Below are 57,671 nucleotides of genomic sequence, written 5' to 3'. Positions count from 1 at the left end.
ACCACGCAGGCGATCCGCACCGACGGCACGGTCGTACCGGTCGGTGGGGCGCGGCTGCGCGCGCTGCTGACCGTGCTCGCCCTGCGGGCGGGACGCACCGTGCCCGCCGGGATGCTCGTCGACGAGGTGTGGGGCGGTGACCCGCCCGCCGACGCGGCCGGCGCCCTCCAGGCGCTGATCGGGCGGCTGCGGCGGGCCCTCGGCGCGGACGCGGTGGTCTCCGCCGAGGGCGGGTACCGGCTCACGGCCGCGCCCGACGACATCGACCTGCACCGTTTCGAGCGGCTGGCCGGCGAAGGACTGCGGGCCCTGGCCGACGGCGACCCCGCCAAGGCCGCACTGGTCCTCGACGACGCCCTCGCCCTGTGGCGCGACCCCGCCCTCGCCGACCTCCCCGACCGCACCGCCGAGGCGGCCCGCCGGGAGGCCCGCCGGCTGGACGTGCTGCGCGCCCGCCACGGCGCCGCCCTCGCCCTCGGCCAGGCCGGACAGGCGCTGCCGGAACTGACCGCCCTGTGCGACAGCCACCCCCTGGACGAACCCCTCCAGGCGCTGCGCCTGCGCGCCCTGCGCGACGCGGGCCGCACCGCCGAGGCCCTCGCCGCCTACGACGACGTACGCCGCCTCCTCGCCGACCGGCTGGGCACCGACCCCGGCCCCGAACTGCGCGCCCTGCACGCTCAATTGCTGGCCGCCGACGCGGGCCCGGCCGCCCCCGCGGCGACACCCCCGGCGTCCCCGGAGCCCCCGGCCACCCCCGCCCCCGGCAACCTGCGCGCCCGGCTGACCTCCTTCATCGGCCGGGAGAGCGACATCGAGACCATCCGCGCGGATCTCGCGACGGCCCGTCTGGTCACCCTGCTCGGACCCGGCGGCGCCGGGAAGACCCGGCTGTCGCAGGAGGCCGCCGAGACCGTGCGGCACGCCATGCCCGGCGGGGTGTGGCTGGCCGAACTCGCCCCGGTCGACGACCCCGCCGCCGTACCGGAAGCCGTGCTCACCGCCGTCGGCGCCCGCGAGACCGTCCTGTACGGCGCGGGCGCCGAGGGCATCCGGGCCGCCGTCGCCGACCGGCTGGACGACCCCGTCGAACGCCTCGCCGAGCACTGCTCCCGCCCCGGCATGCTGCTCATCCTGGACAACTGCGAGCACGTCGCCGAAGCCGCCGCCCGGCTCACCGGGGAACTGCTGGAGCGCTGCCCCGGTCTGACCGTCCTCGCCACCAGCCGCGAACCCCTCGGCGTGCCGGGGGAGTTGCTGCGCCCGGTGGAGCCGCTGCCCGAGCCGGTCGCGCTGCGGCTGCTCGCCGAGCGGGGTGCCGCGGCCCGCCCCGGTTTCCGCGTCGAGGACGACCCCGAGGCCTGCGCGGAGATCTGCCGGCGCCTCGACGGCCTGCCCCTCGCCATCGAACTCGCCGCCGCCCGGCTGCGGATGCTCACCCCCCGCCAGATCGCCGACCGGCTCGACGACCGCTTCCGCCTCCTCACCTCCGGCAGCCGCACGCTCCTGCCCCGCCAGCAGACCCTCAGAGCCGTCGTCGACTGGTCGTGGGAGCTGCTCGACGAGGACGAACGCGACGTCCTGCGGCGCCTGTCGGTGTTCGCCGGCGGCTGCGACCTGTCCGCCGCCGAGGCCGTGTGCGGGCCCCTCGCGCTGGAGGCGCTCGGCTCGCTCGTCGACCGCTCCCTGGTCGTGGCCGCCCCGCCCGGCGACACCGCCGACGGCGAGATGCGCTACCGGTTGCTGGAGACCGTCGCCGAGTACGCCGCCGAACGGCTGGACGAGTCCGGGCAGCGCGCCGAGGCCGAACGCGCCCATCTGACGTACTTCCGCGAACTTGCCCGCACCACCGACCCGTTGCTGCGCGGCCCGGACCAGCTCGCGGCCATCCGCCGGCTGGAGCGGGAGTACGAGAATCTGCGTACCGCCCTGCGTCACGCCGTCGCCCTGCGCGACGAGCAGGAGGCGCTGTGCCTGGCCCTGTCCCTGGTCTGGTACTGGCAGATGCGCGACCTGCGCATCGAGGCCCGCAACTGGTGCCGCGAGGTCATGGCCCTCGGCCCCGACCCCTTCACCGAGCCCGTCCGCCGCGCCGCCCCCGTCTGGCAGCGCTGCACCGACAGCCCGCCCCCGATGACCGGAGAGGTCCTCTGGGAGGCCCGGCGCGGCGTCCACCTGGCCCACCTGGCCTGCATGGACACCGAACTGGACGCCTGGCAGAACCCGCGCGCCGAGCAGAAGCTGCGGACCATCTCGCTCACCTACGAGCCCGGCCTGCCGCAGACCTGCCGGCTGCCCGGCCTGCTCTGGTTCTTCGCCGTGATGCTGACCGGCGACATGGACCGGCTGCGCGTCATCATGGACGCCGCCATCCGCACCTGCCGGGAGACCCCGGGCCTGGACTGGGAGCTGGCCTCCGGGCTGCAGATGCGGGCCAACTTCCTCGCCAACCGCACCGACTGGGCCGGTGACGCCGGGCGCGACGCCGACGAGTCGCTGGAGATCTACCGCCGCCTCGGTGACGCCTGGGGCACCGCCGAGGCCTTCTCGGCCCGCGCCGAGGCGCACGAGCGGCAGGGGCACCACGCGCTGGCCGCCGCCGACTACAAGGCGGCCATCGCCCACGCCGAACTGCTCGGCGCCCGCGCCCAGGCGGCCGTCCTCACCGCCCGGCTGGGCAACGCGCTGCTGGAGTCGGGCGAGGAGGAGCGGGGCGAGCGGCTGCTGCGCGAGGTGATCGCCACGCACGAGAACACGCACAGCGAGGCCATGCCCGCCGCCCGTCTCTTCCTCGCCGGCCGGCTCGGCATGACCGGCCGCACCGCCGAGGCCCGCGAGCAACTGCGGCGGCTGCGCGAGGACTTCCGCATCGCCCACTTCATCGTCTTCGACGCGTTCATCCTCGGCGCCGAGGCCTGGCTGGACGCCCGGGACGGCCGGTACGAGGACTGCCTGGACCGCACCCGCAAGGCACTGGAGCGGGCGGGGGACCCGGTCTCCGAGGCGATCGCGCCCCACATGCCGGCGGTGTTCCTGACCGTCGGCGCCCGGGCCCTGGCCGTCCACGACGGGGGCCGTGGCGCCGCCGACGCGGCCCGCTGCCTCGGCGCCGCCGACGCCCTGCTGCCGCCCGGCCATGTCGCCCAGCGGCAGGAGCGCGAGACCCGCGAGGAGGCGGAGCGGCAGGCCCGGGCGCTGCTCGGCGACGCGGCGTACGAGAGCGCGTACGCGCAGGGCGGTGGCCTCTCGGTCGAGGAGGCCACCGCCCTGCTCTGACGGCCCACGGCCGCGCCCGGTCAGCTCTTCGTGCGGAACTTGTGGATCGCGACCGGCGCCATCACGGCCGTGATCGCCACCGACCAGCCGAGCGTCACCCACAGGTCGTGCGCGACCGGCCCGCCGATCATCAGCCCGCGCGCGGCGTCCGCCAGCGTGGACAGCGGGTTGTAGTCGGTGAACGCCTGCAGCCAGCCCGGCATCGACGTCGTCGGGGCGAAGATCGACGAGCCGAACTGCAGCGGGAACAGCACCAGGAAGCCCATCGCCTGCACGGACTGCGCGTTCTTCAGGATCACGCCCAGGGTGAGGAACACCCACATGATCGACGAGGCGAACGCCGTGGACAGGGCCACGGTCGCCAGCAGCCCCGGCCAGTTGGTGATCTCGAAGCCGACCACTACGGCGACGATCATCAGCACGGCCGTCGCGAACAGCATCCGCAGCAGCTCCACGGAGATCTTCGCGAACAGCACCGAGCCGCGCCCGATCGGCAGGGACCGGAAGCGGTCCATGACACCGGAGTTGAAGTCCTGGCTGAACCCGGTGCCGACGCCCTGGGACAGCGTCATGCTCATCATCGCGATCATGCCGGGGATCACGTACTGCACGTACCGCTCCTGCCCGCCGCCCAGCGCCTGCCCGATGGAGCCGCCGAAGACGAACACGAACAGCAGGGTGAAGATGACCGGCATCAGCAGCGCGTCGGCCATGGACTCGGGGTCCTTGCGGATCCACAGCAGGTTGCGGCGGATCAGCGCGCCGGTGTGGCGCAGATGGCCGCGCAGCGGGATACGGGCGTCGGCCCCGGTGTCGTCGAGGGTGACGGCGCTCATACGGCGGCCTCCTGAAGGTCTTCGGCGGGCACGGTGTCCTGCGGGGCACTGGCGCGGTGGCCGGTGAGGGACAGGAACACCTCGTCCAGGCTGGGCAGTTCGGTGGTGATGGAGGACAGCGTGATACCGCGCGCGGTGACCGCGCCGACCACGGCGGTCAGCTGCGCGTCGCTGAGGATCGGCACGAGGACGTCGCCCCGGTCGGTGTCCACGGTCGTGGTGGCCAGACCGGTGATCCCCAGGTCGTCCAGGGCCCCGGCCAGGGGCCGCAGCTGCACCGGATCGGCCGGGCGGATCCGCAGCGCCCGGCCGCCGACCTTCGCCTTCAGTTCCTCGATGGCGCCGCCGGCGATGACCTGGCCGCGGTCGACGACCGTCAGCTCGGAGGCGAGCTGCTCGGCCTCCTCCATGTACTGGGTGGTCAGCAGCACGGTGACCCCCTCGCCGACCATGCGCTTGACCTCGTCCCAGACCTCGTTGCGGGTGCGCGGGTCCAGGCCGGTGGTCGGCTCGTCGAGGAAGAGCACGGAGGGCCGCCCGATCATGGACGCGGCCAGGTCCAGCCGCCGCCGCATGCCGCCGGAGTACGTCCCCGCGTGCCGTTTGGCCGCCTCGGTGAGCGAGAAGCGCTCCAGCAGCTCGTCGGCCCGGTTGCGGGCGTCCTTGCGGGACAGGTCGAGCAGCCGCCCGATCATGTACAGGTTCTCCCAGCCGGACAGCTTCTCGTCCACGGAGGCGTACTGGCCCGTCAGGCCGATCACCCGCCGCAGCTGCCGGGGCTGCCGTACGACGTCGTGGCCGGCCACGGTGGCCCGGCCCGAGTCGGGGGCGAGCAGGGTGGACAGGATCCGTACCAGGGTGGTCTTGCCGGCCCCGTTCGGCCCGAGGACACCCATGACGGTGCCCTCCCGCACGTCCAGGTCGACCCCGTCCAGCGCCTTGGTCTCGCCGTAGTGCTTCACCAGCCCCCGCACGGTCACAGCGGCACCGCTGGTGTTGTCGTCGATTCGCGTCATGTCCCCGACGGTGCCAGGCCCCACCGACAAATCGCCGACAGACCGCCGACAGCCCCGTCCGGCAGACGCGACGGCAGCCCGTGGGGTCGACCCCCACGGGCTGCCGTACGTCCGGGAACCGTCAGCGGCGTACCGCCTCGGCCTCCCGCGGGACGTGGCCGGCCACGACCCGCTCGCGCCCGGCGACCGGAGCCCGGCGCCGGTCCACCACGGCGGCCAGCGACGCGACCCCCACGCCGAGGACGGCCAGGGCGGCGCCGGCCAGGGCCGGAGAGGTGGCCCCGAAGCCGGCGGCCAGGGCCAGGCCGCCGATCCAGGCGCCGCCGGCGTTGGCCAGGTTGAAGGCGGCCTGGTTGGCCGAGGAGGCCAGCGAGGGCGCCGAGGAGGCCTTCTCCATGACCATCAGCTGCAGCGGGGAGCCGGTGGCGAAGGCGGCCGTGCCCAGGAGCGTCACCGCCACGGCGGCGGTGACCTCCGTGCGCATCAGCAGCGGGAACAGGGCCAGGACCGCCACCAGCGACACCAGGCCGCCGAACAGCGTGCCCCGCAGGGAGCGGTCGGCCAGCCGGCCGCCCAGCAGGTTGCCCGCGGTCGCGCCGACACCGAACAGCGCCAGCAGCAGGGTCACGCTGGCGTCGGCGTAGCCGGCCGCGTCCGTGAGCATCGGGGTGATGTAGCTGTAGGCCGCGAACAGGGCGCCGAAGCCCGCGACGGTCGTGCCGAGCGCCAGCCAGACCGGGACGGAGCGCAGCGCGGCGAGTTCACCGCGCAGGCCCTGGGCGGTGGCGTGCTCGTGGTCGTGCGGGATGAGCAGGGCGAGCGCGGCGATCGCCGCCAGGCCGATGGCGCTGACGCCGAGGAAGGTGGCCCGCCATCCGAGGTGCTGGCCCATGAGGGTCGCGACCGGCACGCCCGCGACGTTCGCGACCGTCAGGCCGAGGAACATCAGGGAGACCGAGCGCGCCTTGCGTTCGGGGGCGACCAGGTTCGTGGCGACGACGGCGCCCACGCCGAAGAAGGCGCCGTGCGGCAGCCCGCTCAGGAAGCGGGCGGCCAGCAGCCAGCCGTTGTCGGGCGCGAGGGCCGACAGGGCGTTGCCCGCGACGAACAGCCCCATCAGCCCGATCAGGACCGTGCGGCGGGACATCCGGGCGGTGACCGCGGCCAGCAGCGGGGCGCCGACGACGACGCCGAGCGCGTACGCCGACACCAGGTGGCCGGCGTCGGGTATCGAGATGTTGAGGTCGTCCGCGACATCGGGCAGCAGCCCCATCATCACGAACTCGGTGGTGCCGATGCCGAAGGCACCCACGGCGAGGGCGAGCAGGGCCAGGGGCATGAAAAACCTCTCGAGACTTGCGTGAAGATCCGTACGTCATATGTTCAAGTACGGAACAAAGTCTCGCAGGCGCACTATTCCACGCGGTGAAGCCGAGGTTGCCGAATCGTGCCGATACGCCGCTGACCTGCGGTTCTCAGGAACCGGTTGTGGTGACCCTCACACGGGCGGCGACGGGCAGATGGTCGCTGCCGGTCTCCGGGAGGGTCCACGAACTCTGCGGCTCCAGGCCCCGGACCATGATCTGGTCGATGCGCGCCATCGGGAACGAGGCCGGCCAGCTGAACCCGAAGCCGCTGCCCACCGCGCCCTGCGTGGAGCGCATCTGGGAGGTGACGGCGTTCAGGGCGCGGTCGTTCATGGTGCCGTTCAGGTCGCCCAGCAGCACCACGTTCGCCAGCGGCTCGTGCGCGATGGCCTCGCCCAGGTAGTCGGCGCTGCGGTCGCGCTGCCTCGCCGTGAACCCGGCCTCCATCTTCACGCGCACCGACGGCAGATGGGCGACGTAGACCGCGACCTGCCCGGCCGGCGCGGTCACGGTGGCGCGCATCGCCCGCGTCCAGCCCATGTCCAGGTCGACGGCCCGGACGCCGCTGAGCGGGTACTTGCTCCACACGCCGACCGTGCCCTCCACGGCGTGGTAGCGGTACGTCGACGCCAGCGCCTTCTCGTACGTCGGCACCGCCGCCGGGGACAGCTCCTCCAGGGCCAGCACGTCCGCGCCGGAGGCGGCCACGTCACGGGCCGTGCCCGACGGGTCCCGGTTCTCGGCGTTGACGTTGTGCGTGACCACGGTGAGGTCGCCGCCGGCGACGGTCTTGTCGCTGAGCAGCCCACCGAACAGGTTGAACCACACCAGGGTCGGCGCGAGCACCGCGATCAGCGCGGTCGCCGATTTACGCACCAGGGCCAGCACGAGCAGCACCGGGACGAACAGCCCGAGCCAGGGCAGGAAGGTCTCGATGAGGCTGCCCAGGTTGCCGACGGCGTTGGGGATCTGCGCGTGCAGCAGCATGATCACGGCCAGCAGCACCGCGCACCCGGCCAGGACCACTCCGCGCCGCCAGATTCTCGGATCGCCCCGCCAGCCGCTCACCAGCCGGTCGAACAGGCGCCGAAGCCGGGTTCCGCGGTGCTCGGGCCCCGAGCCGCCGTTGTCCGTCTCCGTCATGTACGCCTGCTGCGCCATACCGTCGCCTCACTACCTGCCGTGCACACCATCGCCCCCCGCGTCCTTACGACCCTAGGGGATGATCCGTTCCGTTCCCGCCGTCCCGCGACGGCCGTACGGGGGCGAGGACGTTCGAGCCCGTCCGGCGAGTTCCGGTCACGGCCCCCGAAAGCGCGCTCTGTGACGAAACGCGCACACGGGGGCCGCGGCTAGGCGGAACCGACGGGCGGTGAGCCGGCCGGCCGCAGGCCTTCCAGCAGGGTGTCGACCACCTGTTCGGCGAGGCCCTCCGGCAGGTCGGCGTCCGGGTGCAGCACGGAACGCACCAGCAGCGGGCCCACGAACAGGTCGCTGAGCAACTCCAGGTCGACGTCCGTGCGCAGCTCGCCGTTCTCCTGGCCCCGGCGCAGGATGTCCAGGCCCAGGCGGCGGCGCGGTTCGACGACGATGGCGTGATACGCCGCCCAGATCTTCGGGCTGCTCTTCATCTGGGCGTGCACGCTGTGCAGGATCGCCGACGAGCGCTTGGCGAGCCCGCGCCGGCGCATCTGCTCCAGCAGCACCACCAGGTCGTCGCGCATGGACGTCCCCGGCAGCGGCGGGTCGGCGGGCTCGGCGGCGCGCACGACGTCGACGAAGAGCTCCTCCTTGCCGCTCCAGCGGCGGTAGATGGTGGCCTTGCCCACCCCGGCGGTCCGGGCCACGCGCTCGATGGACACCTCCGCCAGCGGCACGCCCTCCTCCAGGAGCCTCATCACGCCCTCGATGATGGCGCGCTCGACGGCCTCGCTTCTGGGGCGGCCCCTCGGGGGGCCGTCGTGCCGGGGCTGCCGTTCGGCGAGGCTCACGTCGCTGCGTCCTTTCTGACCGGGAGGGGCCCGGGGCGGACCGGTGCGGATCCGGCCGACCGGGGGCGACCGGGGCGGACCGGTGCGGACCGGGGTGTGGACCGATTGTCGCAGCAGGTCTACGACCGGGCGTCCGACAACTCCCGCTCCTCCTCCCGCTGAGCGGCCGGCTGCCTGCCGGGCAGGAACAGGGCCACCACGACCGCGCCCACCAGTGCGACGCCCGCGCCCCACAGGGCGGTGACGTGCATGGCGTGCAGGAAGGCGTCGTGGGCGGGGGCGATCAGGGCATCGCCCCGCGGACCCAGCTTCGCGGCGACGCCCAGGGTCGCCTCGATGGACTCGCCGGCGGTGTGCCGCAGGGCGGGCGGCAGCGCGCCCAGCCTGTCCTCGATGCCCGTGCGGTACGCCGTCGACAGGACCGAGCCGAGGACGGCGATGCCGAGGGCGCCGCCGACCTGCCGGAAGGTGTTGCTGAGCGCGGAGGCCGAGCCGGCCTTCTCGCGGGGCAGGGCCTGCATGATGACGACGCTGACGGGCGTCATGATGTGCGCCATGCCGGTGCCCATGAGGAAGAAGACGACCTCCAGGACCCAGATCGGGGTGTCGGCGTCCAGGGTGGCGAAGGCGGCCAGCATCGCGGCGATGACCAGCAGGCCCGCGGTCGTGGTGGCCCTGTTGCCGAACCGGTCGACCAGCAGCCGGGCGCGCGGCGCGAAGATCATCTGGGCGGCGGCCAGCGGCAGCATCAGCAGACCGGTCTGCAGCGGCGAGTAGCCGCGCACGCTCTGCGTGTAGAAGACGGAGAAGAAGGTCACGCCCATCAGCGCGAAGAACACCAGCGCGATGGCGGCGATGGCGGCCGAGAAGACCTTGTTCTTGAAGTACGTGACGTCGATGGACGGATGGGCGCTGCGCTTCTCGAACACCACGAAGGCGACGAGCACGGTGAGCCCCGCGCCGATCGTCGTCAGCACGGCGGGATCGGTGAAGTCGGCGAGCTGGCCGCCCTTGATGATGCCGTAGACGAGCAGGACCAGGCCGACGACCGACAGGATCACGCCGACCGGGTCGAGCCGGCCCGGCCTCGGGTCGCGGGAGTCGGGGACCAGCCACAGCATCAGGGCGAGCGCGAGCAGCACGATCGGCACGTTGATGAGGAAGACCGACCCCCACCAGAAGTGGTCGAGCAGCACGCCGCCGGTGATCGGGCCGATGGCGATGGCGAGGCCGACGCCGCCCGCCCAGATGCCGATGGCCTTGGGCTGCTCCTCGCGTTCGAAGACGTTCATCAGCACGGCGAGGGTGGCGGGCATGACGAACGCGGCCCCCAGGCCCATCACGGCACGGAAGGTGATGAGTTCGCCGGGCGAGCCGGAGAACGCGGCGAACGCCGAGCCGATGCCGAACACGGTGAGTCCGCCGAGCAGCACCTTCTTGCGGCCGAGCCGGTCGCCGAGCAGCCCGGCGGTGAACAGCAGGCCGGCGAAGACCAGGGTGTAGGCGTTGATCGCCCACTCCAGCTCGCTCTGGGTGGCGCCCAGGCCGGTCGGGGCCGGGGTGGAGATGGTCTTGATGGCGACGTTCAGGATCGAGTTGTCCAGGACGACGATCAGCAGGCTCAGCATCAGCACGCCGAGGATCGCCCAGCGGCGCCGGTGCACCGCTTCCGGTATGCGGCGGCCGGTGGGGGCGGCGCCGTCGGCAGGTGTGGTCATGCCGTCGAGCCTAGGCCCATTCCGATACGAGACCGTCTCGTATTGGAATACTTTTACCGAGCTCTTACGGACGGGCGGGCCGCGACGGCCGCAGCGGAACTCACAGGGGCTCCCCTGGTCCTCCTCGGCGCGAGGTGCCACCATGGACGTGGTCCGGGGACGCCGTCAGGGCGCCTCGAGATGACGTGTTAGGAGCCGTGCCATGACGCAGCTTCCGGCTGCCCAGAACGCACCGAAGCCCTCCGACGGCGGCAAGACGCTGTACGGGGGCAAGGGCACCCGCCGCATCACCGTCCGCGACATCGCCGCCGCCAAGGAGCGCGGCGAGAAGTGGCCCATGCTCACCGCCTACGACGCGATGACCGCGTCCGTCTTCGACGAGGCCGGCATCCCGGTGATGCTCGTCGGCGACTCGGCGGGCAACTGCCACCTGGGGTACGAGACCACCGTGCCCGTCACCCTCGACGAGATGACCATGCTGTCGGCGGCGGTCGTACGGGGCACCTCGCGCGCCCTGATCGTCGGCGACCTGCCCTTCGGCTCCTACCAGGAGGGTCCGGTGCAGGCGCTGCGCTCGGCGACCCGGCTGGTGAAGGAGGCCGGTGTGCAGGCCGTGAAGCTGGAGGGCGGCGAGCGCTCGCACGAGCAGATCCGGCTGCTCGTCGAATCGGGCATCCCGGTGATGGCCCACATCGGGCTGACCCCGCAGTCCGTCAACGCGATGGGCTACCGCGTGCAGGGCCGGGGCGAGGAGGCGGCCCAGCAACTGCTGCGGGACGCCAAGGCCGTGCAGGACGCGGGCGCGTTCGCCGTGGTCCTGGAGCTGGTGCCCGCCGAGCTCGCGGCCGAGGTGACGCGGGTGCTGCACATCCCGACCGTGGGGATCGGGGCGGGTGCGCAGACGGACGCGCAGGTGCTGGTGTGGACCGACATGCTGGGTCTGACCGGCGGGCGTGTGCCGAAGTTCGTGAAGCAGTACGCGAACCTGCGCGAGGTCATGGGGAACGCGGCGAGGGCCTTCGCCGAGGACGTGGTCGGCGGAACGTTCCCCCAGGAGGAGCACTCCGTCCACTGAGCCACCGCGGTAGCACGCAGCCCCGCCGGTCTTCCCCCGCCGGCGGGGCTGTTCCGTTGTGCGCGGGAGCGGCCCCCTACTCCGGCTGCGTCGCGATCTGGATCAGGTTGCCGCAGGTGTCGTCGAAGACCGCGGTGGTGACGGGGCCCATCTCCAGGGGCTCCTGGGTGAAGCGGACACCGAGGGCGCGCAGGCGCTCGTACTCGGCGTGCACGTCGGCGACGGCGAACTGGGCGAGCGGGATGCCGTCGGCGATCAGGGCGTCGCGGTAGGGCTTGACGGCGGGGTGGCCGGCGGGCTCCAGCAGCAGTTCCGTGCCGCCCGGCTCCTGCGGGGAGACCACGGTCAGCCACCGGTGCTGCTCGCCGACCGGGACGTCGTGCTTCTTCACGAAGCCGAGGACCTCGGTGTAGAAATGCAGGGCCTTGGCCTGGTCGTCGACGAAGACGCTGGTCAGGTGGATCTTCATGGGGTGCTCTCTTCCGGCCGGGAGGGATCGGGCGCCGGCCACCGCTCGGTGATGTGCCGCAGCGGGGCCGTGTTCAGATCGTGGAACTTGTAGCGGCCCTCCCGCCGGGTCTCGACGAGCCCGGCGGCCTCCAGCACCGCGAGGTGCTGGGAGACCGCCTGGCGCGAGATGCCGAGCCGGTGCCTCATGCTCAGCCGCGAGCAGATCTCGAACAGGGTCTGTCCGGACTTCTCCGCGAGCTCGTCGAGGATGGTGCGACGGGTGGGGTCGGCCAAGGCTCTGAAAAGGTCGTCGGCCATGACCCCAGGATAGGCAAGTGGTCACTTGCCTATCAAGTCCCCTCGCCCCCGCGCGTCAGACCGACTCGCGCCACCCGTTCGTGATCGGCAGTCGCCGGTCCTTGCCGAAGCCCTTCGCGGAGATCTTCGTCCCCGGCGGGTACTGCCGACGCTTGTACTCGGCCGTGTCGACCATGCGCAGGGTCTTCACGACCAGCTCGCGGTCGAAGCCGGCCGCGACGATCTCGTCCGCGCCGCGGTCCCGGTCGACGTACAGCTCCAGGATCGCGTCCAGCACCGGGTAGTCGGGCAGCGAGTCGGTGTCGACCTGGCCCGGGCGCAGCTCCGCGCTCGGCGGCTTGGTGAGGGAGTTCTCCGGGATCGGCGGGGTCTGGCCGCGCTCCCGGGCCGCCCGGTTGCGCCACTCGGCCAGCCGGAAGACCGACGTCTTGTACACGTCCTTGATGGGGCCGTACGCGCCGACGGAGTCGCCGTAGAGCGTGGAGTAGCCGACCGCCAGCTCCGACTTGTTGCCGGGGGCCAGGACGATGTGGCCCTCCTGGTTGGAGATCGCCATCAGCAGCGTGCCGCGCAGGCGCGACTGGAGGTTCTCCTCCGCCAGGTCCGTCAGGCCCAGCGAGCCCATGTAGGCGTCGAACATCGGCTCGATGGGGACCGTGCGGTAGTTCAGGCCCGTGCGGCGGGCCAGCTCGGCCGCGTCGTCCTTGGAGTGGTCCGAGGAGTACTTCGACGGCATGGACACGCCGTACACGTTCCGCGCGCCCACCGCGTCGCAGGCGATCGCCGCGACCAGGGCCGAGTCGATGCCGCCCGACAGGCCGATCAGCACCGACGAGAAACCGTTCTTCTCGACGTACGCCCGCAGGCCCACGACCAGCGCCGAGTAGACCTCCTCGTCGTCGTCCAGCCGGTCCGCGTAGCCGCCCGTCAGCTCCGGCTCGTACGCGGGCAGCGGCTCCTCGGACAGCACCACGCGCTCGATGCGCAGGCCGTCGTCGACCACGCCCTCCGGGGCGTCCGCGGCCGCCGCCGGCAGGTCCAGGTCCAGGACCACACAGCCCTCGGAGAACTGCGGCGCGCGGGCCACGACCTCGCCGTCCTTGTCGACGACGATCGAGTCGCCGTCGAAGACCAGCTCGTCCTGGCCGCCCATCATGGCCAGGTACGCCGTGGTGCAGCCGGCCTCCTGGGCCCGCTTGCGCACCAGCTCCAGGCGCGTGTCGTCCTTGTTGCGCTCGTAGGGGGAGGCGTTGATGGACACCAGCAGGCCCGCCTTCGCCGACCGGGCGGCGGGGACGCGGCCGCCGTCCTGCCACAGGTCCTCGCAGATGGCCAGGGCGACGTCCACGCCGTGCACCCGCAGCACCGGCATGCTGTCGCCGGGCACGAAGTAGCGGAACTCGTCGAAGACGCCGTAGTTCGGCAGGTGGTGCTTGGCGTAGGTCAGGACCACCTCGCCGCCGTGGAGCACCGCCCCCGCGTTGCGCGGCGCGCCGGCCGGCTGGCCGTACTTCGGCTGGGCGGTCTCGCTGCGGTCGAGATAGCCCACGATCACCGGCAGCCGGCCGAGTCCCTCCTCGGCCAGCCGGGCGGCGAGCGAGCGCAGCGCGGCCCGGGAGGCCTCCACGAAGGAGGATCTGAGGGCCAGGTCCTCGACGGGGTACCCGGTCAGCGCCATCTCCGGGAACGCCACGAGATGCGCTCCCTGCTCGGCGGAGTGCCGGGTCCAGCGGACGATCGACTCCGCGTTCGCGGCGAGGTCGCCGACGCGCGCGTCGATCTGGTTCAGGGCGAGACGTAGTTGAGGCACGTGGCCAGTGTAATCGTCAGAGCGACGCAATGGGGTGGTGTGGGTCATCCCACACCACCCCGTGTGCCGCCGTGCGGTCGTCAGCGCCGGTACGACTCGACGTAACCGGTCCCGGGCGAGCCCACGCCGGTGACGTCGTCGTAGCCCCTGACCGCCTTCAGCGAGCTGTCCCTGCCCAGGCTGCGCACGGACGTGGCCAGGCCGTCGGTGGCGTCGTAGCCGTTGACGAAGTCGACCCGGGCCACCGCCAGTGCCTTGCCCGTCGGGTCGTCGGTGACGTCGTGGTAGACCTTCGAGCCGTACTTCGCGTAGATCACCGGATTGGCGAAGCCGATCGCCCTGCCGCCGCGGGCCTGTTGGGCCAGCGCCTGGACGGCGGCGATGGTCGGCGCGGCGAGCGAGGTGCCGCCGATGCGGTACTCGCCGTACGCCTGCTTCCTCCCGTCGGGCAGGGTCTGCGTCTGCCCGACCAGGAAGCCGGTGTTCGGGTCGGCGATCGCGGCGATGTCCGGCACCACCCGGTTGCCGTCGGCGCCGTGGGCCCCGGCCAGCGCGTCCGGTACCACGCCCCGCTGGTAGGAGGGCTCGGCGACCGTCCGGCTGGTGCCGCCGCCCGCGCCGGAGGTGAAGGCGCCCGGGAAGTCCGTCCAGCTCGTGCCGTCGGCCGACAGGTTCGCCTTCTCGGTGCCCCAGCCGGTCTCCCAGAGGTAGGTGTCCCCCTTGCCGACGGCCAGCGAGGTGCCGCCGACGGCGGTGACCCACGCCGAGTTCGCCGGGGAGTCGACCTGCTTCGTGCCGGAGGCCGCGACCTCGTCGCCGTCGTCGCCGGAGGAGAAGTAGAAACCGATGCCCTCGACCGCGCCGAGCTGGAAGACCTGGTCGTAGGCGGCCGCCAGGTCCGGGGTCTGCGCCGACTCCACCTCGCCCCAGGAGTTGGAGACGATGTCCGCCAGGTGGTGGTCGACGACCTTGCCGAGCGCGTCGAGCAGGTCGCCGTCGGTGCAGGAGGTGGCGCCCACGTACGTCACGTCCGCGGCCGGGGCGACCGCGTGCACGGCCTCCACGTCCAGGGTCTCCTCGCCGTACCAGCCGGACGCCGAGCAGTCCTCGGTGCCGGTGTACTGCGCCGGCAGCACCTGGTGCAGCTGGCCCGTCCGCCACGTGGCGTCGCCGTGGCGCCCGGCGTAGGTGGCGGCGTCGTAGGCGATCGTCGGCGAGGCGTAGGCGTCCGTGACGGCGACCCGGACGCCCTTGCCGGTGCGGCTGCCCGCGCCGTAGGCGGCCCGCAGCTGCCTGCCCGTGTAGCCCCTGACCGCGTACGGGACCTTCGTGCCGTACGCGTCCGGCAGGGTGCTCGCGGTGTTCGAGCCGTAGTACGAGGAGAACGGGCCGGCGTTGCGGAACACGGTGTCGGGCGGAGGCAGCCGGTCGTCGTGGCCGACCCGGTGCGGCGCGGTGTCCAGGCCGGTCACGGTCAGGACGGCGCCGGCCAGGCCCCGCGGCACGGAGGCGGTGCCCGCCGGGGCGCGGTAGGTGCGGTCGCCCTTGGCGAAGTCGTGCAGCTGCGTGCCGAAGGCCCGCTCGGCGGCGGCCACGTCACCGGTGACCGAGACGTGGTGCCGGGTGACACCGGTGACCCGCAGACCGGCGCCCGTCAGCCAGGCCTTGACGGCCGCCACCTGCGCCTTCGTGGCGCCGAAGCGGGCCTGCGCCTGCTGCGCCGTCAGATACGCGCCGTACGAGGACGAGTGCGGGTCGGAGACGGCCCGCGCGTAGGCGGCGAGACCGGCGGAGTCCTTGCCGCGGAGGTAGACCCGGGCCGAGACCGCGGATCCGTCCGGGGCGGCGCCCCGGTCGGCGCGGGCCGTGGCCCACGCGGGCCTGGTGCCGGCGAGCGGGTCGCGGAGCGGATGGCCGGCGGCGTGCGCCGCGGGTATGCCGAGCGCCAGCGCACCGGCGAGCAGCGGCAGTGTCGCCGCCCTGCTCAGCCCGGCGCGCACCGTGGCGCGCTTGGATCTCATGGAACCCCCTGTGCGGTTCGTCGCGAGTGATCACTCGCCGCTCGCCACTCTCGCGATGAACCGTTCATGCGGGGGGAATGCGCACCCCAAGAAGCGCCCTCGGGAGGCCAAGAGGAGCCCAAGGGGCGTCCGCACAGGGCGATATGGGGCTTACGCCCTAGGAACGGGGCTCGGCGCCGCGCGCCTTGAGCAGGTCCGCCATGAGATCGATCTCCGACTGCTGCGCGTCCACCATGCCCTGCGCCAGCCGCCTCTCCACCCCGACCGCGCACTTGTCCACACAGCCCTCGGCCATGTGGATGCCGCCCTTGTGATGGTCCGTCATCAGCTGCAGGTAGAAGATCTCGGCCTGCTCGCCGCTGAGCCGGCCGAGCTTGCGCATCTCGGTGTTGGTCGCCATGCCCGGCATCAGCGCGCCGTCCTTGCCGGAGGCCATGCCGCCCATGTCCATCCAGGTCATCGGCGGCTCGGAGGACACCTTGGGCAGGCCCCACAGATCGAGCCAGCCCAGCAGCATGCCGCGCTGGTTGGCCTGTGTCTGCGCGATGTCGTAGGCGAGCCGGCGCACCTCCTCGTCCTCGGTGCGGTCGCGCACGATGTACGACATCTCCACGGCCTGCTGGTGGTGCACCGCCATGTCGCGCGCGAACCCGGCGTCGGCGGACTCGGCGGAGGGGGTCGTGCTCCCGCCGTCGTCCCCGGCGACGGCGTAGGTGATCGCCCCGGCCGCGACGAGCGCCGTCGCCGCGGCCCCGGCGATCAGACCGGCCTGCCTCACTGCGACAGCCCGTTGGTGCAGGCGGCACCCGGCTCGGGGGTCTGCTCGCCCTGGACGAACTTCTCGAAGAACTTGTCGACGTTCGGGTCATCCGCGCCCGTCACCGTGCGCTGGTGACCCCACGCCGAGAGCATGATCGGGTCCTTCTGGTCGTCCATCGGGCTCATCAGCGTGTACGGCGTCTTCTTCACCTTCGCCGCGAGCGCGTCCACGTCGGCCTTCTTCGCGGCGGCGTTGTACGTCACCCACACCGCGCCGTGCTCCAGCGAGTGCACGGCGTTGGTGTTGTTGATCTCCTTGGTGTAGACGTCGCCGTTGCAGTTCATCCACACCTGATTGTGGTCGCCGCCGACCGGCGGCTCGGTGGCGTACTTCACCGCCTTGGTGACGTGGTTGCGGGAGAGCTTGCCCTCCCAGGTCTTCACGCCGTCCTTGCCGGTGACGAACTTGCCCTTGCCCGAGGAGTCGCTCGCCGCGGTGCCGCTGCCGCCGTCCGACTGGGACCGCACGAGCACGACGCCACCGGCCACCAGGCCGCCGACGATCACGACGCTGGCCGCGATGGTGAGGATCCGGTTGCGGCGGTCACGGGCCTGCTCGGCACGCCGCATCTCCTCTATTCGCGCCTTGCGTGCCGTGTTGCTCTTCTTGGCGGAGCCCATGAGGTGTCCTTCGGGGGAAAAGTGGGACGGTCGGGTGGCCTGATCGTAATGGGGGAGGCGGGGCCCCTCGTAGAGCGGCCGCGGGAAAGGGCCGAATCGATACGGCAACGACAGCTGCCCGACAGCTCCGGCCGGCCGGGCCCCGGATCATTTGAACCGCCCGTACCTGTTTACCTACGCTGCCCGCATGCGGCTGCTGCGCTCCACCGACCTCGCCCTGCGGGTCCTCATGCGGCTCGCCGTCGCCGGCGAGTCGAGTCCGACGACCCGGGAGGTCGCCGACGGCATGGGCGTGCCGTACACCCACCTGGCGAAGGTCGTCGCCGAGCTGCAGCACAGCGGGCTGCTGACGGCCCGCCGCGGCCGCGGCGGCGGACTCGCCCTCACCGAGCGGGGCCGCACGGCGTCGGTGGGCGCCGTGGTCCGTGCCTTCGAGGGCGAGGGCGACGTCGTCGACTGCGAGGGCCCGACCCCCTGCCCCCTGAACTCCGCCTGCCGCCTGCGCGGCGCCCTGCGCCGGGCCCAGGAGGCGTTCTTCGCCTCCCTGGACCCGCTCACCGTGGCGGACATCGCGGCGGAGCCGACCGGGGCCCTGCTGCTGGGGATCTCCCGGCCGGACCGTCCCGAGGAGCGGCGGCCCTAGACCGTTGCCGACGGATGAGCGGCCGCCCGGCGTGCGGCCGCCCGGCGTGCGGCCGCCCCATGTGCGGCCGCCCCATGTGCGGCCGCCCCGCGTGCGGTCCGTCCTGCGTGTGGTCCGCGTGCGGTCGGTCCCGCGTGCGGTCAGCCCTGTCCGGCCAGCCACAGGTCCGGGCCGAAGACCTCGTAGTGGATGTCGGCCGGTGCCACGCCCTTGGCCAGCAGCTGGGTGCGCACGGCCCGCATGAACGGCAGCGGGCCGCACAGGTACGCGCGCGTGCCCGGGGCGACCGGGACCTCGGTGAGGTCGACCAGGCCGGTACGGGCGCCGGCCGGGGCGTCCTGCTCGTACCAGAGGTGCAGGGCCGCCCCCGGCAGCTTGCCCGCCCAGGACTCGTGGTCGGCGCGCAGGGCGTGGGTGGCGGGCGAGCGGTCGCCGTGGACGACGGTGACCGGGGCGCGGTGGCCCGAGCCGGCGAGGTGGGCCAGCATCGCGGTGATCGGCGTGACGCCGATGCCCGCAGAGGCCAGCAGCAGGGGGGTGTCGGGGCCGGCGTCCAGGACCAGGTCGCCGAAGGCCTCGGACAGCTCCAGGACGTCGCCTTCGCGCACGCGCGCGTGCAGGTGATGGGAGACCTCGCCGTCGGGGGCGCCGTCGCCGTGCACGCGCTTCACGCTGATCTGCCGCAGGTCCCCTCCCGGCGCCCCGGAGAGGCTGTACTGCCGTATCTGCCGGGCGCCGTCCGGCAGGGCGACGCGGACGGAGACGTACTGGCCGGCGGCGAAGTCCCGCACGGGGCCGCCGTCGGCGGGCCGCAGCCGGAACGTCACCACGTCCGGGGTCTCGACGACCCGCTCGACGACCTCCCACGGCCGCCAGGCGACCGGGCCGCGCTCCTCGTGCAGCCGCCGCTCCACGGCGATCAGGGCGTTCGCCATCAGCCAGTAGACCTCGTCCCAGGCGGCGGCGACCTCGGGGGTGACGGCCTCGCCGAGCACGTCCGCGATGGCGGCGAACAGGTGCTCGTGGACGATGCCGTACTGCTCGGGGGCGACGCCGAGGGAGGCGTGTTTGTGGGCGATGCGCCGCAGCATCGCGTCCGGCCGCTGCTCCGGATGGTCCAGCAGGTGCGCGGCGAAGGCGGCGATGGAGCCCGCGAGCGCCTGCCGCTGGGTGCCGGCGGCCTGGTTGCCCCGGTTGAACAGGTCGCGCAGCAACGCCGGGTGGGCTGCGAACAGACCGGCGTAGAAGCGCTCGGTGATCGTCTCCAGGGCCGCGCCGACGGCGGGCAGGGTGGCGCGGACGGTGGTGGCGGACTGCTCGGACAGCATCGGGCCTCCTCACAACTCGACTGCGCGCACGCTAATTAAAGTTGCATTTGAGATGCAAATTAAGGCCCGGGGGAGCGAAACGGACCGGCCGTTACGGATGTCGGTACGAGCAGGCACTATGGGCTCAGGAGCAGTCCACCCGCGGTACGCGGATCGTCCGGTCCCCGCCGGTCGGGCGATCATGGTCCGCAACGCGTACGAAACGGTCGTGTGGTGGGATGCTCAGGTGCCCGACCGCCTCCCGTGGTACGGAAGACAGGCGGCCTGACCAGCAAGGATGGGGAAGCGGAAGATGGACAAGCAGCAGGAGTTCGTGCTCCGGACGTTGGAGGAGCGCGACATCCGGTTCGTACGCCTGTGGTTCACGGACGTGCTGGGCTTCCTCAAGTCCGTCGCCGTGGCCCCGGCCGAACTGGAACAGGCCTTCGACGAGGGCATCGGCTTCGACGGCTCCGCGATCGAGGGCTTCGCCCGGGTCTACGAGTCCGACATGATCGCCAAGCCGGACCCGTCGACCTTCCAGATCCTGCCCTGGCGCGCCGAGGCCCCGGGCACGGCGCGCATGTTCTGCGACATCCTCATGCCGGACGGCTCCCCGTCCTTCGCCGACCCGCGCTACGTGCTCAAGCGCGCCCTGGCCCGCGCCTCCGACCTGGGCTTCACGTTCTACACCCACCCGGAGATCGAGTTCTTCCTGCTCAAGGACCGCCCCCTGGACGGCTCCCGCCCCACCCCGGCCGACAACTCCGGCTACTTCGACCACACCCCGACCAACGTCGGCATGGACTTCCGCCGCCAGGCCATCACGATGCTGGAGTCGATGGGCATCTCGGTCGAGTTCTCCCACCACGAGGGCGCGCCCGGCCAGCAGGAGATCGACCTCCGCTACGCCGACGCGCTCTCCACGGCCGACAACGTCATGACGTTCCGCCTGGTCATGAAGCAGGTGGCGCTGGAGCAGGGCGTGCACGCCACGTTCATGCCGAAGCCGTTCTCCGAGCACCCGGGCTCCGGCATGCACACCCACCTCTCCCTCTTCGAGGGCGACCGCAACGCGTTCTACGAGTCGGGCTCGGAGTACCAGCTGTCCAAGGTGGGCCGCTCCTTCATCGCGGGCCTGCTGCGGCACGCGGCGGAGGTCTCCGCGGTCACCAACCAGTGGGTCAACTCCTACAAGCGCATCTGGGGCGGCGCGGAGCGCACGGCGGGCGCGGGCGGCGAGGCGCCGTCGTACATCTGCTGGGGCCACAACAACCGCTCGGCGCTGGTCCGGGTCCCGATGTACAAGCCCGGCAAGACGGGCTCGGCCCGGGTCGAGGTCCGCTCCCTGGACTCCGGCGCGAACCCCTACCTCGCCTACGCCGTCCTGCTCGCCGCGGGCCTCAAGGGCATCGAGGAGGGCTACGAGCTCCCGCCGGGCGCCGAGGACGACGTCTGGGCCCTGTCCGACGCGGAGCGCCGCGCGATGGGCATCGAGCCGCTCCCGCAGAACCTGGGCGAGGCCCTGACCCTGATGGAACGCAGCGACCTGGTCGCCGAGACCCTCGGCGAGCACGTCTTCGACTTCTTCCTGCGCAACAAGCGCCAGGAGTGGGAGGAGTACCGCTCGGAGGTCACCGCCTTCGAGCTGCGGAAGAACCTTCCGGCGCTGTAGGGGCGGGCAGGGGTGGTCGCGGTACGCATGGCGGCGGCGGTGCTGGGCACATGGGCCGCCCTGATCGCGCTTCTCCTCGCGCCGTCGCCCCTGCCGGAGCGGTGGCGGCACTACGTCTACTCTCCGGCGAGCGTGGGCCTGTGGCTGCTCGCCGTGCTCGTCGCGCCCGTCGTGGTGTGCGTCGTCAAGTGGCCCTGGATCAGGTCGGGCGGCCGGTGAGGACCGACGTGCTCTCCGGCCCGGTGGAGGCCGGCCGGGGAGCGTCGGCCTCCGCTCACAGTGATGCCGTCTGCGGCACCGCCTCCCAGACGAAGCCGTCCGGGTCCGTGAACGCCCCCGCGTCGCCGCCGATGACGAGGCGGTGGGAGCCCGTGCCGTCGGGGGAGACGCCGGCGACCTTCGCCAGGCCGCGGCGCTTGTACAGCGACAGCTTCACGGGGCCCGGCCCGGTCTCGAACTCGACGTACTTGCCGCCGAAGCTCTTGGCCACGGCCAGGCCGTGCTCGACGTAGAACCGCTTGGTGGCCCTCACGTCCTCGACGCCGAGCAGCAGCACGATCTCGTCGAACTCCGGCCCGGCCGGGCCGGAGTCCTTCTTCGACGACGAGGCGAGCTGCCAGATCGTGCCGTCCGGGGCCCGCACCACGCCGCCGTAGCCCCACAGGGACCTGGCGGCGGGCTTGAGCACCGTGGCACCGGCCGCCACGGCCGCGTCGACGAGGGCGTCGACGTTGCCAGGCTGGGAGGTCACCAGGGACAGCGTGAAGCCGCGGAAACCGGTCGACGGCGCCTGCGAGGCCCGCAGGCGCACCTGCCCGCCCAGGCCGAAGGCGATGCCGTAGAAGCGTTCGGCGGCGGCCGGATCGTCCACTTCGAGGATGACGCATGCGAGGGAGGTCATGCCTTCGACGCTAGCCGCGCCCCGGGCTTCCGGCTTCTCGATTCCTGACCGGTCCGATCGCCCCCACCGCGGCCGGTCAGGCCTCCCGCTGCCGCGGCCGGTCAGGTCTCCCCCCACCGCGGCCGGTCAGGCCTCCCGCTGCCGCTTCTGGTTCGCCAGCAGCTGGTGCAGCGGTTCCGTCGCCCGCCTGCGGTACTCCTGCACCGCCCAGCCGTTGCCGTCCGGGTCCCGGAAGTGCATGAAGGTGGCGCCGTCGTCCGGGGCGTACCGGACCGGCTCCGAGATGTCCAGGCCGCGGGCGACGAACTCGGCGTGCGCCGCCTCGATGTCGGCCACGCACAGCTGCAGACCCTGGTAGGACCCGGGGGCCGGGGTGGGGCCCGGGGTCATCTCCCACAGCGAGTCGCCGAGGGCGATCGAACAGCCGGAACCCGGCGGGGTCAGCTGGACGATCCGCATCCCGGGCATGACCTCCTGGTCGATGTCCACGTGGAAGCCGACCCTGTCCCGGTAGAAGTCCCGGGCCCGGTCGATGTCGGTCACGGGCAGCGGGATGACTTCGAGGGTGATGTCCACGGCGTGACTCCTTCGTCGGGCGATACCGCGACCAGGCGCCGGTCGGCACCCGGACCAGGCACCGGGCGTCAGTCGAACGCCACCGTGTCTGGCTGAACGGCTCTCCCTCACCGAAGCCGAAAACCGTACGCGGCGCCACCGAGTAGACGGCCGCGCGCCCCGCGCCGTGGTGGCTGGGCTCTCCACGAGGTCCTCCCGACCCGGGCCCTCCCCCGTGCGGACTCCGGCCGCCTGCCGAACTCATCGGCGCTGACCCGGGCCCTGCCGTTAGGCTCGAAGCCGTACGACCTTGATCCGATGCAGGTCCGGAAACAGTGCGAGGGAGGCCCGGATGACGGCGGCCCCGGGGCGCAGGAGCAGTACCTTCACACGGCTGCTGCGGCACGGCTTCACCGACGCCTCCGCCGCCGAGCGGCTCCTGGACAGCGTCGAGCTCGCGCCCTTGCGCGACGACCCGGTGCTGCTGGACGCGCTGGGCGCGACCGCCGACCCCGATCTCGCGCTGCTCGGCCTCGTCCGGCTGCTGGAGGCCCAGCCGCACCCGGGCGCCCGCCGGGAGCTGCTCGACACGCTGATCTCGGCCAAGCCGCTGCGCGACCGGCTCCTCGGTGTCCTCGGCGCCTCCACCGCCCTCGCCGACCACCTCACCCGGCACCCGGACGACTGGCAGGCCCTCGTGACCTACGAGGCGCGGGACCTGCACCCCGGGGTGGCGGAGTTCGAGGCCGGCCTCGCACCGGCCGACGACCCGGTCTCGCTGCGCGTCGCCTACCGGCGCTGCCTGCTGTCCATCGCCGCCCGCGACGTGTGCGGCACGACCGGGGTCGCCGAGTCCGCCGCCGAGCTGGCCGACCTCGCCACCGCCACCCTGCGCGCCGCCCTCGGCCTGGCCCGGGCCGCCGCGCCCGAGGACGCCGCCCTGTGCCGGCTCGCCGTCATCGCGATGGGCAAGTGCGGCGGCCACGAGCTGAACTACGTCTCCGACGTCGACGTCATCTTCGTCGGCGAGGCCGTCGAGGGGGCGGACGAGACCAAGGCGATCCGGGCCGCGACCCGGCTCGCCTCGCACATGATGCGGATCTGCTCGGAGACCACCGTCGAGGGCTCCATCTGGCCCGTCGACGCCAACCTCCGCCCCGAGGGCCGCAACGGCCCGCTGGTGCGCACCCTCGCCAGCCACCTCGCCTACTACCAGCGCTGGGCCAAGACCTGGGAGTTCCAGGCGCTGCTCAAGGCCCGCCCGGTCGCCGGCGACCTCGACCTCGGCGCGGAGTACGTCGACGCCGTCCAGCCGCTGGTGTGGAAGGCCGCCGAGCGCGAGAACTTCGTCTCCGACGTGCAGAAGATGCGCCGCCGCGTCGTGGAGAACATCCCCGCCGCCGAGGTCGACCGCCAGCTGAAGCTGGGCCCGGGCGGCCTGAGGGACGTCGAGTTCGCCGTGCAGCTGCTGCAGCTGGTGCACGGCCGCACCGACCCCTCCCTGCGCAGCGGCACGACCCTCGACGCGCTCAAGGCCCTCGCCGCCGGCGGCTACGTCGGCCGCTCCGACGCCGCGCAGCTCGACGAGGCCTACCGCTTCCTGCGCACCCTGGAGCACCGCATCCAGCTGTTCCGGCTGCGGCGGACCCACCTCGTGCCGGAGGACGAGGCGGAGCTGCGCCGCATCGGCCGCTCCCTGGGCCTGCGCACCGACCCGGTCGCCGACCTGCTCCGCGAGTGGCGGCGGCACGCCACCGTCGTACGCCGGCTGCACGAGAAGCTGTTCTACCGGCCGCTGCTCGACGCGGTCGCCCAGCTCGCCACCGGCGAGGCCCGGCTCAGCGCCGAGGCCGCCCGGGAACGCATGGTCGCCCTCGGCTACGCCGACCCGGCCTCCGCCCTGCGGCACCTGGAGGCGCTGGCCTCCGGCGTCACCCGCAAGGCCGCCATCCAGCGCACCCTGCTGCCCGTGCTGCTCGGCTGGTTCGCCGACTCCGCCGACCCGGACGCGGGCCTGCTCAACTTCCGCAAGGTCTCCGACGCCCTCGGCAAGACGCCCTGGTACCTGCGGCTGCTGCGGGACGAGGGCGCCGCCGCGCAGAACCTCGCCCGGGTGCTGTCGGCCGGCCGCCTCGCCCCCGACCTGCTGATGCGCGCGCCCGAGGCGGTCGCGCTGCTCGGCGACGGGGACGGCGGCGGCCTCTCGCCCCGCCCGCGCGCCCATCTGGAGCAGGAGGTACTCGCCGCGGTGAACCGGGCGGACGGGGCCGCCCAGGCCGTCACGGCCGCGCGCGGGGTGCGCCGCCGGGAGCTGTTCCGCACGGCCGCCGCCGACATCGTCGGCTCCTACGGCACCGAGGAGCAGCCCGCCGAGGCCGACCAGGGCGCCCTGGTGGACCGGGTCGGGACGGCGGTGTCCGACCTGACCGCCGCGACCCTCGCCGGCACGCTCCGCGCGGTCGTCCGGGACGGCTGGGGCGACGAGCTGCCCACCCGCTTCGCGATCATCGCCATGGGCCGGTTCGGCGGCCACGAACTGGGCTACGGCTCCGACGCGGACGTGCTGTTCGTGCACGAACCGCGCGACGGCGTCGACGAGCGGGAGGCGTCCCAGGCGGCGAACAAGGTCGTCTCCGAGATGCGCCGCCTGCTGCAGATCCCCAGCGCCGACCCGCCCCTGCTCATCGACGCCGACCTGCGCCCGGAGGGCAAGTCCGGGCCGCTGGTGCGCACGCTCACCTCGTACGCGGCGTACTACCGCCGGTGGTCGCTGACCTGGGAGTCGCACGCCCTGCTGCGGGCCGAGCCGGTCGCCGGGGATGCGGACCTGGGCCGCCGCTTCATCGAGCTGATCGACCCGCTGCGCTACCCGGCGGACGGGCTCGGCGACGAGGCCGTGCGCGAGATCAGGCGGCTGAAGGCGCGCATGGAGCGGGAGCGGCTGCCGCGCGGCGCCGATCCCAAGCTGCACGCCAAGCTCGGGCCGGGCGGGCTGTCGGACGTGGAGTGGACCGTACAGCTGCTGCAGCTGCGGCACGCCGCCCGGGAACCGGGGCTGCGCACCACCCGCACCCGCGAGGCCCTGGCCGCCGCCCGGTCGGCCGGGCTCATCACGGACGAGGACGCCGCGACGCTCGACGAGGCCTGGGTCCTGGCCACCCGGGTCCGCAACGCGGTGATGCTGGTGCGCGGCCGGGCCGGCGACACCTTCCCCTCCGACCCGCGCGAACTGGCCGCCGTCGGCCGGTACCTGGGCCACAACCCGGGCCACGTCGGCGACATGCTGGACGCCTACCGGCGCACCGCCCGCCGGGCGCGGGGCGTGGTGGAGGAGCTGTTCTACGGGGTGGCCGAGCGCTGAGCTGGCCGGGCCGGCTTCCGCTGCGGCACCCGCTTCGGCAGGGCGTACGGCAGCGTGCCGTACCAGACCCGGGCCACCGCGAACCCGAACGCCAGGCACAGCACGCCGCCGACCGCGTCCAGCCAGAAGTGGTTGGCCGTGGCGACGATCACCACCAGGGTCAGCGCCGGGTACAGCAGCCCCAGCACCCGCACCCACGGGACCGACGCCAGCGCGAAGATCGTCAGACCGCACCACACCGACCAGCCGATGTGCATCGACGGCATCGCGGCGTACTGGTTGGACATGTTCTTCAGATCGCCGGACGCCATCGAGCCCCAGGTCTGGTGGACCATGACCGTGTCGACGAAGCCGCCGCCGGTCATCAGCCGCGGGGGCGCCAGCGGATACAGGTAGTAGCCGACCAGGGCGACGGCGGTGGTCGAGAACAGCACCAGCCGGGTCGCCGCGTACCGGCCGGGATGGCGGCGGTACAGCCACACCAGCACACCCAGCGTGACCACGAAGTGCAGCGTCGCGTAGTAGTAGTTCATGCCGATGATCAGCCAAGTCACCGAGTTCACGGCATGGTTGACCGACTCCTCGACGGCGATGCCCAGCCGGTGCTCGGCCTGCCAGATCCAGTCGGCGTTGCGCAGCGCCTCGGCCCGCTGCTCGGGCACGGCGTTGCGGACGAGTGAGTACGTCCAGTAACTCACCGCGATCAGCAGGATCTCGAACCAGAAGCGGGGCCGGCGCGGGGTGCGCAGCCGGCGCAGCGTCCGCGGTCCCGGCTCGGCCGCAACGGGGGGCGGGAGGGCCGCCTCCAGGCCCTCCGGCTGCGTCACGGTCGCGTCACCCATAGGCACAAAGTCTGCCAGAAAAGGACTTCCCCACCGATCATCCCGCGGCCCGGCCGGAGCCGCATGTTCTACGGCGAGATCAGGCCGCGCGCCTCACGACCGCGCACGCTCCCCGGGCGCCGATGCGGTCGAACCGCGCACCACCAGCTCCGGCATGAACACGAACTCGCTGTGCGGCGCGGGCGTTCCGCCGATCTCCTCCAGCAACGTGCGCACGGCCGCCTGGCCCATGGCCGGGACCGGCTTGCGGATGGTCGTCAGCGGCGGGTCGGTGAAGGCGATCAGCGGGGAGTCGTCGAAGCCGACCACGGAGATGTCCTTCGGCACGTCCAGACCGTGCTGCCGGGCCGCCCGGATCGCGCCCAGCGCCATCATGTCGCTGGCGCACACCACGGCCGTGCAGTCCCGCTCGATCAGGGCGGTGGCGGCGGCCTGGCCGCCCTCCAGCGTGTAGAGCGAGTGCTGCACCAGCTGCGACTCGACCGTCTCGGCGGGCAGGCCCAACTGCTCCTGCACCGCCCGCACGAACCCCTCGATCTTGCGCTGCACGGGCACGAACCGCTTGGGCCCGAGCGCCAGCCCGATCCGCGTGTGCCCCAGGGACGCCAGGTGCGTCACGGCCAGGCTCATCGCCGCGCGGTCGTCGGGGGAGATGAACGGCGCCTGCACCTTCGGCGAGAAACCGTCCACCAGCACGTAGGGCACGCCCTGCGCGCGCAGCCGGTCGTAGCGCTGCATGTCGGCCGTGGTGTCCGCGTGCAGCCCGGAGACGTAGATGATGCCGGCGACCCCGCGGTCCACCAGCATCTCGGTCAGCTCGTCCTCGGTCGAGCCGCCCGGGGTCTGGGTGGCGAGCACGGGCGTGTAACCCTGCCGCGTCAGTGCCTGGCCGATGACCTGGGCCAGGGCCGGGAAGATCGGGTTCTCCAGCTCCGGGGTGATCAGGCCGACCAGGCCCTCGCTGCGCTGGCGCAGCCGCACCGGGCGCTCGTAGCCCAGCACGTCGAGGGCGGCCAGCACGGACTGGCGGGTCGTGGCGGCGACGCCCGGCTTCCCGTTGAGGACGCGGCTGACGGTCGCTTCGCTCACCCCCGCCTGCAAAGCGATGTCCGCAAGCCGTGTGGTCACAGCACTGGACTGTAGCGGCCGGACTTCTGCTTGCACACCGACGGGACGCCGGGTGCGGGCCGGCGCGCGGCCCGCTGCGGGTTGCTTGGTCATCGCGGTCCCCTGAAGTCGTGTCGGCGTCCGCTCCGCAACGGATGATTCCCCCGGCGGACACGGATGGCAAGTGCTTGCAGAGTCTTGCACAACTGTCCGACTCCCCGCCGAACAGCCGGAAATCCAGGCCGATCAAGGGCTCGGGGCGATCGAGGGGAGGTCACGGCGGGATAACCATCCGCACCTCTTGCAACTTTTTGCTGCAAGGTCTTTCGCAACACGTTGCGACGACGTTAATGTCACCGACGCCCGGCCGCCAACGGCGCAGTCGGCAGCACGAAACGGGCTTCACCCTCAAGGAGAACTCATGCGGCGTGGCATAGCGGCCACCGCGCTGGTGGCGTCCCTCGCCCTGGCGGCGACGGCCTGCGGCGGAAGCGACAGCGGCGACGAGGCCGGCGGTCCGGTCACCATCACCTGGTGGGACACCTCCAACGCGACCAACGAGGCGCCGACGTACCAGGCCCTGGTCAAGGAGTTCGAGGCCGCCAACAAGGACATCAAGGTCAAGTACGTCAACGTCCCCTTCGATCAGGCGCAGAACAAGTTCGACACCGCCGCCGGTTCCAAGGGCGCCCCCGACGTGCTGCGCTCCGAGGTGGGCTGGACCCCCGCCTTCGCCAAGAAGGGCTTCTTCGCGCCGCTGGACGGCACCGAGGCCCTCGCCGAGAAGGACAAGTTCCAGCCCAGCCTGATCGAGCAGGCCACGTACGAGGGCAAGACCTACGGCGTCCCCTTCACCACGGACACCCTCGCCCTCGTCTACAACAAGGAACTGTTCGCCAAGGCCGGCGTCGAGGCGCCCAAGACCTGGGACGAGCTGAAGAAGGCCGCCGCCACCATCAAGGACAAGACCGGCGTCGACGGCTACTGGGGCTCCACCCAGGCCTACTACGCCCAGTCCTTCCTCTACGGCGAGGGCACCGACACCGTCGACGTCGACGCCAAGAAGATCACCGTCACCTCGCCCGAGGCCAAGAAGGCCTACGGCACCTGGCAGGGTCTGTTCAAGGGCAAGGGCCTGCACAAGGCCGACACCACCGCCGACGCCTACGCCCACATCCAGGAGGCCTTCGTCAGCGGCAAGGTCGCCTCGATCGTCCAGGGCCCGTGGGAGATCACGAACTTCTACAAGGGCGCGGCGTTCAAGGACAAGAACAACCTCGGCATCGCCACCGTCCCGGCCGGCTCCACCGGCAAGGCGGGCGCCCCGACCGGCGGCCACAACCTCTCGGTGTACGCGGGCTCGGACAAGGCCCACCAGGAGGCCTCGCTGAAGTTCGTGAAGTTCATGACCTCGGCCAAGGCCCAGGAGACCATCGCGCTGAAGAACTCCACGCTGCCCACGCGCGAGGACGCCTACACCGCGAAGGTCAAGTCCGACCCGGGCATCGCCGGCTTCCAGAGCGTGCTGTCCGCGGCCCAGCCGCGCCCGGCCCTGCCCGAGTACAGCTCCCTGTGGACCCCGCTCGACGACGAGCTGCTGAAGATCGCGAGCGGCAAGGTGTCCCTGGACAAGGGCCTCGGCAACGCCGAGACCGCCATCGCCAAGCTGGTGCCCGACTACAGCAAGTGACCGCCGCGTGGCCGCCGGGTCCCCCGGTCAAGGGGGAGGGGATCCGGCGGCCACCGGCCCGCGCCTCGAACCGGGCAGCCCTCCGTGACCTCCTTGAACTTCCAGAAGGTGTCGAACCATGACAGTCGCCATCGACCGAGCGACCGGCAAGCGGCGCGGTGAGCGGGAACCACGGCCCGGACCGGTGCAGCGGCTGAGGAACGGCCTGAACAAGCACTGGTACGCCTACGCGATGGTCGCCCCGGTGGCGATCGTCCTCGGCGTCCTCGTGCTGTACCCGCTCGGGTACGGCCTGTACCTCACCCTCACCGACGCCACCAGCCTGAACACCGCCCGCACGATCGGCGTCAACGAGATCGACGCCACCTACAAGTTCATCGGCCTGGACAACTACGCCGACATCCTGTGGGGCCCGACGTCCTACGACCGCTTCTGGTCGCACTTCCTGTGGACGATCTTCTGGACCGCGGCCTGCGTCACCCTGCACTACGGCATCGGACTCGGCCTCGCCCTGCTGCTCAACCAGAAGCTGCGCGGCCGCACCCTGTACCGCATGATCCTGGTGCTGCCCTGGGCGGTGCCGACCTTCGTCACCGTGTTCGGCTGGCGGTTCATGCTCGCCGACGGCGGCATCATCAACAGCGGCCTGGAGTTCCTGCACCTGCCGACGCCGTCGTGGCTGGAGGACACCTTCTGGCAGCGGTTCTCCGCGATCATGGTGAACACCTGGTGCGGCGTGCCGTTCATGATGGTCTCGCTCCTCGGCGGCCTGCAGTCGATCGACGCGAGCCTGTACGAGGCCTCCGAGATGGACGGCGCGAGCGCCTGGCAGCGCTTCCGCTACGTCACCCTGCCCGGCCTGCGCTCGGTCAGCACCACGGTCGTCCTGCTCGGCGTCATCTGGACGTTCAACCAGTTCGCCATCATCTTCCTGCTGTTCGGCAACACCGCCCCCGACGCGCAGATCCTCGTCACCTGGGCCTACCAGCTGGGCTTCGGGCAGCAGCCGCGCGACTACGCCCAGTCCGCCGCCTACGGGATCCTGCTGCTGTCGATCCTGATCGTCTTCACCTCCTTCTACCGCCGCTGGCTGAACCGTAACGACCAGCAACTCGCGATCTGAGGCAGGAGTCCGAAATGAGTACGACCACCGTCGAGACCCCCGCCCCGCCGGCCGAGCGGCGCCCCGCGAAGACCCAGGGCCGGACGCGCCGGCGCGGCGAGCAGAGCCGCGCGGCGTCCCTCGCCTCGCACGCCGTGCTGATCGTCGCGAGCCTGACCGCGCTCTTCCCGGTCGCCTGGCTGTTCTTCCTGTCCCTCGGACCGGACAAGGACGACTATCTGCACCCCGGGCGCATCTGGGGCAAGATGACGTTCGACAACTACGCGTTCGTCCTGCAGGACACCAGCTTCTTCGACTGGCTGAAGAGCACGCTGGTCGTGGTGCTGGGCACGACGCTGATCGGTGTCGTCGTCGCCGCGTCCACCGGCTACGCGGTCTCCCGCATGCGGTTCCCGGGTTACCGGAAGCTGATGTGGGTGCTGCTCGTCACCCAGATGTTCCCCATCGCGGTACTGATCGTGCCGATGTACCAGATCCTCTCGGATCTGCAGCTCATCGACAGCTACCTTGGTCTCATCCTTGTCAACTGCACGACGATCGTGCCGTACTGCGCCTGGCTGATGAAGGGCTATTTCGACACCATCCCGTTCGAGATCGACGAGGCCGGGCGCGTCGACGGGCTGACCCCCTTCGGCACGTTCGCGCGGCTCATCCTGCCGCTCGCCAAGCCCGGACTCGCGGTCGCCGCGTTCTACAGCTTCCTCACGGCCTTCGGTGAGGTCGCCTTCGCCTCGACGTTCATGCTGAGCGACGACAAGTACACCTTCGCCGTCGGTCTGCAGACGTTCGTCAGCGAGCACGACGCACAGCGCAACCTGATGGCCGCGACGGCGGTGCTGATCGCGATACCGGCCGCCGTCTTCTTCTACCTCGTGCAGAAGAACCTGGTGACCGGGCTCACCGCCGGCGGCACCAAGGGGTGACCCGGGCCCTTCGGGGCGCCGCCGAACGGCACGTCACAAGCCCGAGGCGGCCGCGGTGCCCATCCGACCCCGCTGTACCGCGGCCGCCTCGTCACCACGACCCACGTCCCACATGACCACACCTCAGTTACGCCTCAAGGACGACATGAGCCAGCACTCAGCTGCACCTGCCCCCACCTCCACCTCCGCCGTGGCCGTCGCCAAGCGCCGCGACTGGTGGCGGGACGCGGTGATCTACCAGGTGTACCCGCGCAGCTTCGCCGACAGCAACGGCGACGGCATGGGCGACCTGGAGGGTGTCCGCACCCGTCTGCCGTACCTGCGCGACCTCGGCGTGGACGCCGTGTGGCTCAGCCCTTTCTACGCCTCGCCGCAGGCCGACGCCGGCTACGACGTCGCCGACTACCGGGCCGTCGACCCGATGTTCGGCAACCTCCTGGACGCCGACGCGCTGATCCGCGACGCCCACCGGCTGGGGCTGCGCATCATCGTCGACCTCGTGCCCAACCACTCCTCGGACCAGCACGAGTGGTTCAAGCGCGCCGTCGCCGAGGGCCCGGGCTCGCCGCTGCGGGACCGCTACCACTTCCGCCCCGGCAAGGGCGTCGACGGCGAACTGCCGCCCAACGACTGGGAGTCCATCTTCGGCGGCCCGGCGTGGACCCGGGTCACCGAGCCCGACGGCACGCCCGGCGAGTGGTACCTGCACCTGTTCGCCCCGGAGCAGCCCGACTTCAACTGGAACCACCCGGCCGTCGGCGACGAGTTCCGCTCCATCCTGCGCTTCTGGCTGGACATGGGCGTGGACGGCTTCCGCATCGACGTGGCGCACGGCCTGGTGAAGGCGGACGGGCTGCCCGACCTTGGATCCCATGACCAGGTGAAGCTGCTGGGCAACGATGTCATGCCGTTCTTCGACCAGGACGGCGTGCACGAGATCTACCGGCAGTGGCGCCTCATCCTCGACGAGTACGCGGGCGAGCGCATCTTCGTCGCCGAGGCCTGGACGCCGACCATCGAGCGCACCGCCCACTACGTCCGCCCGGACGAGCTGCACCAGGCCTTCAACTTCCAGTACCTGAGCACCCACTGGGACGCGGCCGAGATGCGCGAGGTCATCGACCGCACCCTGGAGGCCATGCGTCCGGTCGGCGCCCCGGCCACCTGGGTGCTGTCCAACCACGACGTCACCCGGCACGCCACCCGGTTCGCCAACCCGCCCGGCCTCGGCACCCAGATCCGCGTGGCCGGCGACCGGGACCTGGGCCTGCGCCGGGCCCGGGCCGCGAGCCTGCTGATGCTGGCGCTGCCCGGCTCCGCCTACATCTACCAGGGCGAGGAGCTGGGCCTGCCCGACGTCGTCGACCTGCCCGACGAGGTGCGCCAGGACCCGGCGTACTTCCGGGGCGCGGGCCAGGACGGCTTCCGGGACGGCTGCCGGGTGCCGATCCCGTGGACCCGTACGGGCTCGTCGTACGGCTTCGGCGAGGGGGGCAGCTGGCTGCCGCAGCCGCCGGAGTGGGGCGAGCTGAGCGTCGAGGCGCAGAGCGGGGTGCCCGGCTCGACGCTGGAGCTGTACCGGGCCGCGCTCGCCGTGCGCCGGGAGCAGCCCGACCTGGGAGCCGGCACGTCCGTGGAGTGGCTGCGCGCGCCCGAGGGCGTACTGGCCTTCCGGCGCGGGGAGTTCGTGTGCGTCGCGAACACCACGGGCGAGTCGGTGGCGATGCCGGCGTACGGCCGGGTGCTGGTCGCGAGCGGTGAGATCGTGCAGGTCGACGACGAGGCGAAGGTGCCCGCCGACACCACGGTGTGGTGGACCACCGCGACGACCGCCTGATTTTCCCTTCGAATTTCGTTCGGCCCGCTGCCCTTTCGGGCGGCGGGCCTTTACCATCTGCGTCACCGCAAGGTTTCTGAACCTTGCAGCAAGAGCCTTCAACGGAGAAGGAAACCCCACATGGCACGCAGACACCTCTCCGCCGCCGTCGCGCTCGCCGCGGCTGCGGTTGTCATGAACCCGACGGTCGCCCAGGCCTCCCCACCGGGCACCAAGGACGTCACCGCCGTCCTCTTCGAGTGGAAGTTCGCCTCCGTCGCCCGCGAGTGCACCACCACCCTCGGCCCCGCCGGCTACGGCTACGTGCAGGTCTCCCCACCTGCCGAGCACATACAGGGCCCGCAGTGGTGGACCTCGTACCAGCCGGTCAGCTACAAGATCGCCGGCCGGCTCGGCGACCGCGCGGCCTTCCAGAACATGGTGAACACCTGCCACGCGGCCGGTGTGAAGGTCGTCGTCGACACCGTGATCAACCACATGTCGGCGGGCAGCGGCACCGGCACCGGCGGCTCGTCGTACACGAAGTACACCTACCCGGGCCTGTACTCGTCGTACGACTTCGACAACTGCACCGCGCAGATCACCAACTACCAGGACCGCGCCAATGTGCAGAACTGCGAACTGGTCGGCCTCGCCGACCTCGACACCGGCGAGGACTACGTCCGCCGGGCCATCGCCGGGTACATGAACGACCTGCTCTCCCTCGGCGTGGACGGCTTCCGCGTCGACGCGGCCAAGCACATGCCGGCCGCCGACCTCGCGAATATCAAGTCCCGGCTGAGCAACCCGTCGGCGTACTGGAAGCAGGAGGTCATTTACGGCGCCGGCGAGGCCGTCCAGCCCACCGAGTACACGGGCAACGGCGACGTCCAGGAGTTCCGCTACGCCTACGACCTCAAGCGCGTCTTCACCAACGAGAACCTCGCCTACCTGAAGAACTACGGCGAGGGCTGGGGCTACCTGAACAGCGGCGTCTCGGGCGTCTTCGTCGACAACCACGACACCGAGCGCAACGGCTCGACCCTCAGCTACAAGGACGGCGCCACCTACACCCTGGCCAACGTCTTCATGCTGGCCTGGCCCTACGGCGCCCCGGACATCAACTCCGGCTACGAGTTCACCGACCACGACGCCGGGCCGCCCAACGGGGGTCAGGTGAACGCCTGCTGGCAGGACGGCTGGAAGTGCCAGCACAACTGGCCGGAGATCAAGTCCATGGTCGCCTTCCGCAACGCCACCCGCGGCCAGGCCGTCACCAACTGGTGGGACAACGGCGGTGACGCCATCGCCTTCGGCCGGGGCAGCAAGGGCTTCGTGGCCCTCAACCACGAGTCCGGCGCCCTGACCCGGACCTACCAGACCTCGCTGCCGGCGGGCACGTACTGCAACGTGCAGAACAACACGCCGGTGACGGTGAACGCGAGCGGCCAGTTCACGGCCACCCTCGGTGCGCACACGGCTCTGGCGATACACGCGGGCAAGTCCGCCTGCTGAGGCCGGACACCGCGCGCGGCCCCGCCCTCCCCGCCCCGGGGTGGCCGGGGCCGCTGTTCCGGACCAGCACTCCTGGTTGAAAGTTCTTTCCAACGGTTTCAAGACTCTTGCTGTAAGGGTTTCGGCGGCGATACGGTCGCGCGGGGTCGGACCCGACAGAGCCGCAATCGCTAGGAGCCCCTCTGTGATACCGAGATGGCCGGTGCCGTCCAGGCGCCGTACCGCCCGTGCCGGACGGGTCGCCGCGGTCACCGCCGCCGCGCTGGCCGCCACACTCGTCCAGCCGCTCGCCGCCCGGGCGGCCGCCCCGCCGGCGCCGCCGTCCGATGCCGCGCTGGCCGCCCAGCCGGCCCGGCACGACGCCACCCGGGAGCAGTTCTACTTCGTCCTGCCGGACCGCTTCGCCAACGGCGACCCGCGCAACGACAAGGGCGGCCTGACCGGTTCGCGCCTCGCCACCGGCTACGACCCCACCGACAAGGGCTTCTACCAGGGCGGCGACCTCAAGGGCCTGACCGAGAGGCTCGACTACATCAAGGGCCTGGGCACCACCGCCCTGTGGATGGCCCCGATCTTCAAGAACCGGCCCGTACAGGGCACCGGGGCGAACGCGTCGGCCGGCTACCACGGCTACTGGATCACCGACTTCACCCAGGTCGACCCGCACTTCGGCACCAACGAGGACCTCGAGACCCTCATCGACAAGGCCCACGACAAGGGCATGAAGGTCTTCTTCGACGTCATCACCAACCACACGGCGGACGTCGTCGACTACGAGGAGAAGTCCTACGACTACCTCTCCAAGGGCGCCTTCCCGTACCTGACGAAGGACGGCGAGCCGTTCGACGACGCCGACTACGCCGACGGGCGGCGGGACTTCCCCGAGGTCGACCGCGACTCCTTCCCGCGCACCCCGGCCGTCGCCGCCGCCGAGAAGAACGTCAAGGTCCCGTCGTGGCTCAACGACCCGACGATGTACCACAACCGCGGCGACTCCACCTTCGCCGGCGAGAGCTCCACCCACGGTGACTTCTCCGGGCTCGACGACCTGTGGACCGAACGGCCCGAGGTCGTCAGCGGCATGGAGAAGATCTACCGGCGCTGGGTGCGGGACTTCGACATCGACGGCTTCCGGATCGACACCGTCAAGCACGTCAACATGGAGTTCTGGACGCAGTGGGCCACCGCCCTCGACGCCTACGCGGCGAAGAAGGGCCGCGACGACTTCTTCATGTTCGGCGAGGTCTACTCGGCCGACACGGACGTCACCGCCCCCTACGTCACCGAGGGCCGGCTCGACGCCACCCTGGACTTCCCCTTCCAGGAGGCGGCCCGCCAGTACGCCTCCCAGGGCGGCAGCGCGCAAGCCCTCGCGGGCGTCTTCGGCGACGACTACAAGTACACGACCGGCACGGCCAACGCCTACGAGCAGGTCACCTTCCTCGGCAACCACGACATGGGCCGCATCGGGGCGTTCCTGAAGCAGGACGATCCGAAGGCCACCGACGCCGAGATCCTCGCCAAGGACAAGCTGGCCAACGAGCTGATGTTCCTCAGCCGCGGCAACCCGGTCGTCTACTACGGCGACGAACAGGGCTTCGCCGGCGCGGGCGGCGACAAGGACGCCCGGCAGACCATGTTCGCCTCGCGCACCGCCGACTACCTCGACGACGACCGCATCGGCACCGACGCCACGCACGCCGAGGACGCCTACGACACCAAGGCGCCCCTCTACCGGCAGATCAGCGCCCTCGCCCAGCTCCGCAAGGCCCACCCGGCCCTCACCGACGGCGTCCAGCAGCAGCGGTACGCGGCCGACGGGCCCGGCGTCTACGCCTTCTCCCGCACGGACCCGAAGACCCGCACCGAGTACGTCGTCGCCTTCAACAACGCCGCCGACGAGAAGACCGCGACCTTCGCGACCGGCTCGGCCGGCATGACCTTCCGTGGCCTGTACGGCACCGACGCCTCCGTCAAGAGCGACGGCGACAAGAAGGTCACCGTCACGGTCCCGGCCGGCTCCGCGATCGTCCTGAAGGCAGCCGGAAAGCTCGCCAAGCCCGCCACCGCTCCCACGCTCACCCTCAAGGCCCCGGCGGCCGGCGCGACCGGCACCGTGGAGATCTCCGCGGACGTCGACGGAGGACAGCTCAACCGGGTCGTCTTCGCCGCGCAGACCGGCAACGGCTCCTGGCGCGTCCTCGGCTCCGCCGACCACGCCCCGTACAAGGTGACCCACACCATCGGCAAGGACGTGCCGCCGGGCACCGCCCTGCGCTACAAGGCCGTCGTCGTCGACTCGGCCGGCCGCACCGCGAGCGCCCTGGCGTCCTCCACCACCGGCACCCCGCCCGTCCAGGAACCGCCCACCGCGTCCTCCCGCGACTACGCGGTCGTCCACTACAAGCGCGCGGACGGCGACTACGCCGACTGGGGCCTGTACGCCTGGGGCGACCTCGCCGAGGGCGAGGCCACCGAGTGGCCGGACAGCCACCCCTTCACCGGCCGGGACGCCTACGGCGCCTTCGCCTGGGTCAAGCTCAAGCCCGGCGCCTCGAACGTCAGCTTCCTCGTCATCGACAAGGACGGCACCAAGGACGTCGCCACCGACCGCACGATCGACGTCACCAGGACCGGTGAGATCTGGATCGAGCAGGGCAAGGAGACCGTCACCACCGAGCGGCCGGCCTACCCGGCGCCCGACAAGGGCAAGGCCGTCCTGCACTACCACCGGGCTGGGGGTACCTCCCAGGCTTTCGGCTCTGGGGGAGGGATCTACGACGGCTGGGGCCTGCACGTGTGGACCGGCGCCGCGAACCCCACCGACTGGTCGAACCCCCTCAAGCCGGTGAAGACTGACTCCTATGGCGCAGTCTTCGAGGTGCCGCTCACCGAGGGTGCCACCAGCCTCAGCTACATCCTCCACAAGGGCGACGAGAAGGACCTGCCCACCGACCAGTCGCTCGACCTCAAGGCGAACGGCCACGAGGTGTGGCTGGTGAGCGGCCAGGAGAAGTACCTGCTCCCGCAGCCCGCGGGCAGCGCCGCCGCCCTCGACCCGACCACCTCCAAGGCGGTCTGGATCGACCGGAACACCCTCGCCTTCAACGGCTCCGACGCCGCCGCCTCCACCCAGCTGCAGTACTCCCGCGACGGCTCGATCAAGGTCGAGGACGGCGCCCTGACCGGCGACGCGAAGTGGCTGCGCCTGTCGAAGGGGGAGCTGACCGACGCCCAGAAGGCGAAGTTCCCGCACCTGAGGGAGTACGACGCCTGGACCGTCGACCCCCGTGACCGCGACCGGGTCCGCGAGGCCCTGCGCGGCCAGGTCGTCGCCACCCAGCACGCGGCCAACGGGGCCGTGCTCGTGGCGACCGGCGTCCAGATCGCCGGAGTCCTCGACGACCTGTACTCCGGCGCCACGCAGTCCCGCCTGGGACCGGTCTTCGCCGAGGGCCGCCCCACCCTGTCCGTGTGGGCCCCGACCGCGCAGTCCGTCGCCCTGGAACTGGACGGCCAGACCGTCGCCATGCGCCGCGACTCCGCGACCGGCGTCTGGTCCGTCACCGGCCCCGCCTCCTGGAAGAACAAGCCCTACCGCTACGTCGTGAAGGTCTGGGCGCCCAGCGTCCGCAAGGTCGTCACCAACAAGGTCACCGACCCCTACGCCGTGGCCCTCACCGCCGACTCCGAGCGCGGCCTCGTCGTCGACCTGGCCGACAAGGCCCTCCGGCCGGCCGGCTGGTCGACGTACACCAAGCCGAAGGCCGTGCCGCTGCGGGACGCGCAGATCCAGGAGCTGCACGTCCGCGACTTCTCCGTCGAGGACCGCACGGCGAAGCACCCCGGCACCTACCTCGCCTTCACCGACAAGGCGAGCGACGGCAGCAAGCACCTGCGCGAGCTGGCGAAGGCCGGCACCTCGTACGTGCACCTGCTGCCCGCCTTCGACATCGCCACCATCCCCGAGCGCCGGGCCGACCAGGCGCGCACCGACTGCGACCTGGCCTCCCACCCGGCCGACTCCGACAAGCAGCAGGAGTGCGTCGGGAAGATCGCCGCGAAGGACGCCTACAACTGGGGGTACGACCCGTACCACTACACGGTCCCCGAGGGCTCCTACGCCACCGACCCGGACGGCACGGCCCGCACGGTCGAGTTCCGCAGGATGGTCAAGGCCCTCAACGACGACGGCCTGCGGGTCGTCATGGACGTGGTCTACAACCACACCGCCGCCGCCGGGCAGGAGAAGACGAGCGTCCTTGACCGGATCGTGCCCGGCTACTACCAGCGCCTGCTCGCCGACGGCTCGGTCGCGAACAGCACCTGCTGCGCCAACACCGCCACCGAGAACGCCATGATGGGCAAGCTGGTCGTCGACTCGATCGTCACCTGGGCCAAGGAGTACAAGGTCGACGGCTTCCGCTTCGACCTCATGGGCCACCACCCGAAGGCCAACATCCTGGCCGTGCGCAAGGCCCTGGACGAGCTGACCCTCGCGAAGGACGGCGTCGACGGCAAGAAGATCATCCTGTACGGCGAGGGCTGGAACTTCGGCGAGGTCGCCGACGACGCCCGGTTCGTCCAGGCCACCCAGAAGAACATGGCCGGCACCGGCATCGCCACCTTCTCCGACCGGGCCCGTGACGCCGTGCGCGGCGGCGGCCCCTTCGACGAGGACCCCGGCGTGCAGGGCTTCGCCTCCGGCCTGTTCACCGAGCCCAACTCCTCGAAGGCCAACGGCACCCCGGCCGAGCAGAAGGCCCGCCTGCTGCACTACCAGGACCTCATCAAGGTGGGCCTGACCGGCAACCTGAGCGCCTACACCTTCACCGACACCAGCGGCAAGGAGGTCAAGGGCTCCCAGGTCGACTACAACGGCGCCCCCGCCGGCTACGCCGACGCCCCCGGTGACGCCCTCGCCTACGCGGACGCGCACGACAACGAGACCCTGTTCGACGCGCTCGCCTTCAAGCTGCCCGCCACGGTGAGCGCCTCCGACCGGGCCCGGATGCAGGTCCTGGCCATGGCGACGGCCACCCTCTCGCAGGGCCCGGCCCTCTCCCAGGCGGGCACCGACCTGCTGCGCTCCAAGTCCCTGGACCGCAACTCCTACGACAGCGGCGACTGGTTCAACGCGATCCACTGGGACTGCCGGGACGGCAACGGCTTCGGCCGCGGACTGCCCATGGCGGCCGACAACAAGGACAAGTGGCCGTACGCCAAGCCGCTGCTGGGCACGGTGACGGTCGGCTGCGAGCAGATCGAGGGCGCCTCGGCGGCCTACCGCGACCTGCTGCGGATCCGCGCCGCCGAACCGGACTTCTCCCTCGGCACGGCCGAGCGGGTGCAGTCCCGGCTGTCCTTCCCGCTGTCCGGCACGGACGAGACGCCCGGTGTGATCACCATGCGCCTCGGTGACCTCGTCGTCGTCTTCAACGCCACGCCCGGGCGGCAGGAGCAGCGCGTCCCCGGTCTGGCCGGAACCGGCTACCGGCTGCACCCCGTGCAGGCGGCCGGCGCCGACGCCACCGTGAAGTCCTCCGCCTACGCGGAGAAGTCCGGGACGTTCGCCGTTCCGGGACGGACGGTCGCGGTCTTCGAGCGCACCGCCGGCTGACGCACCCGGTACGGGCGGGGCGGGCCGCGATCGGCGGCCCGCCCCGCCTGCCGTTAGGGTGAGCCCACCGACCTGGAACAGGAGTGCTGATGCCGCAGATCACCGTCGACTATTCCGCCGACCTCGCGGACGACTTCGACCGGCCCGGTTTCGCGAAGGCGCTGCACGAGGCCACGGTCGAGATCGCCGCCGCCAAGCCTCCGGCCTGCAAGACCCGGTTCCGCCGGACCGAGGACATCGTGGTCGGCCCCGACACTGAGGGGCACGCCCATGTGCACGTCCACATCGCGCTGCTCGCCGGCCGCACCGACGAGACCAAGGCCCGGCTCACCCAGGCCGCGCTGGAGCTGCTGCGGACGCATCTGAAGCCCGCCGCCGGCGTCGCGCTGCACGCCTCCGCCGAGGTCCGCGACCTGGACCCGTCCTACGCCAAGTCCGAGAGCTGAGCGCCCGGCCCGGTCAGCTCGCCAGGGCGATCAGCCGGCCGGCCAGGCTCGCGAACGGGCCGTCGGCCGGCTCGTCCTCGACGATGCGGCGCAGCAGGGCGGCCATCTCCTCGTCGTAGGTGGCGCTGACGGCGGCGAGCGCCGCGAAGTCGTTGACGAGCTGGGGCTCCAGCTCCTCGCGCGGGATGCGCCGGCCGTCCAGCCAGATCAGCGCCGTCGACTCGGCGAGCGAGATCCACGACCGCACGACCAGTTCGAGCCGCGCGGGCGGATCGGTCACGCCCAGGTGCGAAAGGATCTGGACATACGCGGCCTGCCGTACGGAGTCGATGAGCGCGTTGGTCGTCGAGGACCCGACCGCCGGGCCGCCGCGCATCAGGGCGGAGAAACCGGGCCCGTGCTCGTCCACGAAGTCGAAGTAGCGGCGCATCACGCGCAGCAGCCGGGCCCCCAGCGGGCCCTCGTGCGGCTCCACGAACCGGGCCGCGAGATCGTCCGAGGCCCGCTGCAACGCGGCCTCGTACAGGCTGAGTTTGCCGGGGAAGTAGTGGTAGACCAACGGGCGTGAGATGCCCGCGGCCGACGCTATCTCATCGATCGAGACCTCGTCGGGCGAGCGGCGGCTGAACAGTTCGAGGGCGACGCCGATCAACTGCTGCCGTCGCTCCTCGACTCCCATCCTGCGGCGAACCCCGGTAGTCATACGAACACCTTACCGATCGATTCCGGCCGCGAACGGTCCGGAGCGATCGCCGAGGTCCGCCCGGGACTCCCGGGCCGTCGCCGGAACCGCTGCTCAGCGCAGCCCGCCGATCGAACGCCCGTCCTCCAGCGTGCCCTTCAGCTCGGCCTGCGCGCCCTGCTCGGCCGGGACGGTGAGCAGACTGCCCGGGGCCGACCCGTCGACCCCGCCGGTCGCCCGGATCGCGTCGGTCCGCCGGCTGCCGGCGGCCAGCAGGTACCAGTCGCCCGCCTTCGACTTCCACAGCACCCCGGCCAGCACGTGCGGATCCCGCGGCCCGCACGCCGGCACGTTCTCGGCCTTCGCCGCCACCGCCCCGTACGCCCCGCCCGGCGTGTGGAACTGGGCCAGCACCCGTGCCCCGCCGCCCCGCCAGGTCTCCGCCCGCGTGCACACCCAGGCCGCCGAGCCGCTCGCGTCGGGCAGCGGCTGCTCGTTGAACGCCCAGGCGTTGACGCTGCGCACCCCCGCCGAGCGGACCGTGCCCAGCGAGCAGGCGAACGGCCGCCAGGTGCGCAGCGCCGCGGCGCCGGACACCTCGCCCGGGGAGCCGGGCCGGCCCGTGGTGAGCCGGGCCGGGACCAGTTCGCCGAGGTCCGTCAGCAGCCGCGTCCTGGTGCCGTCGGTCACCTCCAGCACGTTCCACGAGGTGCACGGGCCGGAGCGCAGGGCGGGGCTGGCCAGCGGGGCGGTCACCCCGTCGTCGAGCGCCAGGTCCATCGCGCCCGAGCCCGGCTTCAGCAGATCCCGCTCGGCCGCCTGCTCGATCCAGGGGGCGGTCAGATAGCGGACGTTGCCGTCGGCCCGGCCCAGGACCACCGCGCCGGCCTCGGCCCGGGAGGCCCCGTCGACCCGGGCGAAGTCGAGGGCGGCCCCCTGCGTGCCGTCCTTCGGCTCGGCGTACCGGGCGATGCGCAGCCCGTCGTGGAGGATCACCACACGCGCGGCGTCGACCGTCCCCGCGTAGAGCAGCTGGGGCGGTCCGGCCGGGCCGCCGGACGGGGTGCCGGGCGTCGCCGAGACCTGGACCGTCTCCCCGGGACGGGCCCAGACCGCGAGGGCGCGGCGCAGCAGGGCGTCGTCGCCGGTGAGATCGCCCCGGGCCGGCCACACGGAGAAGTCGGTGCGCGCCGAGACCCGCCACGCGGCCGGGGGGACGCGGGTCAGTTTCGCCGGGTCGAGGGCGGCCTGGGCGGCCGGGTTGCGCGCGTACGGCGGGGCTGCGGCGCCGTCGGGGCCCCAGCCCTCGCCGGGCAGTCCGAGCAGCGCCCCGCACACCAGCAGGGCCGCACCGGCGGCCAGCGCGGCCTTCAGATGCTGGCGGCGCCGCATCAGATCGGTGGGGCGGGCCTGCAGCGAGCAGGGGTCGAACTCGGGGGAGTCGAGCAGGCCGAACTGCTCGGGGACGCCCCCGGCCTCCAGCAGCGCACCCTCCGGGTCGGCGACGCCCGCGGCCGCGAGCACCTTGCGCGCGCCGTCGTCCGTCAGCCGCTCCAGGCCGCGCAGCGCGTACGCGGCCCGGGCCGGGCCCGACAGCGTGGACAGCCGCTGGTCCAGGGCGAGTTCGTCGGCGCCGCCGGAGCGCGGGAAGAGTTTCAGGCCCCACACCTGCGGCAGCAGCGCCGGCAGCTGGGACCGCTTGGGCCAGGCCCTGAGCCGCAGCGGCACTCCGGCCTCCAGCGCCGTGCGCAGCACCTGGAGCCGCACCAGGGCGTAGCCCGGGTCGCCGTCCCGGCCGGTGGACTGGGCCGGGATCACCGGCGCCGGGGTGCGGTTGCGGGGGAGCGCCCGCTGGGTGAGGGCGTGGGCGGTCAGGACGCGCCGGCTGCGGCCCAGACCGGGCGGCAGCACCAGGTAGGCCAGCCGGGCGAGCCGTGGATAGTGCTCGACGAGGGCGGCCTCGGCCTGCTCGACGTCGACGACCGGGTCGGCCGGGGAAGAGGCTGCGGGGCGCTGGGCGACATCCTGTGACTGCACGTTCAGCAGAACGAGCGAATCGGTGGATGGTCACCTGACCGCGGAACCGTCAGGCCCCGGGAGGTGCCTCCGGCTCGACGAGCAGCCGGGCGTAGTTCGCCATCGACCGCTGGTAGCGCGGCAGGTGCGGGGCGAGGGCGCCCAGGGCCAGCGACAGGCCCTCGCGGTCGCGGCCGAGGCTGGACAGGCACAGGGCCAGACAGGCGCGCACGGCGTCGTCCAGCTCGTCCGAAGGGGCGTCGAGTTCGGCTTCGAGCAGCTCGACGCCCTCCTCGGCCCGCCCGATGTTCCGCAGCGAGCTGGCCAGCTGGATCTTCGTCCGGCGGGTCTTGTAGCGGCTGACGTCGGCCAGCCCCCGGGCCAGCGCCTCCCGGTACAGCGGGACGGCCCGGTCCGAGTGGCCGGTCGAGTCCCAGGCGCAGGCCTGCTCGAAGGGGCCCAGCGGGCTGTCCGCGGGCAGTTCCGCCACCAGGGCGTCGACGTCGGCGCGGAAGCGGGCCTCGTCCTCCTCCGTCTCGGCGTACGCGTCGAAACGGTCCCACAGGGCGGCCACGCGGTCTTCCCAGTCCTGGTTCACCGGCCCACCCTCGCACGCCGGTGCCCATGGGGGCAGCGGGATTTTGAGCAGTCCGGGCCCCGCGGCCGTATCGAGGGGGAGAGCCTCGTGCCAGGGCTCCGTGCGGCATGCGTCCGGACGTGCCGTGACAAGGACCGGAGGAACAGATGAGGGTGACCCGACCGATGCTCGCGCTGAGCGGCGCGGTGGCGATACTGGCGCTGGCCGGCTGCGGATCCGGCGGCGAGCACGAGGCGGCCGTGCCGGAGGCGGTGACCGGCAGCCTGGAGCACATCGCGGCCGAGGCCGAGTGCGAGCCGAACATGCAGACCGACGCCGACACCATCCGTCAGGCCCTCTGCGAGCGGGGCAAGGACAAGTACGTCCTCGCCACCTTCGCCACCGACCGCGGCCAGCGTGAGTGGCTCAACGGCGCCAAGGACTACGGCGGTTACTACCTCGTCGGCCGCAAGTGGGTCGCCGTCGGCCAGAAGAAGACCGTGCTGGCCCTCCAGGGCACCCTCGGCGGGACCATGGAAGAGGGCTCCGAGCACATGAACCCCGGCGGCAGCCACAACCGCGGCGGCCACCACGGCTGACCGCGAGGCGGGTTCCGGGCAAGCGAAAGCCGGCGGTGGGAATTCCCACCGCCGGCTTTCTCACCGGGTCCGGACTACTGGCAGTCCTCGCCGCTGTTGATGCACTGGACCATCTCGTTCATCAGGTCCTCGTCGAAGAAGTTGATGAAGTCGTTGTGGTCGGTGATCGGCTTGTGCAGCTGCTCCGGGAAGGAGTCCACCGCGAAGGCGTTCTGCACCTGCCCGTTGTTGATCTGCGGCGCCTGCACGTCGTAGACCAGGCGGACCTGGAGCTGGGGGATGGCCCGGAAGCCGTTGGAGCAGCTGCCGTCCGCCTCCACGAAGTCCACGTGGGTGCGGTGGTTGGCGCTGTCGATGTTCTGGCCGTCCCAGCAGCTCTGGAAGTTGGACGTGCGCACCACGGAGCTGCCCTGGGGGCAGATCGGGTACTTGTCCGTCACCTGCCGGTCCTCGAAGCCGGTGCAGCTCCAGGAGGTGTTGGCGTTGTTCAGGCCGTTGGTGAAGGCCTTGGCGTCACCGGTGATGATGCGCAGGGCCTTCGGCATGGCGACGACGTCGCTGGTGCGGTTGCCGACGAACTTCAGCTGCGCCTCGGCCGGCTCGACGATCTTGCCGACGTTGCCGTCCTGGCCACCGCCGGGCTGACCCTGGTCGATGTCCTGCGAGCCGTCCTGGATGCGCAGGACCGGCCAGAAGTACGAGGACTTGTCGCCCTGGTTCTGGCAGGTGGTCTGGGCGTTGGCCAGGTCCTCGTCGCTCGCGAAGGCGTTGTTGCTCTGGTTGCCGACATAGTCGTGCTGGTGCTTCGCGCCGTTGGACACGCCGGGCGCCACGATCACGTTGTCGGAGTTGCGGTTCTCGTTCTCGTTGGTGCCGCAGCTCGTGGTGAACGAGCCGGTGGAGCCGCCGTCGCCGTTCGCGGCGAGGCCGTTGGGCAGGTTGCGGGAGTTGGGCTGGACGTCCTCGATCTTGATGAAGTCCGCCGCCACCGGGCCGTTGTCGGCCTGACCGCCGTTGCCGGCCTGGCCGCCGTTGTTCTGCCCGCCGTTGCCCTGGCCGCCGTTGTTCTGGCCCTGGTCCTGGCCGCCGTTCTGGCCGCCTCCGGCGTTGCCGTCGTTGGTGTTCGGGTTCGCGGCCATGCCCCTGCACCCGGCGAACCTGCGCAGGTCGGGTGCCTTGCCGCCCACCCGCCGGATGTTGATGCCGATCCGGTCCAGGGCCGCGGTCCGCTTCGACTTCAGCGGGCCGAGGATGGCGTTGTTGACGAAGCCGGGGTCACCGGCCTGGGCCCGGCGCGTGGAGGCGAGCCGCGCGTACGCCTCGCTGATCTGCTTGTCGAGGTTCGCCAGCTCCCGGTCCACCCCCCGCCGGGCGCGCTTGGGCACCTTGGTCAGTTTCTGACCGACGTCCGGGCACTGGATCGTGGCGATCTGCGCGCCCGCGGCCTTCGTCTGGTTCGCCGGGTTCTCCTCGTGCGCCGAGGCGTAGAAGTTTGCCCAGATCAGCCCGCCCCCACCGAGCGCTAGGGCCGCCGATGCGGCAATGGCCTTGGTGGCCAGCGGCGTACGGCGTTTTCTTGTGTTGCGTCCCATGGAACTCCTCTGACTTCCTTTTTCGGGGGCATCGAGGCGCCCGACAGGAGTGAAGCGGCTCCCTTCCATACGGAGGCCGTCCCACGGGTGTTCAGAGGTCCCGGAAATTGATGCGAGATCCGTGAGGACTCCGTGTTCTCAACAGCCCCTGGAGTACCGGGAGTTGTTGATCTCGCACCGTCGGTGCACGCGCGGGTCCGGTTTCACCGGCCGTGGTCGAGATACGCGAGAACCGCCAGCACGCGCCGGTTGTCGTCGTCCGAGACCTCAAGGCCCAGTTTGGCGAAGATGTTCGCGGTGTGCTTGGCGATCGCCCGTTCCGTCACGACCAGCTTCGCGGCGATCGCCGCGTTGGACCGGCCCTGCGCCATCAGCTCCAGCACCTCCAGCTCCCGGGGCGTCAGCCGCGTCAGCGGCCGGTCGCCGCCCGACTGCCGCGCCAGCAGCTGCTGGATGACCTGCGGATCCATCGCCGTCCCCCCGGCCGCAACCCGCCGTACCGCGTCCACGAACTGCTCGGCGTCGAAGACCCGGTCCTTCAGCAGATAGCCGACGGCACCGCTGCCGTCGGCGAGCAGCTCGCGCGCGTACAGCTGCTCCACGTGCTGGGAGAGCACCAGCACCGGCAGCCCGGGCCGCTCGCGGCGGGCGTCGAGCGCGCACTGCAGGCCCTCGTCGGTGTGCGTGGGCGGCAGACGCACGTCGACCACCGCCACGTCCGGCTCCAGCTCGGCCAGGGCGGCGGCCAGTTCGGGCCCGGACTCGACGGCCGCCGCGATCTCGAAGCCGTGCGCCTGCAGCAGCCGGACGAGTCCGTCACGCAGCAGGAACAGGTCTTCGGCGAGGACTACGCGCAAGGGATCTCCATGGTGACCATGGTGGGGCCGCCCGCGGGGCTGCTGACGGCCAGGACGCCGTCGAATGTACCGAGTCGCCGCTCCACCCCGGCCAGGCCCGAACCGGCCCCGATCACCGCGCCGCCCTTGCCGTTGTCCGTCACGGTCGCGCGCAGCATGCCGTCCGTCCGGTGCAGGTCCACCCAGATCCGGTCCGCGCCCGAGTGCTTCACGGCGTTGGCGAGGACCTCGCTCACCGCGAAGTACGCGGCCGACTCCACGGGCGCCTCCACCCGCCCGGGCAGGTCCACGTTCACCTCGGTGGGCACCGGCAGCCGCAGCGCCAGCGCCCGCACGGCGTCGCCGAGACCGCGTTCGGCGAGCACCGGCGGGTGGATGCCGCGCACCAGCTCGCGCAGCTCGGTCAGGGCCTCCACCGAGGACGTGCGGGCCTGCGCGATCAGCTCCCTGGCCCGGTCCGGGTCCTTGTCGAGGAGCGCCTCGATGGTGCCCAGGTCCATGCCGACGGCGACCAGGCGGGCCTGTGCCCCGTCGTGCAGGTCCCGCTCGATGCGCCGCAGTTCGGCCGCCGAGGCGTCGACCGCGTCCCGCCGCGTCTCGGTCAGCACCCGCACCCGCTCGGCCAGCTGCTCCTGGTCGCCGCCGAGCATCGCCCGGGTGAGCCGGAAGTGGGCCTGCATCAGGCGCGGGGTGAAGAAGTGCGCGAAGAACAGGATGACCAGGGCGAGGGCGGCGGCACCGAGCGCCGACGCCTGGCCCGTCACCGGCACGAAGCCGTACCAGTACCCGTCGGGGAAGACCCGCCACAGCCCGAGGGCGAGCGCGAACCCCTCCAGCGGCCAGATCAGCAGCGCGGCCGCCAGCAGCGCGGTGGTGAACCCCGCGGTCATGTCGACCGGCAGCCACCTCAGGTCCCGCCACGTCGCAGGGTCGCGCAGCATCCCGAAGGTGCGGGCCCAGGGGTTGGCGTCCCGCGGCAGCGGCCGGTACGCCGGGGGGATCCGCACCCCGCCCCACTCGGCCGCGAGCACCCGCCGCCAGTTCGCGAACGTCCGCACCCCCGTCAGCACGTACGGCGTGGTGACGAGCCCGATCCCGATCGGGATGAGCCCGATCGAGAGCGCGGTCAGGCTGAAGCACAGCACCGCCCCCGGCAGGGAGATCAGGGCCAGGGCCAGCCCCCGCACCGCGGCGAGTCCCATGCCCCGCCCCGCCGTCCGCACCCCGCTGGTCCTCGTGTCGATGGTCATGGCGTTCAGTCTGGCCGGGCGGGCGCGCGCGGTCACGGGGCCCGGCACCCGGCCCGGGGGTGGTGCTACCTCCACCCCCCGGGGGCGGCCGGTGGCTCAGGAGCCGGCGCGGCCGCGAGCACCTTCGCCTCCACCTCCGGATCCAGCCCCTTGACCGTCCGGTCCGGCCGCCGCGGCGCGACCCCGCCGATGGCCCGCAGCCAGCTCCAGGTGTCGGCCACGGTCTCCTCGACGGGCCGGCAGCGCAGACCGGCCGCGAGCGCCCGGGAGACGTCCGCACTGTGCAGGGCGTCGTGCAGGTCGCTGCCCGGCGGCACCCACACCGGCAGCTGGACCCACGGTTCGATGCCCGCCTCCAGGATCACCCCGGGGTCGGTCCACCGGAGTTCGGCCGTACCGCCGGTCACCCGCGCGCAGGCGTCGAGGAGGGTGTGCATCGTGGCGTGCCCCTGCGGTCCCATCAGGTTGTACGGTCCGCTCAGCCCCTGCTCCGCCGCCCCGAGCAGCCACTCGGCCAGGTCCCGGACGTCGACGTACTGCAGGGGGAGCTCCCGCGGCCCCGGCGCCAGGACCGGGCCGCCGCGGGCCATCCGGTTCAGCCACCACGGGAGGCGGCCGACGTTCTCGTAGGGGCCGAGGATCAGCCCGGCCCGGACGAGCACCGACCGGTCCGCGCCGAAGGCGTCCAGGACGGCCAGCTCGCCGCCCCGCTTGTCCCGGGCGTAGTCGGTCGCTCCGGCCTCCGCCGAGGCGCCCTCCACCAGCGGCGCGTCCTCGCCGTACCCGGCGGGCGGGGCCCAGGCGTACACCGAGCAGCTCGACACGTACACGTACCGGCCGGCGCGGTCCCGCAGCAGCCGCGCCGTGTCCCGTACGGCCCGGGGCGCCGCCGACCAGGTGTCGACGACGGCGTCCCACACGCCGGTGTCCTCGGCGAGGGCGGCGAGCCCGCCGGGCGCGGTGCGGTCGCCGTGCAGCGCCCGCACGCCCGGCGGCGCCGCGTGCCGTCCCCGGTGGAAGACGGTCACCTCCCAGCCCCGCGCGAGCGCCGCCTCCACGACGGCCCGCCCCGCGAACTCCGTACCGCCCAGCACCAGAAGTCTCATGCCGAGGACTCTGCCCGGTGCGGCGAGGGGACGGAACGGGGATCTGCTGTCAGCAGACGCGGATCACCGCTCGGCCGGCGGCACGTACTTGTAGCCGACGCGGCGCACCGTGCGGATGGCGTCGCGGTGCTCCGCGCCCAGCTTGCGGCGCAGGCGGGCGATGTGGACGTCGACCGTGCGGCCGTCGCCCACGTGACCGTAGCCCCACACCGTGCCGACCAGCTGGTCACGGGTGTGCACCCGGCCCGGGTGGGCCACCAGGTGGGCGAGGAGCTCGAACTCCAGGTACGTGAGGTCGAGCGGCCGCCCGGCCACCTGGGCGGTGCGCTGCACGGTGTCCACCCGGATCAGCGGCTCGCCGCCCGGCTCGGCCGCGGCCTCGGGCGCCGCGGGCCGGTCGGGCACCGCCACCGGGAACGGGGGCTGCTGGTCGGCGGGGACGAGCACCAGGTAGCCGATCATCGGCGGCTGTCCGGGCAGCGCCGGCAGGGTGTGCGGGGGAGCCGGCAGCCAGGTGGCCCCGGGCGGCAGCAGATCCGCGACCGTCACCACCTCGTCCCGGTCGACGGCGCGCAGCCGGTGCCGGGGGCCGTGGGGGGCGGGGGAGTCGAGGGTGGCGGTGGACAGGGAACGAGTGGTCGCCATGAGAGGTCAGCTCTTTCGCGCGAAGGGTTCGTCGGGAGGTCGACGGCCGCGAGTTCGTGGTCGGGGCCGCCGAGGACGTACGCGGTGCGCGCTGGCCGAAGGCCGGGGTGTACGGCTTTAGAGGGCCGGCGCGTTCGTCGCGCGGCAACACACCCGGTCGAAGTCGTGGTGCTGACGGGAAGGCCAGAAGGGCTCGAGGTCATGGCGACCCGTCGCGGCGTGCTTCTGGTAACTGGCCATGAGCCCATTGAAGCAGACGAGGTACGGCTGCCGGGACCCTTCTCTCACTGCTTGGACATCGAGCGGATGTCGGGTGCGTCACCCGGCCGTCCGCTTGCGCACCGACCACGACAGGGGGCGCCCACCGTGTACGGTGAGCGCCCCCTGGCAGGTCCCGCGGGGCGGGATCAGACCTGGCCGGCCTTCTCCAGCGCCGTGCAGCAGGTGTCGACGAGCAGACGGGTCACCACGTAGGGGTCGACGTTGGCGTTGGGACGGCGGTCCTCGATGTAGCCCTTGCCGTCCTTCTCGACCTGCCACGGGATGCGGACCGAGGCACCGCGGTCGGAGACGCCGTAGGAGAACTTGTCCCACGGGGCGGTCTCGTGCAGGCCGGTCAGGCGGTCGTCGATGCCGGCGCCGTAGTTCTTGACGTGGTCCAGCGGCTTGGAGCCCTCGCCGAGCGCCTCGCACGCGGTGATGATCGCGTCGTAGCCCTCGCGCATGGCCTTGGTGGAGAAGTTGGTGTGCGCGCCCGCGCCGTTCCAGTCGCCCTTGACCGGCTTCGGGTCGAGGGTGGCGGCGATGTCGAAGTCCTCGGCGGTGCGGTAGAGCAGCCAGCGGGCCACCCACAGCTGGTCCGAGACCTCCAGCGGGGCCAGCGGGCCGACCTGGAACTCCCACTGGCCGGGCATGACCTCGGCGTTGATGCCGGACAGGCCGAGACCGGCCTTGAGGCAGTTGTCGAGGTGGGCCTCGACGACGTCGCGGCCGAAGATCTCGTCGGCGCCGACGCCGCAGTAGTAGCCGCCCTGCGGGGCCGGGAAGCCGCCCTTGGGGAAGCCGAGCGGGTAGCCGTCCTTGAAGAACGTGTACTCCTGCTCGATGCCGAAGATCGGCTCCTGCGCCGCGAACTTCTCCGCCACCTCGGCCAGCGCGGCCCGTGTGTTGCTCGGGTGCGGGGTGAGGTCGATGTTCAGCACCTCGCACAGGACCAGGACGTCGTCGCCGCCGCGGATCGGGTCCGGGCAGGTGAAGACCGGCTTGAGCACGCAGTCCGAGGCGTGGCCCTCGGCCTGGTTGGTGGAGGACCCGTCGAAGCCCCAGATCGGCAGGGCGTCCAGACCGGCGGGGGAACCCGCGATGATCTTGGTCTTGGAGCGCAGTTTGGCCGTCGGCTCGGTGCCGTCGATCCAGATGTACTCAGCCTTGAAGGTCACGGGCCACATCCTTCGGGGGTGTGTCTGGGCGCGTATCGCGGGTGCTGCGGCGCTGCGGCACTGAAACGCCGCGCGGTGCTGCCCGGCAGCCTGGCAACGGGCGATTTCCCGGCCATTGCCCGCATGTGAACCCCGTGTTACCTGGTGGCGCTGTGCCGCACCGCACGCGGTGAGGGTGTTTCACCCCGGAACGGGCACGGGTCTCCGGCTGCCCCCCGGCCGGCCGGTGACCTGTGCCCGTGCGCCTGACGTGCCGGTCCCGCCGCCCCGGGCCGGGGGCGGCGGGACCGGTGACACGTACGAGGGTCGGCCGTCCGGCCTCACCCCACCTTCTGGATCACGGCCCGGCGGATCAGGAACTTGCCGGGCTCACGGACCTGTTCGAAGGCCGCGTTGTTGAGCAGCACGCAGCTGCCGGAGACCGAAGTGACCTCCACCGTCGTGGACTTGTTGTTGTCCAGGTTGGTGACCTTCAGCTTCGTGCCGGCCGGGAACTGGTTGCTGGACGCGGCGGGCGCACCGCCCTCGCCGGAGAGCGTGACCGTGGAGCCGTTGCACACCTGCTGCCCGGCCGCCGCGCCACCGCCGCCGTTCCCGGCCGGGGCGGAGGCGGCGGGCGGGGCGGCCGGGGCCGATGCCGCCGGGGCCGACGCGGCGGGGGCCGACGGCTGGGCGGGCTGCGCGGCCTGGGAGTCCTGAGCCGACTCCCCCACCACGCAGCCCGACGCCTCCTGCTTGCGCTTGATCTCCGCGACGACCGCCTCGCGGTTGGCGATCCGGGCCTCGGACTGGGCGTCGGGCCTGGCCCGCTGGTCCGCGATGAACTTCTGGTTGTTGCCGAGGGCGGTGGCCAGGCCCAGGCAGACCGTCGACTCCGACGCCGACTTGGGGGTCGGCGCGGCGTTCGACGTGCTCGCCATGACGAAGGCCCCGCCTCCCGCCACCGTCGCCGCGCTCACCAGCAGCGCGATCTTCTTCTTCGTGCCGAGCGTTCTCCTGCGCGACATGCGCGCCTCCTGAAGCGGTAGGGGAGCGTACGCCGCTATGTACGAGATACCGAACGGGGTTGCTCAGCGGTTGCGGGAGACGCTGAAGTGACCTGCGCCACAGAGGTGTTGGCCGGTGTCAGCGCCCCAGCGCGGCACGTACGGCCTCGTCGGTGCGGGCCACCACCGCCGTGCCGTCGTCCGCGGTGATGATCGGGCGCTGGATCAGCTTCGGGTGCTCGGCCAGCGCCTTGATCCACCGGTCGCGCGTCCCGGCGTCCCGCGGCCACTCCTTCAGTCCGAGCTCCTTGGCGGCCGCCTCCTGCGTCCGGGTGATGTCCCAGGGTTCGAGGCCGAGGCGGGTGAGCACGTCGCGGATCTCGTCCTCGCCCGGCACGTCCTCCAGGTAGCGGCGCACGGTGTAATCGGCGCCCTCGGCGTCGAGCAGCTGCACGGCACTGCGGCACTTCGAGCAGGCCGGATTGATCCAGATCTCCATGCCGCCCACCGTACGCGCTCCCGGTTCTGTTCGATTTTCCGCCGACCCCACCCGCCCCTTCCGCAGCTGCCGTGACGGAGCGCCAATTTCCGTCTCCACCTGGGCTTTTGCGGGTCGTTGCGGACTCCCGGTTGTCAGTGCCCGGCGGTAAACTGGACGCAGTGTTCGAGGGTGACGCCGATGACGCCGACGTCTTCGGCGGACCGCCCGACCGCGACAGGAGGATGCCTGTGCCCGCTGCCGCCCTGAAGTCCAAGCCGTTGCCCACCCAGTCCACCGCGAAGCGTCCCGTCCAGCTCGACCTGCCGTACGCGCCCGTGGAGAAGCGGCCGTTGCCGCCGGGCCGGCCCCGCGAGTGGTACGTGACGCACAACCGCCGCCTCAAGGCGATGCGGCTGGCCATCGCCCTGCTCGACTCCGGCGTCTACCTGCCCCGCCAGGCCGGCAACGACACGATCCGGGACACGGCGGAGCTGATCGGCGTCCACCCGCCGTCGGACACGACGTGTCACATGGTGCGGGCGTTCATGCGCTACGCACGCTGACCGGACCGTCCGCGAGCGCCGGGTGCCCTGCCGGGCGGGGTGCCCGGCCGGGTGGGGTGCCCGGCGCCGGGTCACGCCGCCCGCTCCGGCGCGGCGAACACCGGCGGGTTCAGCCGGGCGAAGCCCTCCTGGCGCTCGTAGGGGAAGTACGGGTACGGCGCCGGGCGGTGGCTCGCCGCGTCCAGTCGCGCCACCTGCTCGGGGGTCAGGCTCCAGCCGACGGCGCCGAGATTCTGGCGCAGCTGCCGCTCGTCGCGGGCGCCGATGATGACGGAGGAGACGGTGGGGCGGCGCAGCAGCCAGTTGAGGGCGATCTGCGGGACGGCCCGGCCCGTCTCCCGCGCGATCTCGTCCAGGACGTCGACCACGCGGTAGAGGTGCTCGTCGTCGACCGGTGGACCGTAGTCGGCGGTGCCGTGCAGCCGGCTGCCGGGCGGGAGCGGGGTGCCGCGGCGGACGCGGCCGGTGAGGCGGCCCCAGCCGAGCGGGCTCCACACCAGGGCGCCGAGGCCCTGGTCGCGGGCGAGCGGCAGCAGCTCCCACTCGTAGTCGCGGCCGACGAGGGAGTAGTACACCTGGTGGGCCACATGGCGGGGGCGGCCGAGCCGGTCCGCGGCGGCGAGGGACTTCATCAGCTGCCAGCCGGAGAAGTTGGAGACGCCGGTGTAGCGCACCTTGCCCGCCCGGACCAGGATGTCCAGGGCGTCCAGCACCTCGTCGACCGGTGTGCCGGCGTCGAAGGCGTGGAGCTGGAACAGGTCGATGTGGTCGGTGCCCAGCCGGCGCAGGGCGTCCTCGCAGGCGGCGATCAGCCGGGAGCGCGAGGTGCCCGCGTCGCCCGGGCCGTCGCCCGTCGGCAGGCCGGTCTTCGTGGAGACGAGCACCCGGTCCCGGCGGCCCTTGATCGCCTGGCCGAGCACCTCCTCGGACGCGCCGGCGGAGTAGACGTCGGCGGTGTCGAACAGCGTGACGCCGGCGTCCAGGCAGATGTCCACCAGGCGGCGCGCCTCCCGCGCGTCGGTCGTGCCCCATGCCCCGAACAGCGGGCCCCGGCCGCCGATGGTGCCGGCGCCGAAGCTCAGCGCGGGGACCATCAGCCCGGACGCGCCCAATCGCCTGTATTCCATCGCGGACCCTCCTCGGTCAATGCTAACGGGTCTGTAGTTCCGTTAGTGGTGATTACGCTAGCAGGGCGAGGCGCTTAAGGGAACAGGAGTACCGTTATGGCTGACGGAGGCGAGCCGGGGACGCTGCGGCCCGGTGGGCGTACGGCCCGGGTGCGGGAGGCCGTGCTGCGCGCGGCCGAGGACGCCCTGACCGAGCAGGGCTTCACCGGCCTGGACCTGGCCGACATCGCCCGCCGCGCGGGAGTGGGCAAGACGACCGTCTACCGCCGCTGGGGGACGGTGACCGGGCTGGTGGCCGACCTCCTGGCGGACATGGCCGAGCAGTCCGCGCCGCGCACCGAGACCGGTTCCCTGCTCGGCGACCTGACGGCCAACGCCCGGCTCGTGCACCGGACCCTGACGGATCCTCGGCAGGGCGCGCTGTTCAAGGCGCTGATCGCCGCCGCGACCGGGGACGAGAGGACGGCCGCCGCACTGCACCGCTTCTACGACATCCGCGTCCGCGAGTGGGCCCCCTGCGTCCGGCAGGCCGTCGACCGGGGCGAGGCGCCCGAGGGCACGGACGCGCACGAGGTGATCCGCGCGGTGTCCGCTCCGCTCTACTACCACCTGCTCGTCAGCGGCGGCCGCCTCGACGAGACCGTGGCCGACCGCGCGGCGAAGGCAGCGGTGATCGCGACCCGGGCGGGGGTGTACGTGCGGGGCCCTGCCGGGGGGTGACGGGGGTGCGGGGGCGGCTCTAAGGCGACTGGCGTTGCGGGCGGCTGAGGGTGCCGGGGATGGGGGGACGAATCGGGGCGACTGGCATCGCGGGTGGCTGCGGCCGAGGGTGAAGTGACCGGGGGGTGCGCCCGTGGCTGAGGGTGACCTGGGGGTGCGGCTGCGGCTGAGGGTGACCGTGGGGTGCGCCCGCGGCTGAGCCCCGACCGTCGGCGACTCCCGGCCGTCGCTCAGCGTGCCGTCAGTTCCTTCTCCAGGGGCGTGCGGAAGCGGGGCGTGATCCTTGTCGTCCCCAGCCAGGCGGTGAGCCGTCGGGCCGCCGTCTCGATCGCCGTGCGGGTCTCCCGGCCGACGCCCTCCTCGTCGAGGATCCGCCAGACGATCTCCCCGTCGGCCCGCTGGGCCCAGCCGCCGATCACCCGCCCGTTCCACCACACCGTCGGTCCCACATTGCCGCTGCGGTCGAACAGGGCGGGCCGCAGCTCCGGTGCGAGATACCAGTCGCGCTGCTGCCAGCCCATGGCCGTGGGGTCGAGGCCCGGCAGGAGCGCGGCCCAGGGCTCGTCCGGCGTCGGCGCCGGCTCGGTGTCGTCCTCCGTCACATAGCCCGTGCCCCCGTCCAGCGACACCGGCCGCGCCCCGATCGCGGCCAGCGCCGCGCGGACCTGCGTCACCCGCCACCCCGTCCACCACTTCAGGTCCGCCTCGGTCGCCGGACCGCACGCGGCGAGCCACCGCCCCAGCAGCTCCGCCCGGGCCCGGGCCTCGTCCAGCTCGGGGTGCTCGGGCGCGAGGGCCCAGCGGAACTGGCTGGACGTCCAGGAGCCGAGCGGCCGGCCACGGACGACCTTCCCCTCCGCGCCGAGCACCTTCAGCAGGCGGGTGGAGACCGTGTGCACCCCCTCGTAGCTCTTGCCGGCCGCGTACACGAACTGCTCCCTCAACCGCGGCTCGTCGCGGGCGAGTTCGGCGGCCGTGGCCTGTCCGCGCCGGGCGAGGGCGGCCAGCGTCGACTCCTCGACCTCCTTCAGCCAGGCCGCGTCCGGCGCCCCCGCCGCCGCCATGTGCTGCAGCAGCGCGGCCCGCTCCCGCGCGGCCACCGCCAGGCCCGTCGAGGCGTGCACGACGGCGGTCAGGGCCGTGGGGAACACGAACACCGTGTGCCGCATCCCGTGCATCCGCACCAGGGAACGGTCCTCGTACAGCGCCCGCCCGGTCTCCTCCACCGTCTTCGCCGGGTCCGCGAGCCGCGCGCCCACCGCCAGGTACACCGTCGCCGGGTCCGTGCCGTGCAGCGCGACGAGCGCGTCGGCGACCGCCTCGGGCGTGGCCGCACGGGCCTGCCCGGCCAGCCGGTGGCGCAGCGCGAGCCGCGCCCGCCGCTCCGCCACACCGATGTACCGCTCCGCCGCCATCCCGGCCTCCCTCCGCGCGTTCGCCTACGGGACAGCATCATGGCGGTCACCACTGACAGCGACCGCGACCAGCCGCGCGACAGCGAGCGGCCGGCCTCGGGCCGGCCCGACCGGCTCATGGCTGGGGCGGCCCGACCGGCCCGCCTCAGGCGCGGCCCGACCGGCCCGTCCCGGGGGCGGTCCGCCCCTGCCGCCGCACGACCGGCCGGTTTCGGGCGCAGCGCGACCGGTCCGTCTCAGGCGTAGCGCTCCAGCAGCCCCGTCACGTACGTCTCCAGCCGCGCTCCCAGCACCTCCGGTGTCAGATCGGTCCGGCCCAGCTCCCGCCACGGGCCCGCCAGCTTCGCCGCGTCCGGGGCGTAGGCCAGTGCGTCGAGCAGCCGCCAGTACAGATGGTCCGGGCCGTCGGCCAGGCGCCGGCCGCCGTGAGCCGTGTAACGGTCCCGGAACCCCAGGCCGTACTCCGCTCCGTGCAGCAGCGCCAGCGCCGTGGAGCAGTGGGCGACATCCAGGTCGGCGGGCCCCCACGAGGTCTCCACCCAGTCGACGACACCACTGACGCGCAGCCCGGCCCCCGAGCCGGTGAACAGCACGTTCCCGGGATGGAAGTCCCGGTGCAGGAAGCACCCCTCGTACGGGGGCGGGTCGCGGCGCAGCACGTCCACCGCCCGCTGCCACACCCCGCCCTCCGGCGCGTTCACCCGCTCCGGCGACGTCCACGCCTGGTACGGGCGGGGCCGCTGCCCGGGCACCACCCGGTGGATCGCGGCCAGT

Annotated in this window: 47 protein-coding genes (2 of these 47 running past the window's edge); 16 read left to right on the top strand and 31 right to left on the bottom strand. The window is 72.3% G+C overall.

The features are described 5' to 3' along the window. A protein-coding gene (locus ACIGAN_RS22265) for a BTAD domain-containing putative transcriptional regulator (RefSeq protein WP_399859817.1) crosses the window boundary here: on the top strand, positions 1 to 3,276 show its 3' portion. It extends 30 nt beyond the left edge of the window; 3,276 of the gene's 3,306 nt are visible here — the last part of the coding sequence; its start codon lies off the left edge, out of view; its stop codon occupies positions 3,274 to 3,276. Positions 3,277 to 3,296: 20 nt separating this feature from the next. On the opposite strand, the gene ACIGAN_RS22260 is transcribed toward ACIGAN_RS22265, so the two are convergent. The 6 genes from ACIGAN_RS22260 to ACIGAN_RS22235 form a co-directional block, all read right to left on the bottom strand. Continuing rightward, positions 3,297 to 4,112, bottom strand: coding sequence for an ABC transporter permease (locus ACIGAN_RS22260; RefSeq protein WP_365737771.1), 816 nt, complete (start codon positions 4,110 to 4,112; stop codon positions 3,297 to 3,299). Then, entirely contained in the window at positions 4,109 to 5,128 is a 1,020-nt protein-coding gene (locus tag ACIGAN_RS22255; RefSeq protein ID WP_365086857.1) for an ATP-binding cassette domain-containing protein, read from the bottom strand. Before ACIGAN_RS22255 ends, ACIGAN_RS22260 begins: the two co-directional genes overlap by 4 nt. A 121-nt stretch (positions 5,129 to 5,249) precedes the next feature. After that, positions 5,250 to 6,467 carry an MFS transporter gene (locus ACIGAN_RS22250; protein WP_365737775.1) on the bottom strand — a complete coding sequence of 406 codons (1,218 nt, stop codon included), beginning with the start codon at positions 6,465 to 6,467 and terminating at the stop codon, positions 5,250 to 5,252. A gap of 136 nt (positions 6,468 to 6,603) precedes the next feature. Then, positions 6,604 to 7,566, bottom strand: coding sequence for an endonuclease/exonuclease/phosphatase family protein (locus ACIGAN_RS22245; RefSeq protein WP_399860090.1), 963 nt, complete (start codon positions 7,564 to 7,566; stop codon positions 6,604 to 6,606). Between the two features lie 281 nt (positions 7,567 to 7,847). Then, complete coding sequence (locus tag ACIGAN_RS22240; protein WP_399859814.1) at positions 7,848 to 8,486, bottom strand: TetR/AcrR family transcriptional regulator; 639 nt, start codon at positions 8,484 to 8,486, stop codon at positions 7,848 to 7,850. A gap of 119 nt (positions 8,487 to 8,605) precedes the next feature. Then, entirely contained in the window at positions 8,606 to 10,204 is a 1,599-nt protein-coding gene (locus ACIGAN_RS22235; protein ID WP_399859812.1) for an MFS transporter, read from the bottom strand. Positions 10,205 to 10,406: 202 nt separating this feature from the next. Here ACIGAN_RS22235 and panB point away from each other — a divergent pair, with 202 nt between their 5' ends. Further along, the gene (gene panB / locus ACIGAN_RS22230) at positions 10,407 to 11,279 is read left to right on the top strand and encodes a 3-methyl-2-oxobutanoate hydroxymethyltransferase (RefSeq protein ID WP_399859809.1); all 873 of its coding nucleotides are present in this window, start codon (positions 10,407 to 10,409) and stop codon (positions 11,277 to 11,279) included. Positions 11,280 to 11,355: 76 nt separating this feature from the next. Here the strand turns inward: panB and ACIGAN_RS22225 are convergent, their stop codons facing one another. From ACIGAN_RS22225 to ACIGAN_RS22200, 6 genes are all read right to left on the bottom strand, one after another. Next, positions 11,356 to 11,748, bottom strand: coding sequence for a VOC family protein (locus ACIGAN_RS22225; RefSeq protein ID WP_365737783.1), 393 nt, complete (start codon positions 11,746 to 11,748; stop codon positions 11,356 to 11,358). Continuing rightward, on the bottom strand, positions 11,745 to 12,047 hold the full coding sequence (locus ACIGAN_RS22220) for an ArsR/SmtB family transcription factor (protein ID WP_365086836.1): 303 nt from the start codon (positions 12,045 to 12,047) through the stop codon (positions 11,745 to 11,747). Before ACIGAN_RS22220 ends, ACIGAN_RS22225 begins: the two co-directional genes overlap by 4 nt. A gap of 55 nt (positions 12,048 to 12,102) precedes the next feature. Continuing rightward, positions 12,103 to 13,857, bottom strand: coding sequence for an NAD+ synthase (locus ACIGAN_RS22215; RefSeq protein WP_399859806.1), 1,755 nt, complete (start codon positions 13,855 to 13,857; stop codon positions 12,103 to 12,105). 80 nt (positions 13,858 to 13,937) lie between these two features. Then, positions 13,938 to 15,878, bottom strand: a complete 1,941-nt coding sequence (locus tag ACIGAN_RS22210) for a S53 family peptidase (RefSeq protein WP_399859803.1) — start codon at positions 15,876 to 15,878, stop codon at positions 13,938 to 13,940. Positions 15,879 to 16,035: 157 nt separating this feature from the next. Continuing rightward, the gene (locus tag ACIGAN_RS22205) at positions 16,036 to 16,656 is read right to left on the bottom strand and encodes a DUF305 domain-containing protein (protein WP_399859800.1); all 621 of its coding nucleotides are present in this window, start codon (positions 16,654 to 16,656) and stop codon (positions 16,036 to 16,038) included. Beyond that, positions 16,653 to 17,318, bottom strand: a complete 666-nt coding sequence (locus ACIGAN_RS22200) for a DUF3105 domain-containing protein (RefSeq protein ID WP_365086824.1) — start codon at positions 17,316 to 17,318, stop codon at positions 16,653 to 16,655. The genes ACIGAN_RS22205 and ACIGAN_RS22200 overlap by 4 nt, the downstream gene beginning before the upstream one ends. 187 nt (positions 17,319 to 17,505) lie before the next feature. On the opposite strand from ACIGAN_RS22200, the gene ACIGAN_RS22195 reads away from it, so the two are divergent. Beyond that, the gene (locus tag ACIGAN_RS22195; RefSeq protein ID WP_365737790.1) at positions 17,506 to 17,961 is read left to right on the top strand and encodes an RrF2 family transcriptional regulator; all 456 of its coding nucleotides are present in this window, start codon (positions 17,506 to 17,508) and stop codon (positions 17,959 to 17,961) included. Positions 17,962 to 18,101: 140 nt separating this feature from the next. Here the strand turns inward: ACIGAN_RS22195 and ACIGAN_RS22190 are convergent, their stop codons facing one another. Beyond that, a complete protein-coding gene (locus tag ACIGAN_RS22190) occupies positions 18,102 to 19,289 on the bottom strand; it encodes a globin domain-containing protein (protein WP_399859797.1) in 1,188 nt (395 codons plus the stop codon). A 292-nt stretch (positions 19,290 to 19,581) separates the two neighbouring features. Here ACIGAN_RS22190 and glnA point away from each other — a divergent pair, with 292 nt between their 5' ends. After that, entirely contained in the window at positions 19,582 to 20,943 is a 1,362-nt protein-coding gene (glnA, locus tag ACIGAN_RS22185; RefSeq protein WP_094056627.1) for a type I glutamate--ammonia ligase, read from the top strand. 12 nt (positions 20,944 to 20,955) lie between these two features. Next, positions 20,956 to 21,162, top strand: coding sequence for a hypothetical protein (locus tag ACIGAN_RS22180; protein ID WP_365737794.1), 207 nt, complete (start codon positions 20,956 to 20,958; stop codon positions 21,160 to 21,162). Between the two features lie 55 nt (positions 21,163 to 21,217). Here the strand turns inward: ACIGAN_RS22180 and ACIGAN_RS22175 are convergent, their stop codons facing one another. Together ACIGAN_RS22175 and ACIGAN_RS22170 are read right to left on the bottom strand one after the other, a co-directional pair. After that, a complete protein-coding gene (locus ACIGAN_RS22175) occupies positions 21,218 to 21,844 on the bottom strand; it encodes a glyoxalase (RefSeq protein ID WP_399859794.1) in 627 nt (208 codons plus the stop codon). Positions 21,845 to 21,970: 126 nt separating this feature from the next. After that, positions 21,971 to 22,420, bottom strand: a complete 450-nt coding sequence (locus ACIGAN_RS22170) for a VOC family protein (protein ID WP_365737798.1) — start codon at positions 22,418 to 22,420, stop codon at positions 21,971 to 21,973. A 331-nt stretch (positions 22,421 to 22,751) separates the two neighbouring features. Between ACIGAN_RS22170 and ACIGAN_RS22165 the strand changes: the two genes are divergently transcribed. Beyond that, complete coding sequence (locus ACIGAN_RS22165) at positions 22,752 to 25,760, top strand: bifunctional [glutamine synthetase] adenylyltransferase/[glutamine synthetase]-adenylyl-L-tyrosine phosphorylase (RefSeq protein WP_399859791.1); 3,009 nt, start codon at positions 22,752 to 22,754, stop codon at positions 25,758 to 25,760. On the opposite strand, the gene ACIGAN_RS22160 is transcribed toward ACIGAN_RS22165, so the two are convergent. Then, on the bottom strand, positions 25,739 to 26,602 hold the full coding sequence (locus ACIGAN_RS22160) for a phosphatase PAP2 family protein (RefSeq protein ID WP_399859788.1): 864 nt from the start codon (positions 26,600 to 26,602) through the stop codon (positions 25,739 to 25,741). The genes ACIGAN_RS22165 and ACIGAN_RS22160 overlap by 22 nt on opposite strands. Before the next feature lie 93 nt (positions 26,603 to 26,695). Next, positions 26,696 to 27,730: a LacI family DNA-binding transcriptional regulator gene (locus ACIGAN_RS22155; protein WP_365086743.1), complete on the bottom strand. Its 1,035-nt coding sequence runs from the start codon at positions 27,728 to 27,730 to the stop codon at positions 26,696 to 26,698. 400 nt (positions 27,731 to 28,130) lie between these two features. On the opposite strand from ACIGAN_RS22155, the gene ACIGAN_RS22150 reads away from it, so the two are divergent. The 7 genes from ACIGAN_RS22150 to ACIGAN_RS22120 all read left to right on the top strand — a co-directional run bounded on the left by ACIGAN_RS22150 (position 28,131) and on the right by ACIGAN_RS22120 (position 40,842). Then, positions 28,131 to 29,399: an extracellular solute-binding protein gene (locus ACIGAN_RS22150; protein WP_365737804.1), complete on the top strand. Its 1,269-nt coding sequence runs from the start codon at positions 28,131 to 28,133 to the stop codon at positions 29,397 to 29,399. 118 nt (positions 29,400 to 29,517) lie between these two features. Then, a complete protein-coding gene (locus ACIGAN_RS22145; protein WP_309096290.1) occupies positions 29,518 to 30,522 on the top strand; it encodes a carbohydrate ABC transporter permease in 1,005 nt (334 codons plus the stop codon). Between the two features lie 14 nt (positions 30,523 to 30,536). Then, complete coding sequence (locus ACIGAN_RS22140) at positions 30,537 to 31,445, top strand: sugar ABC transporter permease (RefSeq protein ID WP_365086737.1); 909 nt, start codon at positions 30,537 to 30,539, stop codon at positions 31,443 to 31,445. Between the two features lie 145 nt (positions 31,446 to 31,590). Further along, positions 31,591 to 33,282, top strand: coding sequence for a glycoside hydrolase family 13 protein (locus ACIGAN_RS22135; RefSeq protein ID WP_365086734.1), 1,692 nt, complete (start codon positions 31,591 to 31,593; stop codon positions 33,280 to 33,282). Between the two features lie 120 nt (positions 33,283 to 33,402). Continuing rightward, positions 33,403 to 34,776 (top strand): alpha-amylase family protein, encoded by a 1,374-nt coding sequence (locus ACIGAN_RS22130; protein WP_399859784.1) that lies wholly within the window; start codon positions 33,403 to 33,405, stop codon positions 34,774 to 34,776. A 184-nt stretch (positions 34,777 to 34,960) separates the two neighbouring features. Beyond that, the gene (gene pulA / locus ACIGAN_RS22125; RefSeq protein ID WP_399859782.1) at positions 34,961 to 40,396 is read left to right on the top strand and encodes a pullulanase-type alpha-1,6-glucosidase; all 5,436 of its coding nucleotides are present in this window, start codon (positions 34,961 to 34,963) and stop codon (positions 40,394 to 40,396) included. An 89-nt stretch (positions 40,397 to 40,485) separates the two neighbouring features. Next, positions 40,486 to 40,842: a 5-carboxymethyl-2-hydroxymuconate Delta-isomerase gene (locus ACIGAN_RS22120; protein WP_365086725.1), complete on the top strand. Its 357-nt coding sequence runs from the start codon at positions 40,486 to 40,488 to the stop codon at positions 40,840 to 40,842. 13 nt (positions 40,843 to 40,855) lie between these two features. On the opposite strand, the gene ACIGAN_RS22115 is transcribed toward ACIGAN_RS22120, so the two are convergent. From ACIGAN_RS22115 to ACIGAN_RS22105, 3 genes are all read right to left on the bottom strand, one after another. After that, positions 40,856 to 41,545 (bottom strand): TetR/AcrR family transcriptional regulator, encoded by a 690-nt coding sequence (locus ACIGAN_RS22115; protein WP_365086723.1) that lies wholly within the window; start codon positions 41,543 to 41,545, stop codon positions 40,856 to 40,858. 93 nt (positions 41,546 to 41,638) lie between these two features. After that, positions 41,639 to 43,561: a hypothetical protein gene (locus ACIGAN_RS22110; RefSeq protein WP_399859778.1), complete on the bottom strand. Its 1,923-nt coding sequence runs from the start codon at positions 43,559 to 43,561 to the stop codon at positions 41,639 to 41,641. A 49-nt stretch (positions 43,562 to 43,610) separates the two neighbouring features. Continuing rightward, entirely contained in the window at positions 43,611 to 44,138 is a 528-nt protein-coding gene (locus ACIGAN_RS22105) for a tetratricopeptide repeat protein (protein ID WP_399859776.1), read from the bottom strand. 146 nt (positions 44,139 to 44,284) lie between these two features. Between ACIGAN_RS22105 and ACIGAN_RS22100 the strand changes: the two genes are divergently transcribed. Next, a complete protein-coding gene (locus ACIGAN_RS22100; protein WP_399859773.1) occupies positions 44,285 to 44,716 on the top strand; it encodes a hypothetical protein in 432 nt (143 codons plus the stop codon). Between the two features lie 74 nt (positions 44,717 to 44,790). Here the strand turns inward: ACIGAN_RS22100 and ACIGAN_RS22095 are convergent, their stop codons facing one another. From ACIGAN_RS22095 to ACIGAN_RS22060, 8 genes are all read right to left on the bottom strand, one after another. Continuing rightward, positions 44,791 to 46,308, bottom strand: a complete 1,518-nt coding sequence (locus ACIGAN_RS22095) for a DUF1996 domain-containing protein (protein WP_399859770.1) — start codon at positions 46,306 to 46,308, stop codon at positions 44,791 to 44,793. A 203-nt stretch (positions 46,309 to 46,511) separates the two neighbouring features. After that, positions 46,512 to 47,165 (bottom strand): response regulator transcription factor, encoded by a 654-nt coding sequence (locus ACIGAN_RS22090; RefSeq protein ID WP_365086708.1) that lies wholly within the window; start codon positions 47,163 to 47,165, stop codon positions 46,512 to 46,514. Beyond that, positions 47,156 to 48,415: a sensor histidine kinase gene (locus tag ACIGAN_RS22085; RefSeq protein ID WP_399859768.1), complete on the bottom strand. Its 1,260-nt coding sequence runs from the start codon at positions 48,413 to 48,415 to the stop codon at positions 47,156 to 47,158. The genes ACIGAN_RS22090 and ACIGAN_RS22085 overlap by 10 nt, the downstream gene beginning before the upstream one ends. 65 nt (positions 48,416 to 48,480) lie before the next feature. Further along, entirely contained in the window at positions 48,481 to 49,521 is a 1,041-nt protein-coding gene (locus ACIGAN_RS22080) for an SDR family oxidoreductase (protein WP_399859766.1), read from the bottom strand. Positions 49,522 to 49,584: 63 nt separating this feature from the next. Next, positions 49,585 to 50,166 carry a winged helix-turn-helix domain-containing protein gene (locus ACIGAN_RS22075; RefSeq protein WP_399859764.1) on the bottom strand — a complete coding sequence of 194 codons (582 nt, stop codon included), beginning with the start codon at positions 50,164 to 50,166 and terminating at the stop codon, positions 49,585 to 49,587. A 407-nt stretch (positions 50,167 to 50,573) separates the two neighbouring features. Then, complete coding sequence (glnII, locus tag ACIGAN_RS22070) at positions 50,574 to 51,605, bottom strand: glutamine synthetase (RefSeq protein ID WP_365086696.1); 1,032 nt, start codon at positions 51,603 to 51,605, stop codon at positions 50,574 to 50,576. A gap of 320 nt (positions 51,606 to 51,925) precedes the next feature. After that, a complete protein-coding gene (locus tag ACIGAN_RS22065) occupies positions 51,926 to 52,612 on the bottom strand; it encodes a hypothetical protein (protein ID WP_399859761.1) in 687 nt (228 codons plus the stop codon). Between the two features lie 118 nt (positions 52,613 to 52,730). After that, the gene (locus ACIGAN_RS22060) at positions 52,731 to 53,090 is read right to left on the bottom strand and encodes an arsenate reductase family protein (protein ID WP_399859759.1); all 360 of its coding nucleotides are present in this window, start codon (positions 53,088 to 53,090) and stop codon (positions 52,731 to 52,733) included. Positions 53,091 to 53,320: 230 nt separating this feature from the next. Here ACIGAN_RS22060 and ACIGAN_RS22055 point away from each other — a divergent pair, with 230 nt between their 5' ends. Next, a complete protein-coding gene (locus ACIGAN_RS22055) occupies positions 53,321 to 53,635 on the top strand; it encodes a hypothetical protein (protein ID WP_399860088.1) in 315 nt (104 codons plus the stop codon). A 71-nt stretch (positions 53,636 to 53,706) separates the two neighbouring features. Here the strand turns inward: ACIGAN_RS22055 and ACIGAN_RS22050 are convergent, their stop codons facing one another. Next, on the bottom strand, positions 53,707 to 54,762 hold the full coding sequence (locus ACIGAN_RS22050) for an aldo/keto reductase (RefSeq protein WP_399859757.1): 1,056 nt from the start codon (positions 54,760 to 54,762) through the stop codon (positions 53,707 to 53,709). Between the two features lie 96 nt (positions 54,763 to 54,858). Here ACIGAN_RS22050 and ACIGAN_RS22045 point away from each other — a divergent pair, with 96 nt between their 5' ends. Further along, the gene (locus ACIGAN_RS22045) at positions 54,859 to 55,482 is read left to right on the top strand and encodes a TetR/AcrR family transcriptional regulator (RefSeq protein ID WP_365737831.1); all 624 of its coding nucleotides are present in this window, start codon (positions 54,859 to 54,861) and stop codon (positions 55,480 to 55,482) included. Positions 55,483 to 55,712: 230 nt separating this feature from the next. Here ACIGAN_RS22045 and ACIGAN_RS22040 read toward each other — a convergent pair whose 3' ends face one another. Together ACIGAN_RS22040 and ACIGAN_RS22035 are read right to left on the bottom strand one after the other, a co-directional pair. After that, positions 55,713 to 56,897, bottom strand: coding sequence for a winged helix DNA-binding domain-containing protein (locus ACIGAN_RS22040; protein WP_399859755.1), 1,185 nt, complete (start codon positions 56,895 to 56,897; stop codon positions 55,713 to 55,715). Positions 56,898 to 57,133: 236 nt separating this feature from the next. Further along, positions 57,134 to 57,671, bottom strand: partial view of an alpha/beta fold hydrolase gene (locus tag ACIGAN_RS22035; protein ID WP_399860085.1) — the end only. The gene runs 1,091 nt beyond the window's last position; 538 of the gene's 1,629 nt are visible here — the last part of the coding sequence; its start codon lies off the right edge, out of view — the gene reads right to left on this strand; the stop codon is at positions 57,134 to 57,136.

It is taken from the genome of Streptomyces sp. NPDC085931 (assembly GCF_044540565.1).
Classification (GTDB): Bacteria; Actinomycetota; Actinomycetes; order Streptomycetales; family Streptomycetaceae; genus Streptomyces.
Note: the sequence above shows the minus strand (reverse complement) of the source record. Positions and strands in the feature narration are given on the sequence as shown.

Bases quoted from the DNA above. Each gene is read 5' to 3' on its own strand.
- ACIGAN_RS22250 (WP_365737775.1), bottom strand. From the start codon at position 6,467: ATGCCCCTGGCCCTGCTCGCCCTCGCCGTGGGTGCCTTCGGCATCGGC.
- ACIGAN_RS22135 (WP_365086734.1), top strand. From the start codon at position 31,591: ATGAGCCAGCACTCAGCTGCACCTGCCCCCACCTCCACCTCCGCCGTG.
- ACIGAN_RS22200 (WP_365086824.1), bottom strand. From the start codon at position 17,318: ATGGGCTCCGCCAAGAAGAGCAACACGGCACGCAAGGCGCGAATAGAG.
- ACIGAN_RS22045 (WP_365737831.1), top strand. From the start codon at position 54,859: ATGGCTGACGGAGGCGAGCCGGGGACGCTGCGGCCCGGTGGGCGTACG.
- ACIGAN_RS22085 (WP_399859768.1), bottom strand. From the start codon at position 48,415: ATGACCATCGACACGAGGACCAGCGGGGTGCGGACGGCGGGGCGGGGC.
- ACIGAN_RS22050 (WP_399859757.1), bottom strand. From the start codon at position 54,762: ATGGAATACAGGCGATTGGGCGCGTCCGGGCTGATGGTCCCCGCGCTG.
- ACIGAN_RS22100 (WP_399859773.1), top strand. From the start codon at position 44,285: ATGAGGGTGACCCGACCGATGCTCGCGCTGAGCGGCGCGGTGGCGATA.
- ACIGAN_RS22235 (WP_399859812.1), bottom strand. From the start codon at position 10,204: ATGACCACACCTGCCGACGGCGCCGCCCCCACCGGCCGCCGCATACCG.
- ACIGAN_RS22220 (WP_365086836.1), bottom strand. From the start codon at position 12,047: ATGGCCGACGACCTTTTCAGAGCCTTGGCCGACCCCACCCGTCGCACC.
- panB (WP_399859809.1), top strand. From the start codon at position 10,407: ATGACGCAGCTTCCGGCTGCCCAGAACGCACCGAAGCCCTCCGACGGC.
- ACIGAN_RS22210 (WP_399859803.1), bottom strand. From the start codon at position 15,878: ATGAGATCCAAGCGCGCCACGGTGCGCGCCGGGCTGAGCAGGGCGGCG.
- ACIGAN_RS22195 (WP_365737790.1), top strand. From the start codon at position 17,506: ATGCGGCTGCTGCGCTCCACCGACCTCGCCCTGCGGGTCCTCATGCGG.
- ACIGAN_RS22160 (WP_399859788.1), bottom strand. From the start codon at position 26,602: ATGGGTGACGCGACCGTGACGCAGCCGGAGGGCCTGGAGGCGGCCCTC.
- glnA (WP_094056627.1), top strand. From the start codon at position 19,582: ATGGACAAGCAGCAGGAGTTCGTGCTCCGGACGTTGGAGGAGCGCGAC.
- ACIGAN_RS22145 (WP_309096290.1), top strand. From the start codon at position 29,518: ATGACAGTCGCCATCGACCGAGCGACCGGCAAGCGGCGCGGTGAGCGG.
- ACIGAN_RS22260 (WP_365737771.1), bottom strand. From the start codon at position 4,112: ATGAGCGCCGTCACCCTCGACGACACCGGGGCCGACGCCCGTATCCCG.
- ACIGAN_RS22065 (WP_399859761.1), bottom strand. From the start codon at position 52,612: ATGTCGCGCAGGAGAACGCTCGGCACGAAGAAGAAGATCGCGCTGCTG.
- ACIGAN_RS22040 (WP_399859755.1), bottom strand. From the start codon at position 56,897: ATGGCGGCGGAGCGGTACATCGGTGTGGCGGAGCGGCGGGCGCGGCTC.
- ACIGAN_RS22150 (WP_365737804.1), top strand. From the start codon at position 28,131: ATGCGGCGTGGCATAGCGGCCACCGCGCTGGTGGCGTCCCTCGCCCTG.
- ACIGAN_RS22080 (WP_399859766.1), bottom strand. From the start codon at position 49,521: ATGAGACTTCTGGTGCTGGGCGGTACGGAGTTCGCGGGGCGGGCCGTC.
- ACIGAN_RS22075 (WP_399859764.1), bottom strand. From the start codon at position 50,166: ATGGCGACCACTCGTTCCCTGTCCACCGCCACCCTCGACTCCCCCGCC.
- ACIGAN_RS22225 (WP_365737783.1), bottom strand. From the start codon at position 11,748: ATGAAGATCCACCTGACCAGCGTCTTCGTCGACGACCAGGCCAAGGCC.
- ACIGAN_RS22120 (WP_365086725.1), top strand. From the start codon at position 40,486: ATGCCGCAGATCACCGTCGACTATTCCGCCGACCTCGCGGACGACTTC.
- ACIGAN_RS22255 (WP_365086857.1), bottom strand. From the start codon at position 5,128: ATGACGCGAATCGACGACAACACCAGCGGTGCCGCTGTGACCGTGCGG.
- ACIGAN_RS22190 (WP_399859797.1), bottom strand. From the start codon at position 19,289: ATGCTGTCCGAGCAGTCCGCCACCACCGTCCGCGCCACCCTGCCCGCC.
- ACIGAN_RS22140 (WP_365086737.1), top strand. From the start codon at position 30,537: ATGAGTACGACCACCGTCGAGACCCCCGCCCCGCCGGCCGAGCGGCGC.
- ACIGAN_RS22130 (WP_399859784.1), top strand. From the start codon at position 33,403: ATGGCACGCAGACACCTCTCCGCCGCCGTCGCGCTCGCCGCGGCTGCG.
- ACIGAN_RS22060 (WP_399859759.1), bottom strand. From the start codon at position 53,090: ATGGAGATCTGGATCAATCCGGCCTGCTCGAAGTGCCGCAGTGCCGTG.
- ACIGAN_RS22165 (WP_399859791.1), top strand. From the start codon at position 22,752: ATGACGGCGGCCCCGGGGCGCAGGAGCAGTACCTTCACACGGCTGCTG.
- ACIGAN_RS22115 (WP_365086723.1), bottom strand. From the start codon at position 41,545: ATGACTACCGGGGTTCGCCGCAGGATGGGAGTCGAGGAGCGACGGCAG.
- ACIGAN_RS22175 (WP_399859794.1), bottom strand. From the start codon at position 21,844: ATGACCTCCCTCGCATGCGTCATCCTCGAAGTGGACGATCCGGCCGCC.
- ACIGAN_RS22095 (WP_399859770.1), bottom strand. From the start codon at position 46,308: ATGGGACGCAACACAAGAAAACGCCGTACGCCGCTGGCCACCAAGGCC.